The organism is Pseudomonas sp. Choline-02u-1, from assembly GCF_002836515.1.
Lineage (GTDB): Bacteria > Pseudomonadota > Gammaproteobacteria > Pseudomonadales > Pseudomonadaceae > Aquipseudomonas.
In genome coordinates this window covers 112,603-169,294 of record NZ_PJBC01000066.1, presented here as the reverse complement: position 1 = coordinate 169,294, position 56,692 = coordinate 112,603, and the positions used below count along the sequence as shown (strand labels likewise).

The following is a 56,692-nucleotide window of genomic DNA, read 5'->3' as shown; positions in this document are numbered from 1 at the left end:
GCTGGCGGACGGTTGCCTTCGCGGAATTCGAACGACTCGGAAGTGGCTTTCGAAGCGCCCGGCTCAGCGGCCAGACGGAACTCAAGGTTGGCCGTCTTGCCGAGAATACGCTTGGCTTCGGCAGTATCCTGCACGCCCGGCAGCTCAACCACGATGCGGTTGGCGCCCTGACGCTGCACGATCGGTTCGGCAACACCCAGCTCGTTGACGCGGTTACGTACCGTGGTCAGGTTCTGCTTGATGGAGTATTCACGGATTTCCGCCAGCTTGGCCGGGGTCATCGCCAGACGCAGCACCGGTTGACCGTTGAGGTCGGCCGGAACAATGTCGAAATCGTTGAAGTTCTTGCGGATCAGCGCACGGGCCTGTTCGCGGGCATCTTCATCGCTGAAGCCCAACTGAATGGCACCGTCCAGTTGCGGCAGGCTGCGATAGCGCAGCTTCTCTTTGCGCAGCAGGCTCTTGACGTCGCCTTCGTAGACTTTCAGGCGTGCATCGAGGGCTTTGTCCATGTCCACTTCGAGCAGGAAGTGCACACCACCGGACAAATCCAGACCCAGCTTCATCGGGTGCGCACCGAGGTTGCGCAGCCATTGCGGAGTGGTTTGTGCCAGGTTCAGCGCGACGACGTAGTCATCACCCAATGCCTTGCGCACAACGTCCTTGGCTGGCAGCTGATCTTCAGCCTTGCTCAGACGGATCAGACCGCCCTTGCCGCCCGCCGTCAGCGTGGCCGCCTTGACGTTGATGCCGGACTCTTTCAGCGCCGTGCTGACACGATCCAGATCGGCGTCATTGACCTGCAGAGCCGTGCTGGCGCCGCTGATCTGAATGGCCGGGTCATCGGGGTAAAGATTGGGAGCGGAATAAATCAGACCGATCGCCAGCACCGCCAGGATCAGAATGTATTTCCACAGAGGGTATTTGTTCAGCATCACGCCGCCCGTTATGAACGCGGGGCGCCTTGCGCGCCCCGTCGATTGAGTAGAAGTTGTTGCTCTTAGATCGCTTTCAGCGTGCCTTTTGGCAGCGTGGCGGCGATGGCGCCTTTCTGGAACTTCATTTCCACGGTGTCGGAAACCTCCAGGACCACGAAGTCATCGGCAACCTTGGTGATCTTGCCGGCGATGCCGCCAGTGGTCACGACTTCGTCACCCTTCTGCAGGCTGCTCAGCAGGTTCTTCTGCTCTTTGGCGCGCTTGGCCTGTGGACGCCAGATCATCAGGTAGAAGATGACCAGGAAGCCGACCAGGAAAATCCACTCGAAGCCGCCGCCCATTGGGCTTGCAGCAGCCGGTGCAGCGGCGTCAGCCATGGCATTAGAGATAAAAAAGCTCATTTAGCACTCCAGTTGCAAATGTTGAATCTTGGGGTCAGAAAACTCAGTCCAAAGGCGGAACGGGAAGTCCGCGTTTGGCGTAGAAGGCATCGACAAAGGCGGCCAATGTACCCTGTTGAATAGCCTCGCGCAAACCAGCCATCAGCACCTGATAATGGCGCAAGTTATGGATGGTATTGAGCATGCTGCCGAGCATTTCGCCGCACTTGTCCAGGTGATGCAGATAAGCGCGCGAGAAGTTCTGGCAGGTATAGCAATCGCAGGTCGGATCCAGCGGCGATTCATCATGGCGATGGAACGCGTTACGGATCTTCAGCACACCGGTATCGATGAACAGATGCCCATTGCGGGCATTACGGGTTGGCATCACGCAATCGAACATGTCCACCCCGCGGCGCACACCCTCAACCAGATCTTCCGGTTTGCCAACGCCCATAAGGTAACGAGGTTTGTCAGCGGGCATCTGGCCCGGCAGATAATCCAGCACCTTGATCATTTCGTGCTTTGGTTCGCCTACCGACAGACCGCCGATGGCGAGGCCGTCAAAGCCGATCTTGTCGAGGCCTTCGAGCGAACGCATGCGCAGGTTTTCATGCATGCCGCCCTGGACGATGCCGAACAGCGCCGCGGTGTTGTCGCCGTGGGCATTTTTCGAACGCTGCGCCCAACGCAACGAAAGCTCCATCGATACCCGTGCAACGTCTTCGTCAGCCGGGTACGGCGTGCATTCATCGAAGATCATCACGATGTCGGAGCCGAGATCGCGCTGCACCTGCATCGATTCTTCCGGGCCCATGAACACTTTCGCGCCGTCGACTGGGGAGGCGAAGGTCACGCCCTCCTCCTTGATCTTGCGCATCGCGCCGAGGCTGAACACCTGGAAACCGCCGGAGTCGGTGAGGATCGGGCCTTTCCATTGCATGAAATCGTGCAGGTCGCCGTGCTCCTTGATCACCTGAGTGCCAGGACGCAGCCACAGGTGAAAGGTGTTGCCCAGAATGATTTCCGCGCCCGTGGCGACGATGTCGCGCGGCAGCATGCCCTTGACCGTGCCGTACGTGCCGACCGGCATGAATGCCGGAGTCTCGACGGTGCCACGGGGGAAGGTCAGGCGACCACGACGAGCCTTGCCATCGGTGGCCAGCAGCTCAAAGGACATTCGACATTCGCGACTCATTCTGTTTCCTCTGGGCCCGACTGTTCAGGGGCAGTTGGAGCGGGATTGCGGGTGATGAACATCGCATCCCCGTAGCTGAAAAAGCGGTAACCGTTTTCCACGGCGGCCTTGTAGGCGGCCATGGTTTCGGGATAACCGGCAAACGCGGAAACCAGCATCAACAGCGTGGATTCCGGCAAATGGAAATTGGTCACCAGGGCATCGACCACATGAAACGGCCGGCCCGGATAGATAAAGATGTCGGTGTCGCCACTGAACGGCTTGAGTACACCATCGCGCGCCGCACTTTCCAGCGAACGCACGCTGGTGGTGCCGACCGCAATCACCCGACCGCCACGCGCACGGCACGCAGCGACCGCATCGACCACATCCTGGCCGACTTCCAGCCACTCGCTGTGCATGTGGTGATCTTCGATCTTCTCGACACGCACCGGCTGAAACGTCCCCGCGCCGACGTGCAACGTCACGAACGCAGTCTCGACACCCTTGGCGGCAATCGCCTGCATCAGCGGCTCATCGAAATGCAGCCCCGCCGTCGGCGCCGCGACCGCGCCCAGACGCTGGGCATACACGGTCTGATAACGCTCGCGATCCGAGCCTTCATCCGGGCGGTCTATATAAGGAGGCAACGGCATGTGCCCGACGCGATCGAGCAGCGGCAAGACTTCCTCGGCAAAACCCAACTCGAACAACGCATCATGACGCGCGAGCATCTCGGCTTCGCCACCGCCGTCGATAAGGATCTTCGAACCCGGCTTCGGCGACTTGCTGGAGCGCACATGCGCCAGCACGCGGTGCGCATCGAGCACGCGCTCGATGAGAATTTCCAGCTTGCCGCCGGACGCTTTCTGCCCGAACAGCCGCGCCGGAATCACCCGGGTATTGTTGAACACCATCAAATCGCCCAGGCGCAAATGCTCAAGCAAATCAGTGAATTGACGGTGTGCCAGGGCGCCGCTCGGCCCATCGAGGGTCAGCAGGCGACTACCGCGACGCTCGGCCAAGGGATGGCGGGCGATCAGCGAATCAGGAAGCTCGAAAGTAAAGTCAGCAACGCGCATGATGGGGTTCGTCTAGCAGGGCCGGAAAGTCTAGCGGAAATATCGAAAATTGACCATGAAACGTGATTGACCAACGGTAATCACCTCTCTATACTTCGCCGCCATTGAGCCCTGATGGCGGAATTGGTAGACGCGGCGGATTCAAAATCCGTTTTCGAAAGGAGTGGGAGTTCGAGTCTCCCTCGGGGCACCAACACAGAGAAAAAGGTCTTGCGAAAGCAGGGCCTTTTTTTTCGTCTGGAGGAAAATGGTTGGTGCAATGCCGAGCACTAAAGCCCCGCCCGACGATTGAGCTTGAAGGAACCTGAATCACCGCATCGGTGAAACAAAAGGTGGCTTTCACCATCGCGGAATACCAAACCGCGTGAAAACGTCCTCATAGCCTCGAGGCTATCTCTTTCCACATGTAGTCATAGTTGTATTCCAGCCAACGTACCAACAGTTTGTCGTACTGCCTGCGAAACCAATTGCGCCGTCGCGCCGCGAGCCTCTCCTCTATCTCGGATCTGAGCCAATCAGGGTCGAACGCAGTCCATACAGTGGGCAGAACTGCAGCAACGTTTGTGAAACACACGGGTGCTACTTCTGAATAAAAAATCCTGTAGAGCACCGCTGGATCAACGCCCCTTAGCTGAAGAACGACGTAGTCGTAATCAGTGGGGAAATGATTGAAAGGCTCTGATAAGGCATCTCTGACCCTAGTCAGTTGTGGTTCGTCCAGAAGATGTCCCAATGCAAAAATCCTCCGATTCCTTATCCAGTAACTCGCTACCGTTTCGCCTGCAGATCTGCGTGCAACCGCACCAACAACAATCGTATGCATATCCCCATGGCGAGCCATGATCAAACCTGACGTTATCTTGCCGAGCAACAGCTCAACTACAGAATCGGGCGTTTGCCCAACCTATTCCTTAGCTCCAAATATCCGCTCAGCAGTCTCCCGCCCCCGCTCCAACCCTTCCTTCGTCAACCATATCGACTTGTTCCTGTTAACCGGATTACTGATCAAACCCTGTTCGTGCAAACGGTTCATGATTTCAAAGTCATAGCCCTTCCACGCATTGCCGTCGTCGGAGCTATAGGCAGCCAGGAGAGCAAGGACCGCGTCGTCGACCAGTTTCATGTCGTATTCCATGATGGTCACTCCGCTGATGTTCAGTGTTTGTAAACAAAGCGTCGTATCAAAGTGGATGTCAATGCTGCGCGAGCTTGTAGGTTTTAGATGCCCGATTGCTGGTTGCCTCGCATGCGATCCCCGCCCGTATAATCACGCCCGCACGTCAAACCTCCTCTGGCGTTTCGCGCATTGGTTTCAAGCCCTCCACTTCACTGACAGACATCCCCATGGAAACCTCACTGGAAACCGTCGCCCTTTTCTCCCTCAAACTCGCCTACGAAGAAGAAGGCCTGAGCCCGATCCTGCGCGATGACATGGTCATGGGCGATTATCAGAAAGACCTGTTCGAGTTACTGGTGAAACGCGGCGATGTCGAGGCCATTCAGTTCAAGATGAACGAATGCCTGAACCTGGCGCTGGATGCTTTGGGTGGGGTCGACAAGCCGTTGGGGCGGGAGTTGCGCAAGTTGTCGGCGGAGTTGGCCCAGGCGCGGTCGATGGAGCAGCTGGGTCAGCCGCTGCTCGCGCTGAAGGGGTATTTGAAAGACATCCTCTAGCAGACAGGCTCTTACCTCAAAGTAATCATCAGCCAACAGTGCCGCTGACCAGAATCCAGTCACTTGTTGGTAACCGGAGACGCATTGATACCGCCGCAACGAACACGAATCCGAAAAACGCCAACCACAAGTGCCACAGCCTGACCTTATGCATTGTTCGCCAGAACCAGTGTTGTGCAAGGATTGCCGCCGTTTCGAGCGCTTTCACATCGAATGGGCCTGGCGTGTTGTATCCGATACGCAGCGCCATAGTTTCAGACATAGCCTTGTAAAACCTGATCAGCCCATGGCACTTGACCATACACACCGAACCCAGTAATCCGACTACCATCAGGGCATAGACAAGCCAGCTATCTTGCTCATCCAGCTTTTGATCAATAGCCATCACAGCGATCAATGCTCCAATGACCACCGTGAGTGTGTTCGCAATAGCGCGGCGCTCGTCCTGGTGGTGTCTGACCTGCTCACAATAGTGCTCGTAGACGCTGATCTCAGCTTCCATGCTTTGCTCTCTTGATGTTCTGGAATGGTCGACTCGATCCGACCGTGGCGCAGTCTAATACGTCGCCTTCGGACATCGCTTTTTTCTTGCCTTATCGGGGCCAAGTCGATGGCATAAGCCGTTGCTTTTGTTATCTTCCTTCTTTTTACCAGTGTACCTGCGGCAAGCGCGCGGACTTCGCACTAAAAGACATCAAGGAAAAAGATCAAATGGAGTTTCTGCGTTTTCTGGCGTTCGTCGCTGTCTGGGGTTTCATGTGGCGCTGGGTGGTGAAGAATCGCGGCAGCTGGAATATTTTCTACGGCAACATCGTTGGCGCGGCGGGCGGCTTCATTGTCGGACTGGTGATGTTGTCGATCACCTTTTCTCTGTTTCCTTCGTCGTTCGATCACGAAGCAGCGCAGGCGCAGAACACGCCAGTCGTCGAGGCGTCCTCTCTGCTGCCTGAAGACGAGGCGGTCACGCCCGCCACCGAGCTGAAAGATGCGCCGGTTTTTGCTGCCATTGAGGCGGACGACATGCCTTCTCCCGCCGACTCCGCACTGTTGCCGAATTACATCAGTCGGGCACCGCAATCAATGGCGGTACAGACGGTGCTGGATCAAAGCGACTATGAGGGCCGCATGGCCCTGGCCGCGCTGAACAAGAAACTGCGCGGCGACGCACAGGCCGACAAGTCGATGATCGCGTATGTCATGTGCAGCCCGTTTGTCACCAGCACCCTGCGTTATCCCGCTTCGGCGCGTTTTGCTGACAGCAAAGCGCTGGTCAGCCATCGCTTCAAGGATCAGGTCTACACCTTCAGCAACAACGTCACCGCGCGCAACATGAATGGCGACGATGTCACCTACCGATTCGATTGCTCTGTACAACAACTGCCACGGGTTGATGCGACCGCTGGGGAATGGCGTTTGCTGGCGCTGAAACTGCAAAAAGCCGACTCTTAAGGCTGATTTAAGGGATCAGGGCGCCGGCTGCGCTATCATCGGCGGCCTGTGCGCCTTGAACTTTGCCCTCAATGTTTTCAACACCCGATGACCTGATCTCGCTGCCTCCTGTTCTGGCCGGCCCGTTGCTGCGGCGGCTGGAACCGACACGCGTGGTGCTGTGGCTGGTGGCCACGCGTGAACTGTCGCTGACCTTGCGCCTGCAGGGTGTAGGAGATATTCCGCTCGATGCGCAGAAATGCACGGTCATTGCCGTAGGCCGTCATGCCTTCGTGCATCTGATCGACGTTCAACTCGAAAGCGCCCTGCCCTGCGACACCCGTATCGACTACGACCTGCTGATCGATGACACCATCGGTATGGCTGAATGGTCGCCGCATCTGCTTTACCCCGGCGGCGCCTGCGCGAACCTCGTGGTGCGTTCGCGGATCGACCAATTGCTCCACGGCTCGTGCCGCAAGCCGCATCATCCGGCAACCGATGGTTTGCTCTGCGTCGACCAACTGCTGGCCGACGAAACCGATGCGCAGCAACGTCCGGCGTTGCTGATGATGAGCGGTGATCAGGTCTATGCCGATGACGTTGCCGGGCCGATGCTGCGGGCGATCCATGCCTTGATCGAGCGCCTGGGTCTGTTCGATGAGCACCTTGACGGCGCCGTGGTCAGCGACAGCGCCAAGCTCTATGAGCACCCGGCCAGCTACTACCACCGTGCGGATTTGTTACCGGCGCTGGAGAGCAACGAGACCTTGCGCGAGCGATTTTTCGGTGGCGCGCGTAAGCCGATTTTCACCAGCAGCAGTGCCGACAATCACCTGGTGACGTTCGCCGAAGTCATGGCCATGTACATGCTGGTGTGGTCGCCGACGCCGTGGTCGCTGATCAACCCGAGCGCGCCGACACTGACGCCGGAACGCTCCAAGCGCTACCACCTTGAGCAGACGCGCATCGATGCCTTCAAGGCGGGCCTGGGCAATGTCGCGCGGGCGCTGGCGCATCTGCCGAGCCTGATGATTTTCGATGATCACGACATCACCGATGACTGGAATCTTTCCGCGCAATGGGAGGAAACGGCCTACGGCCATCCGTTCTCCAAGCGCATCATCGGCAATGCGCTGATTGCTTATCTGTTGTGTCAGGGCTGGGGCAACAATCCGGACGCTTTCAAAGGAATGCTGGAGCAGACCGCACAACTGAGCGCGAGTGGCGACGACGGCTATCTGGACATGCCGGTGCAGGACGATCTGATTGATCAGTTGCTGCGTTTTCAGCAGTGGCATTTCGTGCTGCCGAGCAGTCCGGCGCTGGTGGTGATCGACACGCGCACCCGGCGTTGGCGCAGCGAGATGGCCCTCAAGCAGCCGTCGGGCCTGCTCGACTGGGAAGCCTTGAGCGAGCTGCAACAGGAACTGCTCGATCACCCTTCGGCAATCATCGTTTCGCCAGCGCCGATCTTCGGCGTGAAGCTGATTGAAACCGTGCAAAAGGTGTTCAGCTGGTGCGGCTATCCGCTGCTGGTCGACGCGGAAAACTGGATGGCCCATCGCGGCGCGGCACAGGTGATCCTGAACATTTTCCGACACTCGCGCACACCAGGAAGCTACGTGGTGCTGTCAGGCGATGTGCATTATTCCTTCGTCTACGAAGTCCTTATCCGCCATCGCAAGGCCGGCCCACGGATCTGGCAGATCACCAGCAGCGGCATCAAGAACGAATTCCCGCCAACGCTGCTGGAATGGTTCGACCGCCTCAACCGCTGGCTCTACTCACCGCGCTCGCCGTTGAACTGGTTCACCAAACGCCGCCTGATGCGCATCGTCCCGTATACGCCGGAACATGCCGAGGCCGGGGAACGGCTGTGGAATTCAGCAGGGATCGGACAGGTGTTTTTCAATGACCAGGGGCAGCCGAGCGAGATTATTCAGCACAACTCGAATGGGGCGCAGAAGACGAGGATGCTGGCGCCGGAGTCTAAAGATGTGCCGGACTAAAGCCATGCGCTCCCACAGGGTTTTGCGCAGACCAATCAATGTGCGTCCAGAGCCCGCCCAACCCCTCTGACAATCATCCCCACCTCGCGCTCATCAATCGTCAGCGGCGGGAGCAACCTGATGGTCTTGCCACGAGTCACGTTGATCAACAAGCCATGATCCCGCGCGGCGATCAGCGTCAGGTCGCGCACCGGTTGTTTCAGCTCGACACCGATCATCAGGCCCTGTCCACGAATCGCCAGCACATTCGGGTTGTCTGCCAGTTCGGCGCGCAGGCGTTCCAGTAACCGTGCGCCCTGCACCCGCGCATTCTCCAGCAAGCCTTGTTCTTCGATGATGTCCAGCACGGTGCAGCCGACCCGACAGGCCAGAGGATTGCCGCCGAAGGTGCTGCCGTGGCTGCCCGGGGTGAACAGGTCGGCCGCGCGGCCCCGTGCCAGGCAGGCGCCGATCGGCACGCCATTACCCAGGCCTTTGGCCAGGGTCATGACATCGGGCACGATGCCTTCGTGCTGAAAGGCGAACCACTGCCCCGTGCGGCCGATGCCGGTCTGGATTTCATCGAGCATCAGCAGCCACGCGTGGCGATTGCACAGGTCGCGCAGAGCCTTGAGATAACCTGGCGCTGCGATTTGTACGCCGCTTTCGCCCTGGATCGGTTCGACCAGAATCGCCACGATGCGCGCGCCGTGTTTGCGTTGTATTTGCTCCAGAGCCGCGAGATCGCCAAACGGCACTTTGACGAAATCCCCCGGCAATTCGTTGAAGCCCAGGCGCACTGCCGGGCCATCGCTGGCAGACAGCGTGCCGAGCGTGCGGCCATGAAACGCGTTGACCATGACCACCACCAGCGGCTGCTCGATGCCTTTGCGCCAACCGAACAGGCGCGCCAGTTTGAGTGCCGTCTCGTTCGCTTCGGCGCCGGAGTTGTTGAAGAACGCGCGCTCCATCCCCGACAACGCCGTCAGCCGCTTGGCCAGTTGTTGCTGCCAGTCGATGCTGTACAGGTTGGAGGTGTGCAGCAGCAATCCCGCTTGCTCGCTGATCGCCGAGACAATGCGCGGATGCGAGTGGCCAACGTTGGTCACTGCCACACCGGCAACGGCATCCAGATACTCGCGCCCTGCCTGATCCCACAGGCGCGTGCCCAGGCCCTTGGTGAAGCTCAGGGCCAGTGGTTGGTAGGTGTTCATCAGGGCAGCGGTCATGACGTGAAACTCCATTGCAGGTCGGTGTTTTTTTAGTATGGTTAGCCACCTGAACTGGATAAACCCGGAAAAACTTCAATCATTTAAAAGCAGAGCTTGATAATGGATTTGTTTCAGTCGATGGGTGTTTACGTCAAAGTGGTCGAAGGCGGGAGCATGACCGCAGCCGCTCTGCAGTGCGACATGTCGACGACCATGGTCGGCAATCATCTGCGCGCGCTGGAGCAACGCCTCGGCGTGCAATTGCTGCAGCGCACCACCCGTCGCCAGCGGCTCACCGAGTTCGGCAGCGTCTATTACCAGCGCTGCCTGGACGTGCTCGGTCTGGTCGCCGACTCCGAACGCCTTGCCGAACAGGCCCTCGACGAGCCACGCGGCTTGCTGCGTATTGCCGCGCCGCTGACCTTCGGCGTCGAACGCCTGACCCCGGCGCTCAGCGAATACGCCTTGTTGTATCCGCAAGTGAAACTCGACGTGGTACTGACCAACGGCCGCCCGGATCTGCTGGAGAATGGCCTCGACGTCGCATTCCGGCTGGGCAGTTTCGATGAGTCTTCCAACCTGATCGCTCGCCCCTTGATCGACTACACCCTGACGGTCTGCGCCTCCCCCGAATACATCGCGCGACGTGGCATGCCGCACACGCCCCAGGATTTGCAGCAGCACGATTGCCTGTCCTTCGCCTACCCGGCCGGGGATGACTGGCAATCGGTGGAAAAACGCTGGCGTTTGAGCGGCCCCGATGGCGAAGTGCTCGTCGACGTGAGTGGCCCGCTGCTGATCAATAGCTCTGCCGGTCTGCACCAGGCCGCGCGCAACGGTATGGGAATCATGATGCTGCCCGATGCACTGGTCGAACAGGATCTGCGCGAAGGCAAACTGGTCAGGGTGGTCGCCGATTACCCGCCACCGAGTCGGCCCATGCATTTGTTGTATGCCCCGGATCGCTACCGTTTGCCGAAGCTGCGGAAATTTGTCGAGTTTGCGATGCGTACGTGGGGTAAACCTGACGCCCGCCGTTCAACAATCGAAAGCTGAAAAGGACTTCAATCCATGCAGTACACGCTCGACGTTCGCAACTTGCGCCCCGATGAAACAGAGTCGGCGCGGCTGTTTCTCGGCGAGCATGGCTGGCGCCATCGCACCGGCGATGCCGAGTCGTTCGCTCGCTTGATTGGCAATTCGCAACGCGCCGCCGTCGCTCTGCTCGACGACAACATTGTCGGCTTCGCCCGCGGCATCACTGATGAAATATCCAATGGCTATCTGTCGATGGTGGTGGTCGCTGATCATCATCAACGCAAGGGCATTGGCCGTGCGCTGGTTGAGCATGTGATGGGCGACAACCCTGACATCACGTGGGTGCTACGTGCGGGACGCGAGGGCGCAGAAGCCTTTTTCGCCAGCCTGGGTTTCGAAACTTCGCTGATTGCCATGGAACGCCCGCGCCTGAAATAACAACGACAGGGAAAATTCCCGACCACCAGACCGTTGCTCCGTGACAACGCCGCCCCGCTCCCCTAAATTAGTCGGCCTGAAAAAGACCTCGTGCTTTCTCGTCTCAACTCAAGTTAAAAAAGTAGTGAAATTTCAATGTCCGATTTCAACACCGCTGAATCCGTAGCCACCCAGTCGTCCAAAGCGGAATACGAAAACTCCATCAATCTTTCACAACACCTGCCCCAAGCCAAAGTCATCAGCGAGATGGTTCTGGACGCGTTCCAGTCGACCCGCGAAAGCGACCAGATCCGTGAATTGCGGGCGGCGATCCGTCAGGCGCATGACAGCTTTGATGACGACAAGGCGTACGAGCTGATGGGCGAACTCAAGCGCCTGAAAGACGCCGAGGCGGCGGACATCGCCGCGCTGGAAGACCTGAGCAGCAAGTTCTCGATCGGGCGCATTCTGTCCAGCTTCAAAGACGATCCGGCGTTTCAGGAAATCGTTTATGGCTTGGCCCTGAAAGTACTGAATCAGACCCATCAGGCGATCAGCAACCCGAGCGGTGGCAAGAGCAAGGCCGCAAAAAAGAAAGAAGTGGAAATCTTCACCATCAGCAAGGACGGCGCCAGCGTGAGCTTGCCAATGCGCACACCGCGTTCGCGTCTGAACGTTGATCGTGAAGCGCTGGAATTCCTCGGTTTCACCTTTGTGGGTGAAGGCGATGAAGCCGAGCTGGAGAGCGAAACCTTCGTCGACAACGCCGGTACGGAACAGGCGGTGAACCGCAAGAACATCATCACCGCCCTGCAGCAGCAGACCGCGTTTGACGGGTATAGCATCGCGGCGCAGTAAGCTGCCAAGCGCCTGTAAAAAAGCCCCGCGCTGAGTGATCAGGCGGGGCTTTTTGTTTGAGGCGGGGATAACCTCAAGCCGAAGGATGCAACGCTGCAATCATGTCCACTTCAATCGCCGCATTCTTCGGCAACTGATACACGCCGATGGTCGTGCGCGTATGCCGTCCGGCATCGCCCAGCACATGGCTGAATACGTCCGAAGCGCCGTTGGCCACTTCGCTCAGGTCGACAAAGTCAGCGGTCGACTTCACATACACCGTGACCCGCAACAACGCGCGAATCTTGTCCAGCGAACCCACCGCATCGACAATCAGCGCCAGGCAACGCATGGCGCTGATGCTTGCGGCGGCTTGCGCATCCTTGAGGTTCAATTCCAGTCCCACGCGGCCGGGATACAGAATTTTGCCATTGACCCTCGGCACCATGCCGCTGATGTACAGCTCATCGTGATGGCGAATCAGCGGCGCGTAATTGCCACCGGCGGTGTTCTCGCCATAGATGTCGTAGTTGAGTTCTTCAGCCAGGGCGATAAAGCGCTCATCGCAGGTCATCCGTTCGGTCATTACGCCCAGCCTTTTGATCAATCCACGGGTTAGGACAGTCGAGCAGCGGAGGATGGCTTGGAGCTACTACTGTCGGGGCTGGATCCGAATCTAGGTCTTTTACCAAGTGGCCGCAACCGCTAACTGTGGGAGCGAGCCTGCTCGCGAATGGCAGCACCCCGAACGAGCATATTTCAGCCAACAAAAAACCCCGCACATCTCTCAACGTGCGGGGTTTTTCCTGAAGCTTGCAAACCTTACGGCGCGTACGTCAGCAACAGCTCTGTCGGCACCTTGAAGTCCAGGGACATCATGACGCTCAACGCAGTGATGGTGAAGATCGAGAACACGAACAGCTTGCGTGCCCAGACGGTGTCATCGACTGCCTTGTAGCCGGTCCAGGCCATGTACAGCCAGTACATGCCCATGGCGGCGGCGACGGCGAGGTAGCTCATGCCGGCGTAGCCGCTGAAGGTCAGCATCAAGGTCGCCACGAGGAACGCCAGGATGTAGAGCAGGATGTGCTTCTTCGCCACTTGAATGCCGCGTTTCACTGGCAGCACCGGAATCGATGCGGCCAGGTAATCATTGAAACGGAAAATCGCGATGGCGTAGGAATGCGGCATCTGCCACAGGCTGAACATCACCAGCAGGGTCAGTGCGGCCATGTCGAAGCTGTTGGTCACGGCAACGTAACCGATCACTGGCGGCATGGCGCCCGACAGACTGCCCACCAGCGTGCCGTGAACCGACTTGCGCTTGAGGTACAGGCTGTAGAAGCCGACGTAGATGATGAAGCCGATTACTGCGAACAAGGCAGCCAACGGGTTGGCCACCTTGTACAACAAGGCAACGCCGAGAACACCCAGAATGGTCGCGTAAACCAGGGCCAGTTTCAGGGAGATGAGGCCCTGGACCAGCACACGGTTCTTGGTGCGTTCCATCTTCAGGTCGATGTCGCGGTCGATGCAGTTGTTGAACACGCAACCGGAGGCCACGACCAGGGACGTACCGATCATGGCGGCCAGAAACACCGCCAGATCGACATGCCCTTTCGAGGCCAGGAAGAACCCGCCTGCCACAGAAAGCACGTTACCGAAAATGATCCCCGGTTTGGTGATTTGGATAAAGTGCTTGAGCGACATCGGGTCTACCTCACTTCGCCATCATGTACGTGTGGATGCTGAACATGATCCACAGCGACAGGCCAACCAGCAGCACAATCACGATCGCCGTGAAGACGAATGCGATCACGTTGTTACGCTGAGCAATGGAACGGTCCAGGTGCAGGAAGTAATACAGGTGAACGATCACCTGGATCACTGCGAACAGCAGAACGATTGCCAGCGTCGTCGACTTCGGCAGGGTCGGGTACATCACCAGACCGAACGGAATGACGGTCAGGATTACCGACAGGATGAAGCCGATGGCGTACGACTTGACGCTGCCGTGGCCAGCATCGTGGCTGTCATGGGAGTGTGCATTAGCCATTACAGAGTCCCCATCAGGTAAACAACGGTGAAGACGCAAATCCAGACTACGTCCAGGAAGTGCCAGAACAGGCTCAGGCAGCTCAGACGAGTCTTGTTGGTCGACGTCAGGCCATGCTTGTTGACCTGATACATCATGACGCCCATCCAGATCAGACCGGCCGAAACGTGCAGACCGTGGGTACCGACCAGGGTGAAGAACGCCGACAGGAAGCCCGAACGGCTAGGACCGAAGCCCTCGGAGATCAGCAGGTGGAACTCGTTGATCTCCATGGCGATGAAGCCCGCGCCGAGCAGGAAGGTCATGAACAACCACCCCAGGACCGCCTGCTTCTTGCCCTTGTACAACGCCAGCATGGCGAAGCCGTAGGTGATCGAACTGAACAACAGCAGAGCGGTTTCGCCCAGCACGTAAGGCAGTTCGAAGATGTCGTGGCCCGACGGGCCACCGGCAACGTTGTTTACCAGTACTGCGTACACCGCGAAGATCGACGCAAACAGAATGCAGTCGGTCATCAGGTAGAGCCAGAAACCGTATACGGTCATCTCGCCCGAGTCGTGGTGATGGTCATCGTGCCCATGGTCACCATGGGCGTGTCCAACATTGGTCACTAAGTTCGACATGGTTTAAGCCTGTTCCAACGAGGTTTCAACACGGGTGGCATTGGCCGGGATTTTCCCTGCCGCGACCAGACGCTTGTGCTGCTCGGCTTCGATACGCTCGATCGTTTCAACCGGAACCATATAGCCCTGGTCGTCACGTGCAGCGTGGATCACGAAGTAAACGACGGTGCCCACCAGGCTCGCGATCGCCAGCCACCAGATGTGCCAGATCATCGCGAAACCGAAGACGGTCAACAGCGCGCCCATCACCACGCCAGTGGCGGTGTTGTTCGGCATGTGGATCGGCTCGTACTTGGCCGGACGCTGGTACGCAGTACCGTTTTCCTTGGCTTCGGTGAACGGGTCGATGCAGTCAGCCTTAGGCAGCACAGCAAAGTTGTAGAACGGTGGTGGCGACGAGGTCGACCATTCCAGCGTGTGCGCATTCCACGGGTCACCGTGATCGCAAACGTTCTCTGGCTTGTTGCGGTCACGCACACTGACGTACAGCTGGATCAGTTGGCAGGCGATACCGACAGCGATCATCACCGCACCGAACATGGCAACGTACAGGTACGGTACCCACTCAGGGTTGGTGGTGGCGTTCAGACGACGGGTCATGCCCATGAAGCCCAGTGCGTAGAGCGGCATGAACGCGACGAAGAAGCCCGAGATCCAGAACCAGAACGCTGCTTTACCCCAGCCTTCGTGCAGCTTGAAGCCGAACGCTTTCGGGAAGTAGAACGCGAAGCCAGCGATGTAACCGAATACCGCACCGCCGATGATCACGTTGTGGAAGTGCGCGATCACGAACAGGCTGTTGTGCAGCACGAAGTCAGCACCCGGGATGGCCAGCAGTACGCCGGTCATGCCGCCGATGGCGAAGGTCACCATGAAGCCCAGCGTCCACATCACCTGGCTGGTGAAGCGCAGACGGCCCTGGTAGATGGTGAACAGCCAGTTGAACAGCTTCACACCCGTCGGGATGGAAATCAGCATCGTCGCCAGACCGAAGAAGGCGTTGACGCTGGCACCCGAACCCATGGTGAAGAAGTGGTGCAGCCAGACCATGAAGCCCAGTACCGAGATCGCGCCCGAGGCGTAGATCATCGAGTGGTGGCCGAACAGTTTCTTGCCGGTGAACGCCGAGATCACTTCCGAGAAGATGCCGAAGGCCGGCAGGATCAGGATGTAAACCTCAGGGTGGCCCCACGCCCAGAACAGGTTGACGTACATCATCGGATTGCCACCAAGTTCATTGGTGAAAATGTGGAAATCCATGTAACGGTCAAGGGTCAGCAGTGCCAGGGTAGCGGTCAGGATCGGGAACGAAGCCACGATCAGAACGTTTGCCCAGGTGCAGGTCCAGGTGAAGATCGGCATGTCCATCAGTTTCATGCCAGGGGTACGCATTTTCAGTACGGTCGCGAGGAAGTTGACCCCCGTTAGCGTCGTACCCAATCCGGACAGCTGTAGCGCCCAGATGTAGTAGTCCATTCCCACGCCAGGGCTGTATTGCAGACCCGACAGCGGCGGATAGGCAACCCAACCGGTCTTGGCGAATTCGCCGACGCCCAGCGACAGGTTGATCAGCACAACGCCGGACACCAGCAGCCAGAAGCTCAGGGAGTTCAGGAACGGGAACGCCACGTCACGCGCGCCGATCTGCAGCGGCACTGCAAGGTTCATCAGGCCGGTGAAGAATGGCATCGCCATGAAGATGATCATGATCACACCGTGAGCGGTGAAGATCTGGTCATAGTGTTCAGGTGGCAGGTAACCAGGCGAACCCTCGGTGGCCATGGCCAACTGGGTACGCATCATGATCGCGTCGGCAAAACCGCGCAGCAGCATGACCATGGCGACGATGATGTACATCACGCCGATTTTCTTGTGGTCGACCGAAGTCAGCCACTCGGTCCACAGGTACGTCCACTTCTTGAAGTAAGTGATCGCAGCGAACAGTGCCAGACCACCGAGGGCGATCATGGCGATGGTCACCATCACGATCGGCTCGTGGAATGGGACTGCTTCCCAACTTAATTTACCAAACATCGTTTACTCCTCTGCCCCGGCAGCTGAATGCGAACCCGCGTCAATATCCGTGGCCGCCACTTCTTTCTCTTTCTTCTCGTGCTTCAGCGGCTTGCCCGGTTTCATACCTTCGTACTTGTCGACGATGATCTGGAACTGGTTAGGCGTGACCGACGAGTAGAGCTCGACTGGGTTGTTCTGGCTCGGTTTGGCCAGGGCCGCGTATTCAGCCTGATCAAGCTGTTTAGGCGACTTCTTGACTTCACTTACCCAGGCGTCGAAATCTTCCTGAGTGGTGGAGATAGCCTTGAATTTCATACCGGTGAAACCGGCACCGCTGTAGTTGGCGGAGATACCGTCCATTTCAGCGTTGCGGTCAGCGATCAGGTGCAGCTTGGTCTGCATGCCCGCCATCGCGTAGATCTGGCCGCCCAGGCCCGGGATGAAGAACGAGTTCATCACGGCATCGGAGGTGATCTTGAAGTTGATTGGCGTGTGCGCCGGGAACACGATCTTGTTGACCGTGGCAATGCCTTGTTCCGGGTAGATGAACAGCCACTTCCAGTCCAGCGCGACGACTTCGATGGTCACAGGCTTGACGTCAGACTCGATCGGACGATACGGGTCCAGCTCGTGAGTCGAGATGTAAGTGATGTAGCCCAGGGCGATGATGATCAGCACCGGGATGGTCCATACGGCCACTTCGATCTTGGTCGAGTGCGACCACTTCGGCGTGTAGACGGCGTTCTTGTTCGAAGCGCGGTACTTCCAGGCAAACAGGAAGGTCATGACGATGACCGGCACGACGACCAACAGCATCAGCAGCGTGGCGGTGATGATCAGGTTGCGCTGTTCCAGGCCGACCTGGCCCGTTGGATTGAGCAAGGTCATGTTGCAGCCTCCCAGCAACAACGTGCCGAGCAGCGGCACTAGGCCTAGTAATCTGGGGTACCTGTTTTTACTCATCTCACGACCTCTAAAGCAGCTTGCGCAATGCAGTTGGGTTTTGATCGCCAACACTTCACCCTGCCAAGGGTTGGCATTTTCTTTGGATTGAATAAGGGCCGCCCGTCGCGCGTTACACGCTCGACAAAACCTTGGGACAGCGTTCAGTTCTTATTCGAATTCGTGGTCAAAGGCCTTGTTACAGACCAATTCCATTTGGTGCGGAAAATTGGAAAGGCACCGACACCAGGGTGTCTTGAAAGCCTCGCGGCTCGCTCGACACCCGACCTCCTGATCAGTTCCTTGATAAAGGCTGAACAGCGCCGGGAATTCAGTGCGGGCGATTGTAGATAGGTAGCGCCCTATACACCATGTCTTATCCCGAAATAATTTTTATCACTCAGAGCAACAATCCATCGCCATTTTTGCAAAAGTTGCGCAAGTTATCGAAAGCGTTTCTCAATAAAAGCGACAAAATCCGCCAGCGTAAGCGCCTCAAATCAGACAGCTCTGCACCCGATCTACAACCGCTGGATCAGCGCAAAGCCCGATGTTCCAAGGGCTTCGCCCATCTGCCGGCGCCTGTTAAAACTGCCTGCTCTGGTACGTCCGTGCTGAAGCCCGAAAACGCTGAAACTGGCCAATGTTTTTATGTAACAGGCGGCCAATCCGCCGCATCCCGAGTCCCTGCGACAGCCCGCGTGTGACAACATGTCGCACATTTGCCGCACGCTTCATTGCCGTTCGTCACGGTGTTTTCACAAACGCTCTGAAATGCAAAACGCCCCGATTTTCAGCAGCGAAAATCGGGGCGTTTTGTTTATCGGCAGCTGTGCCGAGAAGTTGACTCAGCGCAGCGCTTTTCGATTACGCGAAGTCAGCAGAGGCACCAGAATCACCACCAGCACGAACGCCACCAGCGCCCATTGCGCCAGCGACAGACCGAGGATCGGCGGATACGGCGTCGAGCAGAAACCGTCGACCTGGAAGCCCAGCGGGAAAATTTTCGCCAACGGCAGATCATCGACAATCGGTTGCAGCACATCGACGCCACAACTCACCGCCGGATAGAACTGCGTATAGACGTGATGCCCGGCCACACCGGCCCCGGCAATCGCACAGATCACTACCAGTGTCTCGAACACGGTGATGCTGCGACGGCTACGCATGCCCGCACCAATGAAGGCGAACAGTGCAATCAGCAACAGTGCATAGCGCTGCAGAATGCACAGTGGGCACGGTGCCTCGCCTAACACGACCTGCATGTACAACGCACCGCCGATCAACGCCAGACAGATGATCCCCAGCAGCATCAGATAGCGCCGCTCACGTCCCAACCGCATCGTTTCCTCGCTCATTGCCTTTCCTTTGTAAGTCCATGGTTCAGCCGGCTGGCAGCTGAAATTGTCGCAAGTCTACACCGGGGCAATAAACGATAGAGCGGTTAAGGAATGATTAACCTCGTGTCGGAATTGGCGTCGAGCCCTTCGCGAGCAAGCCTGCTCCCACATTAGACCGTGCCTTGCACACAATTTGTGCTGGACGCAGCTTCGGTGTGGGAGCGGGCTTGCTCGCCAATGCAGGCGCCTCGCTTTCAGATTCACTCCAGAGCAGAAGCCGGCCCGAAGAACTCGTAGCGGCTCTGCTTCTCCGGCACGCCCAACGCTTTCAAATGCCGCTTGATCGCGCCCATGAACCCTTTCGGCCCGAGGAAGTACGCATCGACATCACGCTGCGCCGGCAGCCATTCGCCGAGCTGTTCCTGACTCAACAAGCCGACCTTGTCCGCCGCCGGGCTGACACCATCCTCCTCGGCGTAGCAATAGAAACGCTTGAGCTGCGGATGACGCGCCGCCAGTCCATCGACCCAGTCACGGAATGCGTGAACGCTGCCGTTGCGCGCGCAGTGGATAAAGTGCACCGGACGTTCGGTCGCCAGCGCGGCTTCCAACATCGCCAACGTCGGGGTGATGCCGACGCCGCCACTGATCAGCACCAGCGGCTTGTCGCTGGCCGCCAGGGTGAATTCGCCCGACGGCGGGAACAGTTGGATGCTCGAGCCGACGTTCAGCTGATCATGCAAGTAGTTGGACGCGCGACCATTCGGTTCACGCTTGACGCTGATGCGGTACTGACCGTTATTGGCCAGTGCCGACAGCGAATAGTTGCGGCGGATTTCTTCGCCATCGAGGATCAGCTTCATGCCGATGTACTGACCCGGCTCGACCGCAAGAATCGGCCCTTTGTCCGCCGGTTCGAAGTAGAACGAGGTGATCTCCGCGCTCTCCTGTACTTTCGCCGCGACGATGAATTCACGCGCACCGCGCCAGCCACCGACGGCGTGTTCCTTCTGGTCATAGATCGCGGTTTCCGCGCCGATCAGGATGTCGGCCAGTTGCCCGTACGCAGCGCCCCAGGCACTCATCACCTCAGGCGTGGCGATCTCTTCGCCGAGCACTTCGCAAATGGCGCGCAGCAGGCAGGTGCCAACAATGGGGTAATGCTCCGGCAGAATCTGCAGGGCGACGTGTTTGTTGATGATCTTCGCCACCAGATCGCCCAACTGGTCGAGTTGATCGATGTGCCGGGCGTACATCAGCACGCCGTTGGCCAAGGCACGCGGCTGATCGCCACTGGCCTGATGCGCCTGGTTGAACAGCGGGCGCACCTCCGGGTATTCGGAGAGCATCATGCGATAGAAATGCGTGATCAACGCCTCGCCGCCGCTTTCCAGCAGAGGCACGGTGGACTTGACGATGGCACGATCCTGGACGCTAAGCATAAGGTGACTCCTGCGCTTTCTTGAAAGATTGCCTTAGGGATATCAGCTTTCGTGCCAACTAATTAATGCTTTAGAATCAATAGCTTGAAATCGACATAGTCATTTCGACACAAATGGACGTATAGTCATCGCGACTACACCTTGTCTCTTTGACTACATACCCATGACCGCCAAATCCTTGCTTACCGCCCTGCTGCCTCTGGTCGCCGACCTGTCCCGCGAACTGCCCGAAGGTGAGCGCTACCGGCGCCTGCTTGAGGCCATGCGCGCCTTGCTTCCTTGCGATGCCGCCGCGTTGTTGCGTCTGGATGGCGAATCACTGGTGCCGCTGGCGGTGGATGGTTTGAGTACCGACACCCTGGGCCGGCGCTTCAAAGTCAGCGAGCACCCGCGCTTCGAAATTCTCCTGGCCGGTGCCGGGCCGACGCGCTTCGCTGCCGACAGCGAGCTGCCCGATCCTTATGATGGGCTGGTCGACGGCCTCGACGATCACCTCGAAGTTCACGACTGCCTCGGCTGTCCTTTATTTGTCGATGAAAAACTCTGGGGCCTGATCACCCTCGACGCGCTGGATCCCGAGCGTTTCGAGCCGATCGAGCTCGATGCCCTGCAAGCCTTCGCCAGCCTCGCCTCGGCCACGGTCAACGCTGCCGAACGCATCGAACGTCTGGCCACTCGTGCCGAGGACGAACATCAGCGCGCCGAGGTTTACCGTCAGGCCAGCGGCCAGCAGAACCGCGAAATGATCGGCCAGAGCAAAGCGCACAAACGTCTGGTGGAAGAAATCAATCTGGTCGGCGGCAGCGACCTGACCGTTCTGATCACCGGCGAAACCGGCGTCGGCAAAGAGCTGGTCGCCCAAGCCATTCACGCTGCTTCCGCGCGCGCCGACAAACCGATCATCAGCCTCAACTGCGCCGCCCTCCCCGACACACTGGTAGAAAGCGAATTGTTCGGCCACGTGCGCGGCGCTTTCACCGGCGCCACCAGCGACCGTCGCGGCAAGTTCGAACTGGCCAATGGCGGCACGTTGTTTCTTGACGAAGTTGGCGAGCTGTCGCTGACGGTTCAGGCCAAGTTGCTGCGCGTACTGCAGAGCGGTCAGTTGCAGCGCCTGGGTTCGGACCAGGAGCATCAGGTTGATGTGCGTTTGATTGCGGCGACCAATCGCGATCTGGCCGAGGAGGTGCGCAGCGGTCGCTATCGTGCCGATTTCTATCACCGCCTGAGCGTCTATCCGCTGCGGGTGCCGGCGCTGCGCGATCGCGGGCGCGATGTGTTGTTGCTCAGCGGCTTCTTTCTGGAGCAGAACCGCTCGCGCATGGGCCTCAATAGCCTGCGCTTGAACAGTGATGCTCAGGAAGCGCTGCTGGCCTATACCTGGCCGGGCAATGTCCGTGAGCTGGAGCATTTGATCGGGCGCAGTGCGCTCAAAGCGCTGGGTAACTGCAAGGTGCGGCCAAAGATTCTGAGCCTGAGTGCGGCGGATCTGGATTTGCCGCATGAGGTTGTCGATCACGTGCTTGCGCCTGTCGACGCAGGCTTGGCCAAAGCAATGCCGATGGTCGGCGCCGATTTGCGTACTGCGACGGATGAGTTTCAGCGGCGCTTGATCAACGCCGCACTTGAGCGTCATCAGCATAATTGGGCGAGTGCGGCGCGGGAGCTGGGGGTGGATCGGGCGAACCTTGGGCGGATGGCCAAGCGTTTGGGGATGAAAGGCTGACGAGCCAATAGCCTAAAGCCCACCCCGATCACGCCGATAACCCGGCATCAAAGGTTTCTGGCGATTTCCACTCTCGCCCATCCACAGAAGGTTCTTATGTCCTCCACCAAAGCCCGCGCAGATTCACTTTCGCTTCTGCTGTTTACCTTGCGCAGCGGCAAGCTGATGGCGATCAACCTGCTGAAAGTCAGTGAAATCATCCCCTGCCCGCCGCTGACCAAGCTGCCGGAGTCGCACCCGCACGTCAAAGGCATCGCCTCGCTGCGCGGTGCCTCGCTGTCGGTGATCGACCTCAGCCGCGCCATCGGCGAGCGGCCGCTGGAAGATCCCAACGGTGGCTGCCTGATCGTCACCGATGTCAGCCGCTCCAAGCAGGGTCTGCACGTGCAAGCGGTGAGCAAGATCGTTCACTGCCTGACCACCGACATCAAGCCGCCACCGTTCGGCTCTGGCGGCTCGCGCGCCTACATCACCGGCGTGACCTCGGTAGACGGTACGCTGGTGCAGGTGCTGGACATCGAAAAAGTCATTCACAGCATCGCCCCGGCGCAGATCGAAATGGCGCCGACCGACCTGACCATGGAAGACGCCGAAGTGCTCGGCAACGCGCGCATTCTGGTGGTCGACGACAGCCAGGTGGCATTGCAACAATCGGTGCACACCCTGCGCAACCTCGGCCTGCAATGCCATACCGCGCGCAGTGCCAAGGAAGCGATCGATTGCCTGCTCGACCTGCAGGGCACCGCGCAGCAGATCAACCTGATCGTCTCGGACATCGAAATGTCGGAAATGGACGGCTACGCGTTCACCCGCACCCTGCGCGAGACCCCGGATTTCGCTCATTTGTATGTGCTGCTGCACACCTCGCTCGACAGCGCGATGAACAGTGAAAAGGCCAGACTGGCCGGTGCCAACGCGGTGTTGACCAAGTTTTCCTCGCCGGAACTGACCCAACGTCTGATCGAAGCCGCCAAGCACGTCGCGGCCAACGGGCACTGAGTGTTGGCCGAGACGTTTTGCTTTCTGCTGCGCCGCGATTTGAGCGGGGTTCTGCCGGATGCGCAGTGGCCGGAGGGGATTGAGCTGTCCGTCTACCGCGAGGAAACGGCGCCGGCAGTGCATCAGTTGATGCAGCTCGGACAGCTGGAAGGTGGCGGTCGGGTACCGTCACTCGAGCAATGGCAGCAGCGGTTTGTCAGCGATCCTGAATATGATCCGGCGTTATGTTTCGTTGCCTGTGATACCGAGGGCGTGGTGGGCGTGGCGCAATGCTGGACCAGTGCCTATATCAAGAATCTGGTGGTGCACCCGCGAATGCAGGGCCGGGGGCTGGGGCGAGCGTTGTTGCTGTACGCCTTCAGTGTCTTTCAACAGCGGCGCGAGGGTTTTGTCGATTTGAGGGTTCTGGAGGACAACCTGCGGGCGCGGTGGTTGTATGAGAGTGTCGGGATGTGTGTGGTCCGCCGGGAATTGGTACCGGAATGATTAAAGTCAAAAGATCGCAGCCTTCGGCAGCTCCTACAGGAAACCGCATTTCCATGTAGGAGCTGCCGAAGGCTGCGATCTTTTAGCGGTGCCCCAGGCAACAAAACTCTTCAGGCAGACTCAAACCTTGGCCATAACCAAGGATGCCCCAACCATGAAAGCCATCACCCTGGCCCTGCTCAGCCTCACCGCTCTCGCCTCCCAGGCCCACGCCTCCAGCCCCGACGCCTGGGCCGCCCACGACAAGACCGTACTCGCCAGTTGCACCAAGGCCAGCGGTTTGAAAAACGTCAAACCGGTCGGCACGCCCGCGCAATTCGACGACCGCGTCGGTTACACCGCCGTTCTGCTGCAAGGCCAATACCCGCAAAAACACATGAAAGGCCAGCAAGGCAGCGAGCTGTGCCTGTACAACAAACAGTCGAAAACCGCGTTCGTCACCGAGTGGGATTCGATTCGCCCGGTCACAAAATCCCACTGAGTGGCGCAGTCCTTGCTTCGATCCGGTTCTGTGCGATGGTTTTCTGCCGTCGTTTCACACCCTGATTGAAGAAAGATCGCTCAATGAATACGACGTTTTCCTGCGTAGGCTGCGGCAAATGCTGCACTGACCACCATGTCCCGCTGACGCTGGCCGAAGCTCGCATGTGGGCGGCCGATGGCGGTCAGGTGATCGTGCTGGTCGAGGCGTTTCTCGGCAATGGCCTGGGCCTGCCGGCGCAGCAGCGCGAACATGCCGAGCGCCGTTCGGCGGTGGTTCGCAGCGGCGCCACTGATGCTCATGTGGCGATTACCTTTGCCGCTTATAACGTCGGCCCCTGCCGGAATCTTGACGAGGACAAGCGCTGCCGGATCTACGAGCGGCGTCCGCTGGTGTGCCGGATATACCCGGCGGAAATCAATCCGCATATCCCGCTCAACCCGGCTGCCAAGGATTGCCCGCCAGAGTCCTGGGAGCAAGGGCCGGAGCTGATTGTGGGAGGCGAGCTGGTTGATCGGGAACTGGTTGAGCTGATCCAGCGTTCGCGTCAGGCGGATCGGGATGACATCCAACTCAAGGATGCGATCTGCGCCACGCTGGGGATCCGCACTACCGCGCTCAAGGGTGACGGGTTTACCGCGTACTTGCCGAACATGGATGCGTTTGCAGCGGTGATTGACCAAGTGAGCGCGCAACCGCTGGCGGCGCGAACCAGTGAATGGCTGTTTCATTTGTCCGGCGATGATGTCGCCGGGCAAGTGCTGGCAGCCGGGGGGCAGGTGGTGACTGAACCGGCGCAGACTTATGCGTTCATTTCATTGCGCGCGGCTTGATCTGATATTTGTGCTGTAGCGGCTGTCGCATTCGCGAGCAGGCTCGCTCCCACATTGGATCTGCGCCAAACACAAACCTGTGGGAGCGAGCCTGCTCGCGAAGAGGCCAGCACCATCACTTTCCGATGTCAGCGCTTGCCCATCGACCGACGCGTGCCCGGCGGCGCCATGCCCGGGGTTTTGGTGTGGCCATTCTTCGCGCCATTTTTGTACCACGGCTGATTCGAGCCTTTCGCCGAAGCCAGCTCGCCCGGTTTGAACGGGAACTTGAACGCCGGGATCTCGGCCTTGGTTTCGCTGGCGTCAGCCACTTCAGCCGGGACGTCGCTCACAGCATCGTCAACCGGCGGTTGGGTTGGGGAAGTCATAGAAGCTCCGGGAACAAAAAGTCGGCCCGATCAGTGAGCCGCAAAGGCGCGCAGTATACCTGTGCGCTCTGGCTCGGCATCTGAAGATTTGCGGGATGCGCTGAATGGCTGCCTGGCATTGTCACTGCGTGATGATATTTCAGTTCATGCGACGCTGAACGTCACCCAACAACTGCGACGTGCTCTCCAGCAATTGCTCAAGAAGCGCGTCATCTTCATCCATGTAGCCTTCATATTCGGCGAGATTGCGCCGCTCATGGCACAGCGCAAACAATCGCACCTGAACCTTGCTGCTTTGAGTGGTATGGATCAGACACTGGAATACCAGATAGCGCTTGTCCGATCGATAGCCACTCAAGCGAAGAGCTGTCAGCGCCAGCGCGTGAGCGGCGTTGTAGGCCAAATCGAACCGGCTGGAAAACGACAGTGTGCAAGTGTGCGCATCCTTGAGCCTGTCCAAAGCCGAGCGCAACAGACCCTCACACTCCTTGCGGTCAGGTGGCTCCACTTTCAGTACACCGCTACGTAGAAGATTCTCCAGACTCTCGTTGCTGCCCATCCTTGGACTCCAAAGGGTTTGCCTCTGACAGATCGATTTTTTCCTGCTGCATCACTCGCATGACAAAACTGTTCTGTGCCGCCAGCTTCCTGGCCCAGTCTTGCGGGGTGTATAGCGTCGGGTTGATGGGACGCCCCAATTGCTCCTCCAACGGCATGAGTCGCTCCATCAACTCACTGTAGTGCAGGCCTTCGCCAATCAGCATGAGATCTATGTCACTGAGTGTGTTCGCCGAGTTTTTGGCGATGGAGCCATACACGAACGCCCACGTGATCTGTTCGGCAAACGGTTCTAATGCCTGACGAAGAGGCTCGGCAAAACCGAATGTCTTGCGCGTGATGCCCAGAAGCTCCGCGTAGATAGGACATGCGGGATTGGCCTGGTAATGGGTCTGGTTACCCACTCGTGTCATGCTGAGGATCCCGGCTCGTTGCAATCGATCGAGTTCACGCATCAGGCCGCCTTTGCCAACCTGTGCCCAGCGCACGATTTCGTTGGCGTAGAAGGTCTGGTCGGGTTTGCCAAACAACAATCCCAACACTTTTTGCTGGGTGGCGGTGAACAGGGCTTCGCTTAAAGAAAGGTTTTCCACTGGCGCAAACCGATGAGTCCCAAAACAGGAACGATAGGTCCCTTTTAGGGACTTATCAACACAACGGTAATCGCAGCTACTGCAATTAACGGAGGAAACTGACAATCCTGACAGCCAGCCGTCACCCTGCCGACCGCCTGACCGGTTTATAACTGGCCAATCTGCCCAAACTCCAGACTTCGGCGCCGCGCATGTCACTCCAGAAAAAACCAATCCTGCTCGCCACTTTCCTGATTTTGTTGGCCGCCGCCGGCCTGTGGTTTGCACTCAAACCGGCGCCGACCAAACTGGCCAGCCCGACTGCCATTCCCGTGCGCGTGGTAACGGTGAGTGCCAAAGACGTGCCGCGCTACACCAGCGGCATCGGCTCGGTGCTCTCGTTGCATAGCGTGGTGGTGCGTCCGCAGATCGACGGCATTCTGACGAAGATCCTGGTCAAGGAAGGCCAACCGGTCAAAGCAGGCGAGCTGCTCGCGACCATCGACGACCGTTCGATCCGCGCCAGCCTCGATCAGGCGCGGGCGCAGTTGGGTGAGAGTCAGGCGCAGTTGCAGGTCGCGCTGGTCAATCTCAAACGCTACAAATTGCTCAGCGTCGACGACGGCGTGTCGAAACAGACCTTCGACCAGCAACAAGCGCTGGTCAACCAGCTCAAAGCCACCGCCCAGGGCAATCAGGCCTCGATCGATGCGGCGCAGGTGCAACTCTCCTACACGCAGATTCGCTCGCCGGTCACCGGACGCGTCGGTATTCGTACGGTCGATGAAGGCAATTTCCTGCGGATGAGCGATACCCAAGGCCTGTTCACCGTGACTCAGATCGATCCGATCGCCGTCGAGTTCGCCCTGCCGCAGCAAATGCTGCCGACCCTGCAGAATCTGATCAGCGACCCGCAACGCGCGCCGGTCAAGGCTTACATTGGCGCCGACACCGATGGCGAAACCGCCAACCTGCTCGGCGAAGGTCACCTGACCCTGATCGACAACCAGATCAACGCCAACACCGGCACCATCCGTGCCAAGGCCGAATTTGCCAATGCCAGCCAAAAGCTCTGGCCGGGCTTGCTGGTGACGATAAAAATTCAGACGGCGGTAGATAAAGATGCGCTGCTGGTTCCACCGACCGTCGTACAACGCGGCCTCGATCAACATTTCGTTTATCGTGTAAAGGACGACAAGGTTGAGGCCGTGCCGGTGCAGATGGTCTATCAGGGCAGCGGTCAGGACATCATCAAAGGCGTCGATGCTGGTGACGTGCTGGTCACCGATGGCCAGTCGCGGCTCAAGCCCGGCTCGACCGTGCAAGTCATGAGCGAGCCGCCGCAGGTGGTGCAGGCGGAGCCCAAGCCATGAAATCGCACAGAGGCATCTCGACCTGGTGCATTGATCACCCGGTGGCGACCATTCTGCTGACCATCGCGCTGGTGCTGGTCGGGATCATTGCCTTCCCGCGCTTGCCGATCGCCCCACTGCCGGAAGCGGAATTTCCTACTATCCAGGTCTCGGCGCAGTTGCCCGGCGCCAGCCCCGACACCATGGCTTCTTCCGTGGCCACGCCGCTGGAGGTGCAATTCAGCGCCATCCCCGGCATGACCCAGATGACCTCGAGCAGTGCGCTGGGCTCAACCCTGCTGACCTTGCAATTCACGCTCGACAAAAGCATCGACACTGCCGCGCAGGAAGTACAGGCGGCGATCAATACTGCCGCCGGCAAGTTGCCAAAAGACATGCCGACGCTGCCGACATGGAAGAAGGTCAACCCGGCCGACAGCCCGGTGCTCATCCTTAGCGTGAGCTCGACGCAAATGCCCGGCACCGAACTCAGCGACCTGGTGGAAACCCTGCTCGCCCGACAGATCAGTCAGATCGACGGCGTCGGCCAGATCAACATCACCGGCCAGCAACGCCCGGCCATTCGCGTACAGGCCTCGGCCGACAAACTCGCCGCCATCGGCCTGACCCTCGCCGACATCAGACTGGCGATCCAGCAGACCAGCCTGAATCTTGCCAAAGGCGCGCTGTACGGCGATTCGAGCATTTCCACACTGTCGACCAACGACCAGTTGTTCCACCCAGAGGACTACAGCCAACTGATCGTTTCCTACAAGGATGGCGCCCCGGTTCACCTGCGCGATGTCGCCAAAGTCGTCAACGGTGCGGAAGATGCCTACGTGCAGGCCTGGGCCGGTGATCGCCCGGGGGTGAATCTGGTGATCTCGCGCCAGCCCGGCGCCAACATTGTCGAGACTGTCGACCGCATTCAAGCCGCCCTACCCGGTCTCGAAGCCATGCTACCGGCCTCGGTACAGGTGAAAACCCTGATCGACCGTACCCAGACCATTCGCGCTTCGCTGCATGAAGTCGAGATCACCCTGTTGATCGCGATCCTGCTGGTGATCGCGGTAATGGCGCTGTTCCTGCGGCAGTTATCGGCGACGCTGATTGTCTCGGCGGTGCTTGGCGTCTCACTGATTGCCAGTTTCGCCCTGATGTATGTGCTCGGTTTCAGCTTGAACAACCTGACGTTGGTGGCGATCGTCGTCGCGGTCGGTTTTGTGGTCGACGATGCGATCGTGGTGGTGGAAAACATCCACCGGCATCTGGAGGCCGGCGACGATATGCGCGAAGCCGCGATCAAAGGCGCGGGCGAGATCGGCTTCACCGTGGTATCGATCAGTTTCTCGCTGGTAGCGGCGTTTATTCCGCTGCTGTTCATGGGCGGAGTGGTCGGGCGACTGTTCAAGGAATTCGCCCTGACCGCGACCTCGACCATCATGATTTCCGTGGTGGTCTCGCTGACGCTGGCGCCCACCCTTGCCGCGTTGTTCATGTGCAAACCGCTGCATCACGCCAACGCCAGACCGGGGTTCAGCGAACGCCTGCTCAGTTGGTATGAAAAGGGCCTGCGCCGCGCCCTCGATCATCAGAAATTGATGATTGGTGTGTTCGGTTTATCGTTGGCGCTGGCTGTTGCCGGTTACATCTTTATCCCCAAGGGTTTCTTCCCGGTGCAGGACACCGGTTTCGTCCTCGGCACCACTGAAGCCGCTGCGGACATTTCCTACGGTGACATGGTGAAAAAACACTTGGCGATGGCCGAAATCGTCGCGGCCGATCCGGCGGTGCAAGCGTTTTCCCACTCGGTCGGTGTGTCCGGCAGCAACCAGACCATCGCCAACGGGCGCTTCTGGATCGCCCTGAAAAAACGCGGCGATCGCGATGTCAGCGCCAGCCAGTTCATCGACCGCATCCGCCCGCAACTGATGAAAGTGCCCGGCATCGTCCTGTATTTGCGCGCCGGGCAGGACATCAACCTCAGCTCCGGCCCGAGCCGTGCGCAGTACCAATACGTACTCAAGAGTAACGACGGCGCGACTCTCGCTACCTGGACTCAGCGCCTGACCGAAAAACTGCGCAGCAATCCGGCATTCCGCGACATTTCCAATGATCTGCAACTGGGCGGCAGCATCACCCACATCAGCATCGACCGCAGCGCGGCCGCGCGTTTCGGCCTGACTGCCAGCGATGTCGACGAGGCACTGTACGATGCGTTCGGCCAACGGCAGATCAATGAGTTCCAGACTCAGGTCAACCAGTACAACGTGATCCTGGAACTGGACACCCGACAACGCGGCAAGGCCGAAAGCCTCAACTATTTCTACCTGCGCTCACCGCTCAGCGGGGAAATGGTGCCGCTGTCGGCACTGGCCCGATTCGACGCGCCAACCATCGGCCCGCTGTCGATTGCCCATGACGGCATGTTCCCCGCCGCCAACCTGTCGTTCAACCTCGCGCCCGGCGTGGCGCTGGGCGATGCGGTGATTCTGCTCGATCAGGCCAAGGCCGAGATCGGCATGCCCACCGCGATCAGCGGCAATTTCCAGGGTGCGGCGCAAGCGTTCCAGAGCTCGCTGGCCAGCCAGCCGTGGCTGATTCTGGCGGCGCTGGTGGCGGTGTACATCATTCTCGGCGTGCTTTATGAAAGCTTCGTGCATCCGCTGACGATCATTTCGACATTGCCGGCGGCCGGTCTGGGCGCGGTGATCATGCTGTGGATCTGCGGCCAGGACTTTTCGATCATGGCGCTGATCGGCCTGGTGCTGCTGATCGGCATCGTCAAGAAGAACGGCATCCTGATGATCGACTTCGCCCTCGAGGCGCAGCGCCAGCGCGGCCTGGCGCCACAGGAAGCGATTTTCGAGGCGTGCATCACACGGTTCCGTCCGATCATCATGACCACCCTCGCCGCCCTGCTCGGCGCGTTGCCACTGATGCTCGGTTACGGCACCGGCGCCGAACTGCGCCAGCCACTGGGCATTGCCGTGGTCGGCGGTTTGCTGGTCAGCCAGATGCTGACGCTGTTCACCACGCCGGTCATATACTTATGGCTCGAGCGGCTGTTTCACCGGCCAGAACCAATGCCTGCAACGGCATTGGCGACCACAGACTGAGGCGGTCATGCGCGTTCTGATTATCGAAGACGAAGAAAAAACCGCGGACTATCTGCACCGTGGCCTGACCGAACAGGGCTACACCGTCGACCTCGCCCGCGACGGCGTCGAAGGCCTGCATCTGGCGCTGGAATGCGACTACGCAGTGATCGTCCTCGACGTCATGCTGCCGGGGCTCGATGGCTTCGGCGTACTGCGCGCATTGCGTGCGCGCAAGCAGACCCCGGTGATCATGCTCACTGCTCGCGAGCGCGTTGAAGATCGCATCAAGGGTCTGCGCGACGGCGCCGACGATTACCTCGGCAAACCGTTTTCCTTTCTCGAACTGGTCGCCCGCCTGCAAGCCCTGACCCGCCGCAGCGGCGGCCACGAGCCGGTGCAAGTGACCATCGCCGACCTGTGGGTAGATCTGATCAGCCGCAAAGCCACCCGCGCCGGCATTCGCCTGGATCTGACTGCGAAAGAGTTTTCCCTGCTCAGCGTGCTCGCCCGCCGCCAGGGTGAAATCCTCTCTAAAACCGCCATTGCCGAGATGGTCTGGGACATCAATTTCGACAGCGACGCCAACGTGGTCGAAGTCGCGATCAAACGCCTGCGCGCCAAGCTCGACGGGCCGTTCAACGAAAAACTGCTACACACCATTCGCGGCATGGGTTATGTGCTGGAGAGCCGTGGTGTCCAGTAACTCGATTGCGCTGCGCCTCAGCGGCATGTTCACGCTGGTGGCGCTCGTGGTGTTTCTGTTGATTGGTGGCGCGCTTTATCAACAGGTCGACAAGGGTCTGGGTTTGCTGCCGGAAGCTGAGCTCGATGCGCGTTACAGCGTGCTCGAATCCACCGTCGGCCGTTACGGCACGCCTGAGCATTGGGTGAAGATCAACAACAAGCTCAACCTGCTCGGCGAGGAAGACAAGCGCATCAGCTTCTGGATCAGCAGCGGCGACCCGCGTTACGAATACGGCAATCTCACGCCGCAGATTCGCGCGGCCATCAACGGCCCGTTGGGCATGCACGACTTGCGACTGCCCGGTCAACCCTATCCGTTGAAAGTGCTGATCAGTCAGTTCCCGGCCAAGGACCAGCGCCCGCCGCTGCGTTTCATGATCGGCATCGACACCGAGACGCTGCATCAGACCCAGCATCACTTGCTCGTTGCCTTGATCAGCCTGGCGGTGATCGGCGTGCTGCTGGCCTCGGCGTTGGGCTATTGGGTCGCAAGAATCGGTCTGAAGCCGTTGATCAAACTGTCGCAGGAAGCCCAGCGCCTGGCGCCACCGCTGCGCGCCGGACGCTTGCGTCTGTCGCCGTTGCCGCCGGAACTGGAGCAGTTTGTCGAGTCCTTCAATTCGACGCTGGAACGGGTCGAACTGGCCTATTCGCGGCTGGAATCGTTCAACGCAGACGTTGCCCATGAACTGCGTTCACCGCTGACCAACCTGATCGGCCAGACCCAGGTCGCGCTGACTCGCGGACGTTCGGCCGAACACTATTTCGAAGTGCTGCAATCGAACCTCGAAGAGCTGGAACGGCTGCGTTCGATCATCAACGACATGCTGTTTCTGGCCAGCGCCGACCAGGGCAACAAGGCAACCAAGCTGACCTCGACGTCACTGGCTGATGAGGTGGCGACGACACTGGACTATCTGGATTTCATTCTTGAAGACGCGCAGGTTGAAGTGAAGGTCAGCGGCGATGCGCAGGTACAAATCGAGGTCGCGCATTTGCGTCGGGCGCTGATCAATTTGCTCAGCAATGCGGTACAGCACACCGACCCAGGTCAGGTGATCGAGGTGCGCATTGAGGTTGAAAAGCATCAGGTGAGCATTGGGGTAGCGAATCCCGGAGCGCCGATTGCCGGCGAGCATCTGCCGAGATTGTTCGAACGGTTTTATCGGGTCGATGCTTCGCGTAGCAACAGTGGCAACAATCATGGGCTGGGGCTCGCGATCGTCAAGGCAATCGCGCTGATGCATGGCGGGGACGTGTTTGTGCACAGTGACCGGGGCATGAACACCTTCGGCATTCACCTTCCGGTCTGAAAAGATCAAAAGATCGCAGCCTTCGGCAGCTCCTACGGGTATACACCATGCCCTTGTAGGCGTTGCCGAAGACTGCGATCTTTGCATTTGCTGTAACAGTCTTTTATGAAACTTTGGTTGTTTCCAAACCCTCGACAACCTTATCTTTGCCCGCACCAAACAGCACTTGCCAAGCAAGAGGGTTTTCGAAATGTCCAAGAGTATGGGTATTGCCAGCGCTTTCGTTTTGTCTTCATTGATCCTGTCGCCGACGGCGATGGCTGAAGAGTCGCAAGCATTCGTCGCGCACAACGTCGCCCGCGCGCAGGCGTTCGATCAGCGTCAGGCCGAAGTGATTGCCAAGGCTCAGGACGCGGAACAATCCCCGCAGGCCGCTACTTCCCAGACTCAAGTGATCGAGAAAGACAGCTGAGTCGTACCGTGAAAAGTTTCCATTGACGCGGTTGTTTGGCTCCTCCCGTTCTTCCGTCGTCACTTCAGGCCGCTGCCGTTCAGCGGCCTTTTTTCGTTGTGGTCTGAAAGCTGCAGGGTGCGTCTGTAATAACAAGAAACATGAGTCGCTCAAGCACCAGAGCGATCCGCTGACCCAAGGAGCTCCACCGCACGTGTTTTATCCCGTCCGTCTCAGTCCATTGTTCATTGCAATTTCCGTAACGATCACTCCCGCCGCCCATGCCGACGAGCCCGCTGAACAAGGCTTCGTCGAAGGCTCGAGCCTCAACCTCAACGCCCGCAATTACTATATGAATCGCAACCGCTTGCAGAAATCGGACGACAACATCGAATGGGGTCAGGGCTTTCTCGGTGTGTTCCAGTCCGGTTATACCGAGGGCACCGTCGGCTTCGGCTTCGATGCCCACGCCATGCTCGGCCTGAAACTCGACGGTGGGGGCGGAACCGACGGTTCGAGTATCCTGCCGATCAGCGATGGCAACGGCAAAGCGCCGGGCTCGTTCTCGACCGCAGGCGGCACGCTGAAGCTGCGTGCGTTCGATACCGAGTTGAAGGCCGGTGATCTGTTCCTCACCAACCCGGTGATTGCCGGCGGCGACACGCGCATGCTGCCGCAGACGTTTCGTGGCATCAGCTTGAGCAACCGAAGCTTTGACGGCTGGCTGATAGAAGGCGGCCAGGCCAGCTTCACCAAGCCGTATAACCAGAGTGGACACACGCGAATCGGTACGTCCTACGGCACGCTCGCCGACGCAGACGAAAGCCGGCACCTGAACTGGGCCGGTGTGGCGTGGAATGGTGTCGAAGGTGTGACCAGCAGCCTTTACGCGTCCGAGCTCAAGGACATCTGGAACCAGTACTACTACGACCTTGACTACACCTGGCAACTGAACGATCTGGTCAGCCTCAACCCGGGCGTGCACTTCTATCACACCCAAGACACCGGTGACGCGCTGCTCGGCGACATCGACAACAACACCTGGAGCGCGCATTTCGCCGTCGGCATCGGCAGCCACAGCGTCACCGCTGCGTACCAGCGGGTCAACGGCAACACACCGTTCGACTACATCAGCCAGGGCGACAGCGTTTACCTGGACAACTCCCAGCAATACTCGGATTTCAACGGGCCGAACGAACGCTCGTGGAAGCTCAAGTACGCCTATGACTTCACCGGTGTCGGCATGCCCGGGTTGACCTCGGCGCTGTCCTACTCGCGCGGCACGGTGGACTTGACCAAAGCCGACCCGAATAGCCCGGGCTATTCCAGCTGGTACAGCGCCGATGGCCGCAACGCCAAACACTGGGAGCGCGATATTGATTTGCAATACGTCGTACAAAGCGGCCAGGCCAAGGATCTGGCCGTGCGCCTGCAATGGGCGACCAACCGTGGCGGCAATGGTTATGGCGCCATTGATACGGATACAGATGAATACCGCGTAATCATCGACTACCCGGTCAACGTCTTCTAAGATCGGCGCTGCGATTTTCAGATTCCGGGATTTACCCTGTGGGAGCGGGCTTGCTCGCGAAGACGGTGTGTCATTCAACATCGATGTTGTCTGACCGACCGCTTTCGCGAGCAAGCCCGCTCCCACAAGGTTTTCCGGCGTTAGCCCTACTAAGCTTATGAAACCCCCCCAACCGAACCCCCATCATGATCGCCAGCCGCACTCCATCCAGCACAGGCCAGACCGGCCGCCCCGAGCGCCTGTTGATTGTCGGCAGCCTGTTGACCGTGATTGCGATGGTGTGCATCGTCACCTTTCTGCTGATCCGCGAGTACGCCAGCGCGCAGGAAGCCGCCACCCGCCGCGCCACCACCATCGCGCAATTGATCGACGCCGATGTACTGCGCACCGTCGAGCTGTACGACCTGACACTGCAAGGCCTGATCGCCGCCGCCCAGCGGGACGACCTGCAGAACGTCTCGCCGCAGATCCGTCATCTGGCGCTCTTCGACCGCTCGACCACGGCGCGCTTCAAGGGCGACATTCTGCTGCTCGACAAGCATGGCGAAGTGATCGCCGACTCCTCGCGCATCGAACCGAAACCGGGCAATTTCGCCGACCGTGATTACTTCCTTGCGCACGCGTTCAACCGCGATACAGGGATGTTCATCAGCCGACCTTTCAAGACCCGTTGCGATTGCGCAGAGGCCGATCAGTGGCGCATCAGCTTCAGTCGCCGCATCTCCTCTCAGACCGGTGAATTCCTTGGCGTGGCGGTGGCATCGTTAAAACTCGACTACTTCGACGAGCTGTTCAAAAGCCTCGACATCGGCACGGACAGCACACTGAACATCATCAACAGCGATGGCGTGTTGCTCGCGCAAAAGCCCTATCTGCAGAGCGACTCGGTGGGCAAGAGCTTCGGCAACCGGCCCAATGTCGTGCGCATTCTCAATGACCGCGATGGCACCGGCAGTTTCACCAGCACCTCCAGCATGGATGAACAGCGCCGGCTCTATACCTACTCGCGGGTGGGCAATTAGCCGTTGACCGTGATGGTGGCCTTGTCCAGCGATGAAGTGTTCGGCACTTGGCGGCGAACGGCGATATTGATCAGTGGTGCTACCGGCGTGTTATGCCTGGGTCTGTTGTGGCTGACTTGGCTGCTCGCCCGGGAACTGCGCTTGCGTCATCGCGCCGAACGCGAACTGGCACAACTGGCCGCCACCGACGATCTGACCGGCGTGGCCAACCGGCGCATGCTCGACCAGACCTTGCGCCACGAATGGTTCCGCGCCCAGCGCTCGGGCCAGCCGCTGTCGGTGATGATGATCGATGCCGACCACTTCAAAGCATTCAATGACCGACATGGCCATCAGGCCGGGGATCAGGTCCTGCGCGAGCTGGCCAAGGTAATCACTGCGAACGTGCGACGCCCGGCGGATCTGGTCGCGCGTTATGGCGGAGAAGAATTTTCGGTGATTCTCGCCGAGACGGACTGCGCGGGGGCGCAACAGATCGCCGAGCAGATTCGTCAGGCGGTGCAAAACCTGCCAAGAGCCGAGGGCGCTGAGCGGGAGATGACGGTGAGTATTGGCATCGCCACGTGGACTTCGGCGAGCGAGATGACGCTGGAGCATCTGCTGTTTGCGGCGGACAAGGCGTTGTATCAGGCCAAGGAAGGCGGGCGTAATCGCGTGGTAGTGTCACTTTAAAGTCAAAAGATCGCAGCCTTCGGCAGCTCCTACATCTGGAATGCGGTATCCCTGTAGGAGCTGCCGAAGGCTGCGATCTTTTGCTTTTGAAAGGGCATAAAAAAAGGCCATCCAAGGATGGCCTTCAAAAAACTAGAGAGGTTTTTTACTTACACCGCCGCAACCGGGCGCATGTAAGAGATTGGTGCGGTGCTGGCGTCTTCGAACGTCACGACTTCCCAGGCATCTGTCTGCTCAATCAATTTGCGCAGCAGCTGGTTGTTCAGTGCATGACCGGACTTGAAGCCTTTGAACTCACCAATCAGGCTATTGCCCAGCAGGTACAGGTCGCCAATCGCATCGAGGATCTTGTGTTTGACGAATTCGTCTTCGTAACGAAGACCGTCTTCGTTCAACACGCCATCAGCGTCGACCACGATCGCGTTTTCCACGCTGCCGCCGAGTGCGAGGTTGTGCTTGCGCAGGTACTCGATGTCACTCATGAAGCCAAAGGTACGCGCGCGGCTGACTTCTTTTACGAACGAAGTGCTGGAAAAATCCACGCTTGCACTCTGGGTGCGGTCCCGGAATACCGGGTGATCGAAATCGATCTCGAAGCTCACCTTGAACCCTTCGAAAGGCACGAAAGTGGCGCGCTTGTCGCCGTCTTCCACTGTCACTTCACGCAGGATGCGGATGAATTTCTTGGCGGCGTCCTGTTCTTCCAGGCCTGCCGATTGAATCAGGAATACGAAGGGTCCAGCGCTGCCATCCATGATCGGGACTTCGGACGCGGAGAGCTCGACGTAGGCGTTATCGATGCCCAGGCCAGCCATGGCCGAGAGCAAGTGCTCTACCGTGTCCACTTTGACGTCGCCATTGATCAGCGTCGTCGACATAGTGGTTTCACCGACGTTTTCCGCGCGGGCAGGAATCTGCACCACAGGGTCGAGGTCAGCGCGACAAAACACAATGCCAGTGTCGACAGGCGCAGGCTTGAGGGTCAGGTAGACCTTCTCACCGGAGTGCAGGCCTACACCTGTGGCACGGATAATATTTTTCAGTGTGCGTTGTTTAATCATGGCTTGGGCCGCTTCAGCGCAAATTGCGAACTGGTATCAACAAAGGCTGGCGATGATAGCAGACCATGCCTTTGCTGAACACCAATCACCTTCATAGCCCTGATACATTCCATCAATCGGCCTGACGACGCAGGAATGCCGGAATGTCCAGGTAGTCCAGGTCATCCTGCGGATTCATCTTCGCGGCAGCCGCAGCCCCGGCCTGAGCCTGGTTGCGCATGACGGTCGGACGATCCAGATCACGGTAGTTCACCGCAGGCTGCTCCTGACGGGCCGGAGCCGGTTGCTGCACCTGCGCCGAAGCCATGGAGGTGTGAACGGTGTTGTCGATGACCTTCACAGGCTTCTCGATTTTCGCGCCCAGACCGGTAGCAACCACGGTCACGTGCAGCTCGTCGCGCATGTCCGGATCGATAACGGTACCGACCTTGACCATCGCGTGCTCGGAAGCGAAGGCTTCGATGATCGAACCGACGTCGGAGTACTCACCCAGCGACAGGTCGGGACCTGCGGTGATGTTCACCAGAATGCCGCGCGCGCCTTGCAGGTTGACGTCTTCGAGCAGCGGGTTGCGGATCGCCGCTTCGGTGGCTTCACGTGCACGGTTCGGACCGCTGGCGCAGCCAGTGCCCATCATTGCCATGCCCATTTCGCTCATCACGGTGCGCACGTCGGCGAAGTCGACGTTGATCATGCCCGGACGCTTGATGATGTCGGAGATACCGCGAACGGCACCGGCCAGTACATCGTCTGCCTTGGCGAAAGCCGACAGCAGGCTGGCATCTTTGCCGAGGATGGTCAGCAGTTTTTCGTTCGGAATGGTGATCAGCGAGTCAACGCTTTCGGAAAGCATGCGGATGCCTTCGTCGGCGATCTGCATACGCTTGCGGCCTTCGAACGGGAACGGACGGGTCACGACCGCAACGGTCAGGATGCCCATTTCCTTGGCCACTTCGGCAATGATCGGCGCTGCACCGGTACCGGTACCGCCGCCCATGCCAGTGGTGATGAACACCATGTTGGTGCCCTGCAGCACTTCGGCAATGCGCTCGCGGTCTTCCAGAGCGGCTTGACGGCCGACTTCCGGATTCGCGCCGGCACCCAGGCCTTTGGTCACGCCGGTGCCCAGTTGCAGGATGGTCCGCGCGCCGATGTTTTTCAGCGCTTGAGCATCGGTGTTGGCGCAGATGAACTCAACGCCTTCGATGTTGCTCTTGACCATGTGATTGACAGCGTTGCCGCCGCCACCGCCGACACCGATAACTTTGATTACCGGGCTTGCGGGGATGTTGTCTACGAGTTCGAACATTTTCCCTCTCCTTACATTCTCTAGTTTTTTCGCCTACTGCTGTTTGTAGCGGTGTTGCGGTAAAGCTTTAAAAATTGCCTTGAACCCACTTCTTCAAGCGGTCCAGCAACGGCGCCTGTGGCTCTTCGCTGCTGTAGCTGTCGCGGCTGCCGATGCCGGAGAACGAAACTCCGTCGGACTGCTTCTGCAGGCCGTACATCAACAAACCAACGCCAGTGGAATAAATCGGGTTGCGCACCACGTCATCCAGACCTTTCACGCCATGCGGCACACCGAGGCGCACCGGCATGTGGAAGATCTCTTCGGCCAGTTCAGTGGCGCCTTCCATTTTCGACGTACCACCGGTGAGCACGATGCCCGCCGGGATCAGGTCTTCGTAGCCGCTGCGACGCAGCTCGGCCTGGATCAGGGTGAACAGTTCGTCGTAACGCGGCTCGACCACTTCGGCCAGGGCCTGACGCGACAGTTCGCGCGGTGGACGGTCGCCAACGCTCGGCACCTTGATGGTTTCGCCGGCACCGGCCAGTTTGGCCAGGGCGCAGGCGTAACGGATCTTGATCTCTTCGGCGTACTGGGTCGGGGTGCGCAACGCCATGGCGATGTCGTTGGTCACCTGATCACCGGCAATCGGGATCACCGCGGTGTGACGGATCGCGCCTTCGGTGAAGATCGCGATGTCGGTGGTGCCGCCGCCGATGTCGACCAGACACACGCCCAGTTCTTTTTCGTCGTCGGTCAGCACCGAGTAGGCCGAGGCCAGTTGCTCAAGAATGATGTCGTCGATTTCCAGACCGCAGCGACGCACGCATTTTTCAATGTTCTGTGCAGCGTTGACGGCGCAGGTGACCACGTGAACCTTGGCTTCCAGACGCACGCCGGACATGCCCAGCGGCTCGCGCACGCCTTCCTGGTTATCGATCACGTAATCCTGCGGCAGGGTGTGCAGCACGCGCTGGTCAGCCGGGATCGCCACGGCCTGGGCGGCGTCGAGTACACGCTCAAGGTCAGCCGAGCTGACTTCACGATCACGGATCGCAACGATGCCGTGGGAATTCAGGCTGCGGATGTGATTGCCGGCCACGCCGACGAACGCCGAGTGAATGCGGCAGCCGGCCATCAGTTGGGCTTCTTCGATCGCGCGCTGGATCGACTGCACGGTGGATTCGATGTTGACCACCACGCCCTTCTTCAGGCCGCGGGACGGATGCGTGCCGATCCCGACGATTTCCAGCTGGCCGTCGTCCGCGACCTCGCCTACCAGCGCCACCACTTTGGAGGTGCCGATATCCAGACCGACGATCATTTTGCCGCTTTGCACGTTTGCCATGGGTCCTGCCTCTTCTTAATTCTTTGCGACAGCGGGTTGGGCTGTCGTCGGCGCTACGGGTTCCCGCCAGCCAACAGCGAGGCCGTTGGCGTAGCGCAGATCGATGCGCGCAATGTTCGTAATCTGCTCTTTCAGCGTCTTGTCATAGATGGCGATGAAGCGGCGCATCTTTTCCACCAGGTTGCCGCGTCCCAGCAGCAACTCGATGCCGGGGCCGGAACTGCCGGCACCGGTGGTCAGGAACCAGCTGCCGCGTTCACGCAATTCCAGGCGTGCAATCGAAAAACCCAGCGGCCGCAGCAGTTGGCTCAGCACCTGATACTGCTGCATCACCTGCTGCTGAGCCCGTTGTGGGCCGAACAGCTGCGGCAGGTGTTCGTAGTTCGCCAGCTCTCTGGGGGTAAATGCCTGACCCTGATTGTTCAGCAGCGACTCGTCGCCCCATCGGGCCACCGGCAATTGCTCTTCGAGGCGGATCACCACCTGGTCCGGCCACACCCGGCGCACTTCGGCATGAGCGATCCATGGCATCTGTTCCAGCTCTTTGCGCATGCCGGCGAGGTCGATGGTGAAGAAGCTCGACGCCACGAACGGCGCGATTCGCTGCTGCACCGCCTGCTGGCTGATGTAACTCAGGTCGCCCTGCACCGCGACCTTGCTGATCGGCCGGTCGGCGTACGGCAGCAGACGCTGCGCGCCTTCGTAGGTGCCAAAGCCCAGCGCCACCAGCAGCACCGGCCAGAACAGACTTTTCAAAAAGCCGAAATTGGCTTTCGGCAGGCGCGCGGACATCGGCTCTTTCGCCACCATTCGGCTGGCGCCACGCGGCACCGGCTTGCGGCCGGGTGCGGGGGGCTGATGTCGCAGATGAGCGCCTTGCATGGTCTTAACCTCGCGCCTCTTTATTGCCAGCGTCTTCAACGCTGGCGGCCAGAATGGCCAGTACCAGTTGCTGGAAATCCAGACCGGCAGCACGCGCCGCCATCGGCACCAGACTGTGATCGGTCATGCCCGGTGCGGTATTCACTTCGAGGAACCAGAACTGCCCGTCGGCGTCCTGCATCACGTCCGCCCGGCCCCAACCGGCAATACCCAGCGCCTCACAGGCCTTGGCCGTGAGATCCATGAGTTCCTGTTCTTTGGCGGCATCCAGCCCGCACGGAATGCGGTACTGGGTATCATTGGCGATGTACTTGGCGTCGTAGTCGTAGAACGTGTGCGGTGTACCCAGGGCGATAGGAGGCAACACCTGGTCACGCAGAGTGGCGATGGTGAACTCCGGACCTTGAATCCATTGCTCGACCAACACTTGTGAATCGTAGGTACTGGCCGCTTTCCATGCGTCGATCAACTCGGACGCAGAACTCACTTTGGCCATCCCGATACTTGAACCTTCATGCGCCGGTTTGACGATCAAAGGCAGGCCCAGTTCCGTCGCCGCCGAAATACAATCGGCTTCGCTGCACAGCACGGCGTGACGCGGCGTCGGAATGCCGAGGCTGTGCCAGACCTGCTTGGTGCGCAGTTTGTCCATCGCCAGTGCCGAGGCCAGAATGCCACTGCCGGTGTACGGAATGCCCGCGCACTCGAGCAGGCCCTGCATGCTGCCGTCTTCGCCGCCACGACCGTGGAGAATGATGAACGCACGGTCGATCTTTTCGCTGAGCAGGCGCTGCAGGAAGTCTTGACCCACATCGATGCCGAACGCGTCGACGCCAGCGCTTTGCAGCGCCTCGAGCACGGCATTACCGGATTTCAGCGAAACCTCACGCTCGGCACTCAGGCCGCCAAAAAGCACGGCGACGCGGCCGAAGTCTTTCGGCGCGATCGTGGAGAACAGCTTGGCGTAGGCAGCAGTCATTTCAACTTCCCCTCGACCGGCGCCGCCACGGCGCCGGCGAACAATTCACTTTTCAACAGCTTCGGCGCGAGACCGCCGATATCACCAGCGCCCTGGCACAACAGGATGTCGCCGGCACGCAGCAGCGGCTTGACCAGCGGCGCGAGGTCGACGCCACGCTCGATGTAGATCGGGTCGAGCTGGCCGCGCTGGCGGATGCTGTTGCACAGCTTGCGGCTGTCGGCGCCCGGGATCGGCTCTTCGCCGGCCGGATACACTTCCATCAGCAGCAGCACGTTGGCGTCGGCCAGTACATTGACGAAGTCGTCGTACAGATCGCGCGTGCGGCTGTAGCGATGTGGCTGGTAGACCATCACCAGACGGCGCTCCGGCCAGCCACCGCGCACGGCTTTGATCACCGCCGCGACTTCGGTCGGGTGATGGCCGTAGTCGTCGACCAGCATCACGTTGCCGCCCTCCACCGGCAGTTCGCCGTAGACCTGGAAGCGCCGACCAACGCCCTGGAAACCCGAAAGGCCCTGCACGATGGCTTCATCGCTGACGCCTTCGTCGGTGGCGATGCAGATGGTCGCCAGCGAGTTGAGCACGTTGTGATTGCCGGGCATGTTCACCGACACGTCCAGCGGCTCGCGATCCGGGCGCAGCACGGTGAAGAAGGTCTGCATGCCCTGCTGGCGCACATTGATTGCGCGCACGTCAGCGTCTTCGCTGAAGCCGTAGGTCACGGTCGGACGTTTGACCAGCGGGAGGATTTCGCGCACCACCGGATCGTCCAGGCACATCACCGCCAGCCCGTAGAACGGCAGGTTGTGCAGGAATTCAACGAAGGTTTTCTTCAGTTTGTTGAAGTCGCCATCGTAGGTCGCCATGTGGTCGGCGTCGATATTGGTGACCACGGCCACCAACGGTTGCAGGTGCAGGAAGCTCGCATCGCTCTCGTCGGCTTCGGCGATCAGGTAACGGCTGGTGCCGAGCTGGGCATTGGTACCCGCCGCATTCAACCGGCCACCGATCACGAAGGTCGGATCGAGGCCACCGGCAGCGAACACCGAAGCGATCAGGCTGGTCGTCGTGGTTTTGCCGTGCGTACCGGCGACGGCGATGCCGTGGCGATAGCGCATCAGTTCGGCGAGCATTTCCGCACGCGGTACCACCGGAATGCGGCGCTCAAGCGCAGTCGCGACTTCCGGGTTGGAGGTATTCACAGCGCTCGACACCACCAGTACGTCGGCGGTAGCGGCGTTCTCGGCACGGTGACCGATGAAGATCTGCGCGCCAAACGATTCCAGGCGCTCGGTGACCGGCGACGCTTTCAGGTCGGAACCGGAGACTTGATAGCCCAGGTTCAACAACACTTCAGCGATACCGCACATGCCCACGCCGCCGATACCGACGAAGTGGATGCGACGGATACGGCGCATTTCCGGTTGTGGCATGGCTTTCTGATTCTCAACCATGGGCCACCTCCAGACAGGTATCGACCACGCTACGGGTGGCATCGGGTTTGGCCAGTCGGCGGGCCGCTTGGGCCATTGCTTCGAGTCGTTGCGGTTGCATCAAGACCTCTGTCAGGCGCGCGGCAAGGTCCGCGGCACCAGTCGTTCTTTGCGGCATCAGGAAGGCAGCGCCTTCGCGGGCCAAATAATCGGCGTTGCGGGTCTGGTGATCGTCGATCGCGTGGGGCAAAGGCACCAGCATCGAGGGCAGACCGGCGGCCGCCAGCTCACTGATGGTCAGCGCGCCGGCGCGGCACACCACCAGGTCAGCCCAGCCATAGGCTTGGGCCATGTCTTTGATGAACGGCTGCACCTGCGCTTCCACGCCTGCGGCGCGGTAACGCTCGGCAGTCACTTCATCGTGATTCTTGCCGGCCTGATGAAACACATCCGGGCGCAAATCGGCAGCGACTTGGGCCAGGGCTTCAGGCAGTAATTTATTCAACGGTTCTGCGCCCAGGCTACCGCCAAGGATCAGCAAACGCGCTTTGCGGCCGGCCAGCGCCGGTCGCGATGTTTCGAGGAACAGCTCGCTGCGCACCGGATTACCGGTGGTACGGCGGCTGTCCGACAGAGTAAAGGTGTCGGGGAACGCTTCACACACTCGGGCGGCGAACGGCACCAGCAACCGATTGGCGGTCCCGGCGACAGCGTTCTGCTCGTGAACGATCACCGGCACGCCGGCCAGTTTCGCGGCAAGGCCGCCCGGGCCAGTCACATAACCGCCAAAGCCGACTACACACACCGGCTTCAGGCGGCGCATGATCGCCCGCGCCTGCCAAACCGATTTCAGCAACATCAGCGGCGCCTTGAGCAGCGACAGCTTGCCCTTGCCACGCAGGCCGCTGGCGTTGATCCGGTGCAATTCAAGACCTGCCGCCGGGACCAGTTCGTTTTCGATGCCGCGCGGCGTGCCAAGCCAGTGCACGGTGTAGCCGCGTGCCTGGAATTCGCGGGCACAGGCCAGCGCCGGGAACACATGACCACCGGTACCGCCGGCCATGATCAATACGTTAGCGCCCATGAGTCGGCTCCTCAGCGAAGTCGCTCTCCTGGAATTCCATCTCTTCGCTGCCCAGGTGGGTTCGACTCTCCCACTCGATGCGCAGCAACAGACCCAGACAGGCGCAGCAGATCACCAGCGAGCTGCCGCCGTAACTGAGGAACGGCAGGGTCAGACCCTTGGTTGGCAGCAGGCCGACGTTCACACCGATGTTGATCAGGAACTGTCCAATCCACAGGAACGACAAGCCATAAGCCACGTAAGCGGCGAAGAACTGCTTGGCCTTCTCCGCCCACAGGCCGATGTACATGCCGCGAATACACACGAACACGAACAGCGCGACGGTGCACAGCGAACCGACCGCGCCAAGTTCTTCAGCAAGTACCGAGAACACGAAGTCGGTATGCGCTTCCGGCAGGTAGAACTGTTTCTGCACGCTGTTGCCCAGGCCGACGCCAAGCCACTCGCCGCGACCGAAAGCGATCAAGGCTTGCGACAGTTGATAGCCGGCGCCGAACTGGTCAGCCCACGGGTCGGCAAAGTTGGTCAGACGCGCCATTCGATAAGGCTGCATCTGGATCAGCAACACCACCGCGCCAACCGCCAGCACCACCATCAGCGAGAAGCGGAACAACCCGACCCCGCCAAGGAACAGCATCGCCGCCGCCGCGCCCATCATGACTACGGTGGCGCCGAAGTCCGGTTCCATCAGCAACAGACCGGCCATCGGCAGCAGGACAATGAACGGCTTGAAGAAGCCCATCCAGCTCTCACGCACTTCTTTCTGGCGGCGCACCAGATAACCGGCGAGGTAGATCACCACAAACACCTTGGCGATTTCCGAAGGCTGCACGTTGAAGAAACTGAAACCGATCCAGCGCATCGAACCGTTCACTTCGCGGCCGATGCCGGGGATGATCACCATCACCAGCAAACCGAACGCGCCGATCAGCATCATCCAGCCGAGGCGTTGCCAAGTGGCGATCGGAATCATCATGGTGACGATGCAAGCACCCAAACCCAGCACCACATAAATAAGGTGGCGAATCATGTAATACAGCGGGCTGCCCGACTGCGCGGCTGCCACTTCAGTCGACGCCGAGGCAATCATGATCAGACCCAGACCGAGCAGCGCCAGACAACCGGCGAGCATCGGGAAGTCGAGATCAATGCCACGCCCGGTGATCAGCGGCGACGGGTACGGCTTGATGATGTTTCTCAGGTTCATGCCAGTTCCTCCACGGCGCGGACGAACTGGTGACCACGGTCTTCATAATTCTTGAACATGTCGAAACTGGCGCAGGCCGGTGACAGCAGCACCACGTCACCCGATTGGGCAGCGGCGCGGCATTGCGCGACGGCGTCGACCAGCGAGGTCGCGCGGATCAAGGGCACGGCATCGCCGAGCGCTTCGCCGATCTTGTCCGAGTCGCGGCCCATCAGCACTACGGCGCGGCAGTTGGCCGCCACCGGATCGCGCAGATCGTTGAATTCGGCGCCTTTGCCGTCACCGCCGGCGATCAGAATGACCTTGCCGTCGATGTCCGCACCGAGGCCTTCGATGGCGGCCAGCGCAGCGCCAACGTTGGTGGCTTTGGAATCGTTGTAATAGGCCACGCCGTCGAGATCGCGTACCCACTGGCAGCGGTGCTCGAGGCCGGCAAACGTGCGCAGTGCCGAGAGCATGGCGTCGAACGGCAAACCCACAGCGTGACCCAGCGCCAATGCTGCAAGAGCGTTGGACTGGTTGTGTGCGCCGCGAACCTTCAGTTCACGCACCGGCATCAGGTTCTGGAATTCGAAGGCCAGATACTTCTCGCCATCTTCTTCGCGAATGCCGAAGGCCTTGAAGTCCGGTTTGCTCAAACCAAAAGTCCAGCATGGCTGGCCTTCGCCGATCAGTGGACGGCTCAGGGCATCCTGACGGTTGACCACGAACTGCCTGGCGCCGCGGAAGATCCGGTGCTTGGCCAGGTGATACGCCGGCAGACCGCTGTAGCGATCCATGTGGTCTTCGCTGATGTTCAGCACGGTGGCAACTTCGGCGTTGAGCTGGTCGGTGGTTTCCAGCTGGAAACTCGACAGCTCCATGACGTACAGCTCGACGTCATCGCTGAGCAGATCCAGCGCCGGGGTGCCGAGGTTGCCGCCAACGGCGACGCGCTTGCCGGCTGCAGCCGCCATCTCGCCGACCAGCGTGGTGACGGTGCTTTTCGCGTTGGAACCGGTGATCGCGACGATCGGCGCCCGCGCGTTACGCGCGAACAACTCGATGTCGCCGGACATTTTCACACCACGCGCGGCGGCGGCTTGCAGGGCCGGAGTCGCCAGCGCCAGGCCGGGGCTCACGTAGAGCTCGTCGGCACGGCAGAGGAATTCGACGTCCAGCTCGCCACAACGCACTTCCACGTGCGGATAGTCACGCTTGAGCGTGGCCAGTTCCGGTGGATTTTCCCGCGTGTCGGCGACGGCAAACGACGTGCCCCGGTTCGCCAGGAAGCGAACCAGGGACATGCCGCTCTTGCCGAGGCCGACAACGATGCGGAAGTGGTCAGAAGCGATCAGAGACACTCGTTCTACCTCAGCTTCAGGGTGGCAAGGCCGACCAGGACGAGAATCACGGTGATGATCCAGAAACGGACGATCACGCGCGGCTCGGGCCAGCCCTTGAGTTCAAAGTGGTGGTGGATCGGCGCCATGCGGAACACGCGGCGACCGGTCAGCTTAAAGGAGGCAACCTGAATGACCACTGACAGGGTTTCCATCACGAACACGCCGCCCATGATGAACAGGACGATTTCCTGACGGACGATAACCGCAATGGTGCCCAGTGCCGCGCCGAGTGCCAGGGCACCGACGTCGCCCATGAACACTTGCGCCGGATAGGTGTTGAACCAGAGGAAACCGAGGCCGGCACCGATCAGCGCGCCGCAGAACACAATCAGCTCGCCCGCGCCAGGCACATATGGAATCAGCAGGTATTCGGCGAATTTCACGTTACCCGACAGGTAGCAGAAAATCCCCAGACCGCCGCCGACCATCACGGTTGGCATGATCGCCAGACCGTCGAGGCCGTCAGTCAGGTTGACCGCGTTGCTCGAACCGACAATCACGAAGTAGGTCAGCACGATGAACCCGGCGCCCAGCGGAATGCTGTAGTCCTTGAGCATCGGCAGGATCAGCGTGGTTTCCACCGGCGTCGCAGCAGTCATATAAAGAAAGATCGCTGCGCCGAGGCCGAACACCGACTGCCAGAAATACTTCCAGCGGCTCGGCAGGCCACGGGAGTTTTTCTCGATGACTTTGCGGTAATCGTCGACCCAGCCGATGGCGCCGAACAGCAGTGTCACCAGCAGCACCACCCAGACGTAGCGGTTGCTCAGGTCAGCCCAGAGCAAGGTGCTGACGCCGATCGAAGACAGAATCAGCGCGCCACCCATGGTCGGCGTGCCGGATTTGGACAGGTGCGATTGCGGGCCGTCGTTACGTACCGATTGGCCGATCTGACGGTTCTGCAGAGTACGGATCATCCACGGGCCATAGCACAGCGACAAGACCAGCGCGGTCAGCACACCGAGAATCCCGCGCAGGGTCAGGTACTGGAAGACCGCGAAGCCTTTGTAGAACTGTTGCAGATACTCCGCTAGCAGCAGCAGCATTAATGTTTCTCCAGACTGGACCCGCACAGAGCCGCAACGATGTTTTCCATCGCTGCGCTACGCGAACCCTTGATCAAAATGGTGGTGTTTGTGTCCTGCTCGGCGGCGAGGGCCTGGATCAGCTCGGCCTGGGTGCCGAAGTGCTGCGCCTGCTCACCGAAAGCGTTTACCGCGTGGACCATGTTCGGCCCGACCGCGTAAAGCGCGGAAACCTTGCCTCGGGCGTACTCGCCCACGTCGCGGTGCCCCTGCTCCGCCCAGTCGCCCAACTCGCCGATATCTCCGAGCACAAGGACGGTGCGGCCGGAAAAGCCGGCGAGTATATCAACGGCCGCACACATCGAGGTGGGGTTTGCGTTGTACGTATCATCGATGACGCGCATGCCGTTTTTCGCCAGTTGCGCGACGGTGCGCCCCTTGACCGGTTGCACCGCGCCGAGGCCGGTGGCGATGCCGAACAACGACACGCCCAAGGCGTGGGCAGCAGCGGCGGCAGCCAGGGCATTGGCGACGTTATGGGTACCGAGCAGATTCAGTTGCACGCGCTCACTGCCTTCAGGGGTGTGCAGGTTGAACGCCGGGCAACCACGGGCATCAGTGGCCAGATCGCTGGCATGGAAATTCGCCTCGCTGTTGCTCAGGGCGAAGGTCAGCACCTGACGACCGGCAGCGCGGGTCTTCCAGATACCGAAAGCCTTGTCATCGAGGTTGAGCACGGCGATGCCATCGGCGGCCAGACCCTCGATGATTTCGCCTTTGGCTTCGACGATTTTTTCCGGACCGCCGAACTCACCGACGTGAGCGGTGCCGGCGTTGTTCAGGATCGCTACGTGCGGCTTGGTCAGCCCGACGGTGTAGGCGATTTCACCGAGACGCGAGGCGCCCAGTTCGATCACGGCCGAGGTGTGCTCCGGCGCCAGTTCGATCAGGGTCAGCGGGACGCCGAGGTCGTTGTTCAGGTTGCCACGGGTCGCCAGCACCGGACCGCGGGTACGCAGGATGCTCGCGAGCATTTCCTTGACCGTGGTCTTGCCACTGGAACCGGTCACCGCCGCCACTGGCTGGGTGAACGCAGCACGGTTCAACGCGCCGAGTTGGCCCAGCGCCTGACGGGTGTCCTTGACCAGCAACTGCGGCAGCGTGCTGTCGGCGACTTCGCGCTCGACCAGTGCTGCAACGGCGCCTTTGCCGGCGACGTCGTTCAGATAATCATGACCGTCGAAACGCGGCCCAGTCAGCGCGACGAAAAGCTGTCCCGGCTGAATGGCGCGGCTATCGATGCTGACGCCATTGAAGCTGGCATCGCTGCCGATCAGGCGGGCTTGGAGGGCGTTGGTCAGTTCGCTGAGTGTCAGGGCCTTAAGCATGGGCCACCTCCCACGCGGTCAGGGCATGATCGGCCTCGACCAGATCGGAAAACGGCTGGCGCACGCCGTTGATTTCCTGATAGTCCTCGTGACCTTTGCCGGCGAGCACAATCACGTCGTCAGCGGTCGCGCCAGCAATCAACTGCGCAATCGCCCGGCCGCGACCGGCGACGAAACTGACTTTATCCACAGCGGTGAAACCGGCGCGGATGTCGTCGAAAATCACAGCAGGATCTTCAGTGCGCGGGTTGTCGTCGGTGACCAGCACCTGATCGGCCAGACGCTCGACCACTTCAGCCATCAAAGGACGCTTGCCGCGATCGCGATCGCCGCCACAGCCGAACAGGCACAGCAGTTGGCCTTTGACATGGGGGCGCAGTGCGCTCAGGACTTTTTCCAGCGCGTCCGGAGTGTGGGCGTAATCGACCACCACCAGCGGCTGCGTGCCGCCGCCCAGACGCTGCATGCGCCCGGCCGGGCCTTCGAGTTTCGGTAGCACCTTGAGAATTTCGTCGAGGGCGTAATCCAGACCGAGCAAGGCGCCGACTGCCGCCAGAACGTTGCTCAGGTTGAAACGCCCGAGCAACGTGCTGCGCAGATGATGCTCGCCCTGCGGCGTGACCAGCGTGGCGCGCACGCCGTGGTCATCGAACTGCGCTTCGCGGCAGAACAGGTAAGCGCTGCTGTCGAGCAGGCTGTAGGTGATCAAACGCGACTCGCGTTTTTCCGCCGCCAGTTGCCGGCCGAAATCGTCGTCGAGGTTGACCACGCGGCACTTCAGGTCGTTCCAGGCGAACAGCCTGGCCTTGGCCTCGGCATACGCCTGCATAGTGCCGTGGTAATCCAGATGATCGCGGGACAGGTTGGTCATCACGGCCACGTCGAACGCCAGCGCGGTAACCCGGCCCTGATCCAGTCCGTGGGACGACACTTCCATGGCCACGGCTTTGGCGCCGGCCTTTTTCAGGTCGCCCAGCGTCGCCTGCACGGCGATCGGATTCGGCGTGGTATGCAAACCGCTTTCCAGCGCGCCATAGAAGCCGGAACCCAAGGTGCCGACGATGCCGCAATGCTGGCCGAGCAGATCCAGTGCCTGCGCAACCAGTTGGGTCACGCTGGTCTTGCCGTTGGTACCAGTCACACCGATCAGATTCAGGTGATGACTCGGTTCACCATAAAAGCGCCCGGCGATGTCCGACAGCTGCGCCGCCAGACCTTTGACCGGAATCAGCGGCACATCGGTGATCGGCAGCACAGTCGCGCCTTCCACTTCATACGCCACGGCTGCGGCGCCGCGTTGCAGGGCATCGGCGATGTGCGCACGACCGTCGAATTTGCCGCCGGGCACGGCGAGAAACAGATCGCCGGCGCGCACGTTGCGGCTGTCCAGCGCCAGTTCACGGATCAACAGATCGTGGCCGGCGTGGGGGAATATCTTGTTCAGACTCAATGACATCAGCCGCGCCCTCCATTGGCTTTCAGCGGAACGACCGGGGTGGCGTTGGCCTGTTGGGTGGTCGGCAGGTTGTCCGGGGTCACGTTCATCAGGCGCAGGGTGCCCGACATCACGCGGCTGAACACCGGCGCCGAAACCAGACCACCGAAGTAACCGGCCTTGGTCGGCTCATCGATCACCACAACGATGGCGTAACGCGGATCGCTCATCGGGCCGAAGCCGGCGAACAGCGAACGGTAAGAATTTTCCGCATAGCCCTTGGTGCCGACCGAGGTCTTGCGCGCGGTACCCGACTTGCCGCCGACGTGATAAGCCGGCACTTGTGCACGGAACACGCCGCGCGGCGCTTCGATCACTTGCTGCAACATGCCCTGCATGGTTTTTGCCACGGCTTCGGGCAGCACTTGCGTGGTCTGCGGCATCTTGTCGGTTTTGATCAGGGTCAGTGGCGCGAGGCGCCCGTTGTTGGCCAACGCCGAGAACGCGTGCACCAGCTGGATGGCGGTCACGGAAATACCGTAGCCGTAAGACAAGGTTGCAGTTTCGGCCTTGCGCCATTCGCGGTAGTTCGGCAGATTGCCGACACGTTCGCCGGGGAAGCCCAGACCGGTGTCCTGGCCAAGGCCGACTTTCTGCGCGAGGCGGAAAATCGTCTCACCGCCGATATCGAAGGCGACTTTACTCATGCCGACGTTACTGGAATTGATCAGAATGCCGGTCAGGTCGAGCACCGGGCCTTCGGATTTCGATACGTCTTTAATGGTGTATTTGCCGATCTGCAACGAGCCCGGATACACCTCGACGGTGTCACTCGGTTTCCAGCGGCCGGTTTCGATCGCCGCGCTCATCGAGATGGCTTTCATCGTCGAACCCGGTTCGAACACGTCGATCATCGCGCGGTTGCGCATCATCGCCGGCTGCAGGTTGCGGCGGTTATTCGGGTTGTAGGTCGGCTGATTGACCATGGCGAGAATCTCGCCGGTCTTCACATCCATGATCACCAGACTGCCGGCCTTGGCGCCGTTCTCGATGATCGCGTTGCGCAGCTCGCGGTTGGCCAGGTATTGCAGACGCAGGTCAATCGACAACGCCAAGGGCTTGCCGGCCTTGGCGTTCTTGGTGACCTGGACATCCTTGATCAGCCGTCCGCGGCGATCCTTGATCACTTGTCGTTTGCCCGGCACCCCGGCCAGCCATTCGTCATAGGCCAGCTCGACGCCTTCACGACCGTGATCGTCGATGTCGGTAAACCCGACCATGTGCGCGGTGACTTCACCGGCCGGGTAGAAGCGGCGGAATTCTTCGATGCCGTAAACGCCCGGCACTTTCAGATCGAGCACGGCCTGGCCCTGCTCGGGGGTCAATCCGCGCACCAGATAGATGAATTCTTTGTTGGCCTGCGCTTCGAGGCGCTCGCTCAGGGCTTTCGGATCCTGGCCCAGCGCGGCAGCGAGTGCCGGCCACTTCTCTTTGGCCGACTGCATTTCCTTGGCGTTCGCCCACAGCGTGGTCACCGGGGTACTCACGGCCAGAGGCTCGCCGTTACGGTCGGTGATCAGACCACGGTGCGCCGGAATCGGGATGTGTCGCAGACTGCGGGCGTCGCCCTGGCCTTTGAGGAAGTCACGGTCGACCACTTGCAGGTCGATGATTCGCCAGCAGATCGCCGCGACCATCAGACCGAGCAGCGCCACCATCAGGCGGAAGCGCCACGGAAACAGCGCGCCTTCGAGTTTCATCATGGCGCCACCATCTTCACGTCAGCCGCGCCGGGAATGTGCATTTTCAATTGTTCGGTGGCCAGCACTTCAATGCGACTGTGCGCGGTCCAGGTGCTCTGCTCGAGAATCAAGCGGCCCCACTCGGCCTGCGCCTTGTCGCGCACACTGAGTTCGTTATAAAGGGTGTTGAGCAACTGACGATTCCAGTGCGCGCTGTACGACACGGCGATTGCCGAAAAAAGCACACCGATAAACAGCAGCAGCATCAGAAAGCTGCCGCCAGGCAATGGCTTGGCGAAAAGCTTGCTCACCGCAACTTCTCCGCAACACGCATGACAGCGCTACGGGAACGTGGGTTGGCTTTGAGTTCGGCGTCAGAGGCCGTCTGCGCTTTGCCGTGGATTTTGATTTTCGGTTCGAAGGCGACGTGGCGAACCGGCAGGTTGCGCGGCAGGTTGTCTGCCTCGCCTTTCACCAGTTTGCGCATGAACAGTTTGACGATGCGGTCTTCCAGCGAATGGAAGCTGATCACCACCAGACGACCGCCGACTTCCAGCGCGTCCAGTGCGGCCTCGAGGCCCGCTTCCAGATCACCCAATTCGTTATTGACGTGAATGCGCAAGCCCTGGAACGCGCGGGTGGCCGGGTTCTTGCCCTTTTCCCATGCCGGGTTGGCGACTTTCAGCACTTCAGCCAGATCGGCGGTGCGCTCGAACGGCTTGATGTCACGACGCTCGGCGACGGCACGGGCCATACGCCCGGAGAAACGTTCTTCGCCGTATTCCTTGAACACGCGGGCGATTTCTTCAGCCGGCGCGGTGTTGACGAACTCGGCCGCGCTGATGCCACGGGACGGGTCCATGCGCATGTCCAGCGGCCCGTCATTGAGGAAACTGAAGCCGCGCTCGGCGTCGTCCAGCTGCGGCGACGACACGCCGAGGTCGAGCAGAATGCCGCTGACCTTGCCGGCCAGACCCTGCTCGGCAACCACCGAACCGAGCTCGGCAAAGCTGCGCTGCACAACGACAAAGCGGCCGTCTTCGGCCGCTAGCGTTTGCCCGGTGGCAATCGCTTGAGGATCCTTGTCGAATCCGATAAGTCGACCGTCCGGCCCGAGCTGGCTGAGGATCAATCGGCTGTGCCCACCGCGCCCGAACGTGCCGTCCAGATAGCAGCCATCAGGACGTACGGCGAGAGCCTCGACGGCTTCGTCAAGCAGTACGGTGATGTGGTTAAAGCCGCTATCAATAGTCACAGGATCAAATCACGCAGTTCATCAGGCATCGCGCCCGGTTGTTGAATAGCAGCAAGGTCAGCGGCAGACACCGCGTTCCATGCATCCTCGTCCCACAATTGGAACTTGTTCAGTTGGCCCACCAGCATTACGCGCTTATCCAGCTTGGCGTATTCGCGCAGACGCGGCGGAACCAGGAAACGACCACTGCCATCGAGTTCAAGGTCGACGGCATTACCAATCAGCAAACGTTGCAGACGACGGTTCTCTTCGCGAAGCGAAGGGAGTGCGCGCAACTTGGTTTCAATGATTTCCCACTCGTCGAGCGGGTAGACACACAAACATGGATCTACGGCATCAATGGTCACGATCAATTGGCCGGCACTGCGCGAATCGAGCTCGTCACGGTACCGGCTCGGCATAGCGAGACGGCCCTTTGCATCGAGACTGATAGCGTTAGCTCCGCGAAACACGTCAGCGTTTCTCCAATTTTTATCGTTTTGAGCTCAAAAAACCCACTTCATGCCACTTTCCGCCACTTGCGCACACTATAGGAATGCGCCCACCACACCGTCAAGGCGCGGATTAAAGGAAAACCCTTACAGAACGGAGATTTAGCGAGGTAAAAGGAGGCTTAACGAGAATCTGACGTGAAGTTTTGACCAATAACCTGATGCAGCACTGAAAGCTGCGCTCGAAAGTTAAAGTAGTTTGTTAAGAGTAAGATTTTTTCGGTATTACAAAGGCGCTTCGGCTGATGAATGAAGCAGGGTGGGAAAAGGCTATTACCGCGTTTGCCGCTGCCGGAATTTCAGAGCGGGCCGACTGATATTACACAGCCGCGCCTTCCATGTTCCAGGCAGGGAAAGAAAAAGGTGGAGAGTCGATCTGTAAGCCGGGTTCTGTCTTGAACAGTCATTCGTCTACGATGGCCATCACTGGACATCTTTAGCAACCTACCCGGTCCCAGCGCGGGCCACGCCTTGGGACCCTATTTGGTCTTGCTCCAAGTGGGGTTTACCTAGCCACGAACTGTTGCCAGACGTGCGGTGCGCTCTTACCGCACCTTTTCACCCTTACCGGCGCTTGCGCGCTTAGGCGGTTATTTTCTGTGGCACTTTCCGTAGGCTCACGCCTCCCAGGCATTACCTGGCACTTCGCCCTATGGAGCCCGGACTTTCCTCCCCCCCCTAATTTTCATAGAGGGCAGCGACTGTCCGATCGACTCTCCGCCGCGAAGGTTAACGGCAGAGCGCCGGAAGAACAAGCGCTAAAACCCTCAAGAACGCCATGGGCGACGGCTTACACGCCTTTCTGCTTATCCAGCGCCACTTGATAAAGCACGTTTTTGCGTTCGCCGGTAATTTGCGCTGCCAGTGCAGCGGCGCGCTTGAGCGGCATTTCCTCCAGGAGCAGATCGAGGATGCGCATGGCTTCGCTGCTGACTGCGTCTTCTGATTGCGGCGCCGTCCAGCCGGCCACCAGCACCACACACTCGCCACGCTGCTGATTGCTGTCGGACTCGACGAACGCGCGCAACTCACTGAGCGGCAGGCCTTTGAGGGTTTCGAAGGTTTTGGTGATTTCCCGCGCCAATAAAGCCTGACGCTCACCACCAAACACCGCTTCCATATCCTGCAAACATTCGAGAATGCGATGCGGCGCTTCATAGAAGATCAACGTGCGTGGTTCTTCTTTAACCGCTTCCAGACGTGCCTTGCGCCCGACCGACTTGGCCGGCAGGAAACCTTCGAAAATAAAACGGTCGGACGGCAACCCCGCCGCCGAAAGCGCCGCGATCAACGCGCAGGCACCGGGCACCGGTACCACATTGATGCCGGCCGCCCGGGCCTGACGCACCAGGTGATAACCCGGATCAGAGATCAGCGGCGTACCGGCATCGGAAATCAGCGCCACGTTGTCGCCCGCCAGCAACCGGGTAATAAAGCGACTACCCTCATCCCGTTCGTTGTGCTCGTGGCACGCGGCCAGCGGCGTGCCGATACCGAAGTGCTGCATCAGGCGCGCCGAGTGCCGCGTGTCTTCGGCGGCAATCAGCGCCACTTCACGCAGGATCTTCAGGGCCCGGGCGCTGATGTCGTCCAGGTTGCCGATGGGCGTCGCCACCACATAAAGCGAGCCAGCAGCGGAATTCAAAGGACCTGGAGCAGTCAAAGCGCACACCTCGTGATCGGTAAAAGCGGCCATTGTAGCGCGTCACGAGGCTTGCGATGCGCTCCGGCCGAGTGCGGTTTTTCGCACGGTTGTGCGCTGCCGCAACATTTACTCCAGCTAAATTGACCGATTCACGCCACTAACATCGCGCCCCGGCCAGTGCTTGGGTACAATTCCACGCTAATTTGATCGAGTATCAGGAACACTTACATGATCGCTTGCCTGCGGCTGTTCACTGCCCTCTGCCTCGCTGCCCTGTTGGCCGCGTGTGCCAGCTCCCCT

At 59.8% G+C, this 56,692-nt stretch carries 55 protein-coding genes, 1 tRNA gene, 1 other RNA gene and 1 pseudogene (2 of these 58 running past the window's edge); 21 read left to right on the top strand and 37 right to left on the bottom strand.

The features are described 5' to 3' along the window. The 4 genes from secD to queA form a co-directional block, all read right to left on the bottom strand. Positions 1 to 935: the 5' portion of a protein translocase subunit SecD gene (gene secD, locus CXF97_RS25500; RefSeq protein ID WP_101162012.1), read on the bottom strand. 934 nt of this gene lie to the left of the window's left edge; the window shows 935 of its 1,869 coding nt (coding positions 1-935); its start codon is at positions 933 to 935; its stop codon lies beyond the left edge, outside the window. 65 nt (positions 936 to 1,000) lie between these two features. Beyond that, positions 1,001 to 1,339, bottom strand: coding sequence for a preprotein translocase subunit YajC (yajC, locus tag CXF97_RS25495; RefSeq protein ID WP_016773317.1), 339 nt, complete (start codon positions 1,337 to 1,339; stop codon positions 1,001 to 1,003). Between the two features lie 43 nt (positions 1,340 to 1,382). Beyond that, positions 1,383 to 2,498, bottom strand: a complete 1,116-nt coding sequence (gene tgt / locus CXF97_RS25490) for a tRNA guanosine(34) transglycosylase Tgt (protein ID WP_160768392.1) — start codon at positions 2,496 to 2,498, stop codon at positions 1,383 to 1,385. Between the two features lie 14 nt (positions 2,499 to 2,512). Then, the gene (gene queA / locus CXF97_RS25485; RefSeq protein ID WP_101162010.1) at positions 2,513 to 3,577 is read right to left on the bottom strand and encodes a tRNA preQ1(34) S-adenosylmethionine ribosyltransferase-isomerase QueA; all 1,065 of its coding nucleotides are present in this window, start codon (positions 3,575 to 3,577) and stop codon (positions 2,513 to 2,515) included. Positions 3,578 to 3,685: 108 nt separating this feature from the next. Here queA and CXF97_RS25480 point away from each other — a divergent pair. Further along, positions 3,686 to 3,770: transfer RNA gene (locus tag CXF97_RS25480), tRNA-Leu, on the top strand. A gap of 183 nt (positions 3,771 to 3,953) precedes the next feature. Here the strand turns inward: CXF97_RS25480 and CXF97_RS28595 are convergent. Next, positions 3,954 to 4,310, bottom strand: a complete 357-nt coding sequence (locus tag CXF97_RS28595) for a hypothetical protein (protein ID WP_101162008.1) — start codon at positions 4,308 to 4,310, stop codon at positions 3,954 to 3,956. 171 nt (positions 4,311 to 4,481) lie between these two features. After that, positions 4,482 to 4,700 carry a DUF6429 family protein gene (locus CXF97_RS25470; protein WP_256589933.1) on the bottom strand — a complete coding sequence of 73 codons (219 nt, stop codon included), beginning with the start codon at positions 4,698 to 4,700 and terminating at the stop codon, positions 4,482 to 4,484. 221 nt (positions 4,701 to 4,921) lie between these two features. Here CXF97_RS25470 and CXF97_RS25465 point away from each other — a divergent pair, with 221 nt between their 5' ends. Continuing rightward, a complete protein-coding gene (locus CXF97_RS25465) occupies positions 4,922 to 5,251 on the top strand; it encodes a hypothetical protein (RefSeq protein ID WP_101162004.1) in 330 nt (109 codons plus the stop codon). A gap of 28 nt (positions 5,252 to 5,279) precedes the next feature. Here the strand turns inward: CXF97_RS25465 and CXF97_RS25460 are convergent, their stop codons facing one another. Continuing rightward, positions 5,280 to 5,753: a hypothetical protein gene (locus tag CXF97_RS25460; RefSeq protein ID WP_101162002.1), complete on the bottom strand. Its 474-nt coding sequence runs from the start codon at positions 5,751 to 5,753 to the stop codon at positions 5,280 to 5,282. A gap of 209 nt (positions 5,754 to 5,962) precedes the next feature. Here CXF97_RS25460 and CXF97_RS25455 point away from each other — a divergent pair, with 209 nt between their 5' ends. Together CXF97_RS25455 and CXF97_RS25450 are read left to right on the top strand one after the other, a co-directional pair. Continuing rightward, the gene (locus CXF97_RS25455) at positions 5,963 to 6,700 is read left to right on the top strand and encodes a hypothetical protein (protein ID WP_101162000.1); all 738 of its coding nucleotides are present in this window, start codon (positions 5,963 to 5,965) and stop codon (positions 6,698 to 6,700) included. Between the two features lie 71 nt (positions 6,701 to 6,771). After that, positions 6,772 to 8,691 carry an alkaline phosphatase D family protein gene (locus CXF97_RS25450; RefSeq protein WP_101161999.1) on the top strand — a complete coding sequence of 640 codons (1,920 nt, stop codon included), beginning with the start codon at positions 6,772 to 6,774 and terminating at the stop codon, positions 8,689 to 8,691. 35 nt (positions 8,692 to 8,726) lie between these two features. Here CXF97_RS25450 and CXF97_RS25445 read toward each other — a convergent pair whose 3' ends face one another. Then, positions 8,727 to 9,899, bottom strand: coding sequence for an aspartate aminotransferase family protein (locus CXF97_RS25445; RefSeq protein ID WP_101161997.1), 1,173 nt, complete (start codon positions 9,897 to 9,899; stop codon positions 8,727 to 8,729). 102 nt (positions 9,900 to 10,001) lie between these two features. Between CXF97_RS25445 and CXF97_RS25440 the strand changes: the two genes are divergently transcribed. The 3 genes from CXF97_RS25440 (at position 10,002) to CXF97_RS25430 (ending at position 12,194) form a co-directional block, all read left to right on the top strand. Then, entirely contained in the window at positions 10,002 to 10,937 is a 936-nt protein-coding gene (locus tag CXF97_RS25440; RefSeq protein WP_101161995.1) for a LysR family transcriptional regulator, read from the top strand. A gap of 15 nt (positions 10,938 to 10,952) precedes the next feature. Continuing rightward, the gene (locus CXF97_RS25435) at positions 10,953 to 11,357 is read left to right on the top strand and encodes a GNAT family N-acetyltransferase (RefSeq protein WP_101161993.1); all 405 of its coding nucleotides are present in this window, start codon (positions 10,953 to 10,955) and stop codon (positions 11,355 to 11,357) included. Positions 11,358 to 11,492: 135 nt separating this feature from the next. Then, entirely contained in the window at positions 11,493 to 12,194 is a 702-nt protein-coding gene (locus CXF97_RS25430) for a hypothetical protein (RefSeq protein WP_101161991.1), read from the top strand. A 73-nt stretch (positions 12,195 to 12,267) separates the two neighbouring features. Here the strand turns inward: CXF97_RS25430 and CXF97_RS25425 are convergent, their stop codons facing one another. The 6 genes from CXF97_RS25425 to cyoA all read right to left on the bottom strand — a co-directional run bounded on the left by CXF97_RS25425 (position 12,268) and on the right by cyoA (position 17,831). Continuing rightward, entirely contained in the window at positions 12,268 to 12,759 is a 492-nt protein-coding gene (locus CXF97_RS25425) for a RidA family protein (RefSeq protein WP_016773306.1), read from the bottom strand. 236 nt (positions 12,760 to 12,995) lie between these two features. Then, positions 12,996 to 13,883 (bottom strand): heme o synthase, encoded by an 888-nt coding sequence (gene cyoE / locus CXF97_RS25420; protein ID WP_016773305.1) that lies wholly within the window; start codon positions 13,881 to 13,883, stop codon positions 12,996 to 12,998. A 10-nt stretch (positions 13,884 to 13,893) separates the two neighbouring features. Beyond that, complete coding sequence (cyoD, locus tag CXF97_RS25415) at positions 13,894 to 14,229, bottom strand: cytochrome o ubiquinol oxidase subunit IV (protein ID WP_011335842.1); 336 nt, start codon at positions 14,227 to 14,229, stop codon at positions 13,894 to 13,896. Next, positions 14,229 to 14,852 (bottom strand): cytochrome o ubiquinol oxidase subunit III, encoded by a 624-nt coding sequence (gene cyoC, locus CXF97_RS25410; protein ID WP_101161990.1) that lies wholly within the window; start codon positions 14,850 to 14,852, stop codon positions 14,229 to 14,231. The genes cyoD and cyoC overlap by 1 nt, the downstream gene beginning before the upstream one ends. A gap of 3 nt (positions 14,853 to 14,855) precedes the next feature. Further along, entirely contained in the window at positions 14,856 to 16,886 is a 2,031-nt protein-coding gene (gene cyoB / locus CXF97_RS25405; RefSeq protein WP_041479948.1) for a cytochrome o ubiquinol oxidase subunit I, read from the bottom strand. 3 nt (positions 16,887 to 16,889) lie between these two features. Then, on the bottom strand, positions 16,890 to 17,831 hold the full coding sequence (gene cyoA / locus CXF97_RS25400) for a ubiquinol oxidase subunit II (protein WP_024014231.1): 942 nt from the start codon (positions 17,829 to 17,831) through the stop codon (positions 16,890 to 16,892). Between the two features lie 350 nt (positions 17,832 to 18,181). Between cyoA and CXF97_RS28100 the strand changes: the two genes are divergently transcribed. Beyond that, complete coding sequence (locus CXF97_RS28100; RefSeq protein WP_157830929.1) at positions 18,182 to 18,517, top strand: hypothetical protein; 336 nt, start codon at positions 18,182 to 18,184, stop codon at positions 18,515 to 18,517. Positions 18,518 to 18,658: 141 nt separating this feature from the next. Here CXF97_RS28100 and CXF97_RS25390 read toward each other — a convergent pair whose 3' ends face one another. Further along, the gene (locus CXF97_RS25390) at positions 18,659 to 19,168 is read right to left on the bottom strand and encodes a disulfide bond formation protein B (protein WP_101161988.1); all 510 of its coding nucleotides are present in this window, start codon (positions 19,166 to 19,168) and stop codon (positions 18,659 to 18,661) included. Positions 19,169 to 19,410: 242 nt separating this feature from the next. Next, entirely contained in the window at positions 19,411 to 20,592 is a 1,182-nt protein-coding gene (hmpA, locus tag CXF97_RS25385) for an NO-inducible flavohemoprotein (protein WP_101161986.1), read from the bottom strand. Between the two features lie 163 nt (positions 20,593 to 20,755). Between hmpA and norR the strand changes: the two genes are divergently transcribed. The 5 genes from norR (at position 20,756) to CXF97_RS25360 (ending at position 25,117) form a co-directional block, all read left to right on the top strand. Next, entirely contained in the window at positions 20,756 to 22,318 is a 1,563-nt protein-coding gene (gene norR, locus CXF97_RS25380; protein ID WP_101161984.1) for a nitric oxide reductase transcriptional regulator NorR, read from the top strand. A 96-nt stretch (positions 22,319 to 22,414) separates the two neighbouring features. Beyond that, a complete protein-coding gene (locus CXF97_RS25375) occupies positions 22,415 to 23,317 on the top strand; it encodes a chemotaxis protein CheV (protein ID WP_016773296.1) in 903 nt (300 codons plus the stop codon). Between the two features lie 3 nt (positions 23,318 to 23,320). Continuing rightward, positions 23,321 to 23,803 (top strand): N-acetyltransferase, encoded by a 483-nt coding sequence (locus CXF97_RS25370; protein WP_101162259.1) that lies wholly within the window; start codon positions 23,321 to 23,323, stop codon positions 23,801 to 23,803. A gap of 154 nt (positions 23,804 to 23,957) precedes the next feature. Continuing rightward, positions 23,958 to 24,284 carry a hypothetical protein gene (locus CXF97_RS25365; RefSeq protein WP_101161982.1) on the top strand — a complete coding sequence of 109 codons (327 nt, stop codon included), beginning with the start codon at positions 23,958 to 23,960 and terminating at the stop codon, positions 24,282 to 24,284. An 83-nt stretch (positions 24,285 to 24,367) separates the two neighbouring features. Continuing rightward, positions 24,368 to 25,117 carry a YkgJ family cysteine cluster protein gene (locus tag CXF97_RS25360; protein WP_101161980.1) on the top strand — a complete coding sequence of 250 codons (750 nt, stop codon included), beginning with the start codon at positions 24,368 to 24,370 and terminating at the stop codon, positions 25,115 to 25,117. A 128-nt stretch (positions 25,118 to 25,245) separates the two neighbouring features. Here CXF97_RS25360 and CXF97_RS25350 read toward each other — a convergent pair whose 3' ends face one another. From CXF97_RS25350 to CXF97_RS25340, 3 genes are all read right to left on the bottom strand, one after another. Continuing rightward, positions 25,246 to 25,485, bottom strand: coding sequence for a hypothetical protein (locus CXF97_RS25350; RefSeq protein WP_016773292.1), 240 nt, complete (start codon positions 25,483 to 25,485; stop codon positions 25,246 to 25,248). A 139-nt stretch (positions 25,486 to 25,624) separates the two neighbouring features. After that, positions 25,625 to 26,044 (bottom strand): hypothetical protein, encoded by a 420-nt coding sequence (locus CXF97_RS25345; protein ID WP_101161976.1) that lies wholly within the window; start codon positions 26,042 to 26,044, stop codon positions 25,625 to 25,627. Beyond that, positions 26,007 to 26,636: a nucleotidyltransferase domain-containing protein gene (locus tag CXF97_RS25340; RefSeq protein ID WP_101161975.1), complete on the bottom strand. Its 630-nt coding sequence runs from the start codon at positions 26,634 to 26,636 to the stop codon at positions 26,007 to 26,009. The genes CXF97_RS25345 and CXF97_RS25340 overlap by 38 nt, the downstream gene beginning before the upstream one ends. 191 nt (positions 26,637 to 26,827) lie before the next feature. On the opposite strand from CXF97_RS25340, the gene CXF97_RS25335 reads away from it, so the two are divergent. The 7 genes and pseudogenes from CXF97_RS25335 to CXF97_RS25305 all read left to right on the top strand — a co-directional run bounded on the left by CXF97_RS25335 (position 26,828) and on the right by CXF97_RS25305 (position 36,741). Next, positions 26,828 to 27,988, top strand: a complete 1,161-nt coding sequence (locus CXF97_RS25335; protein WP_101161974.1) for an efflux RND transporter periplasmic adaptor subunit — start codon at positions 26,828 to 26,830, stop codon at positions 27,986 to 27,988. Continuing rightward, complete coding sequence (locus CXF97_RS25330) at positions 27,985 to 31,086, top strand: multidrug efflux RND transporter permease subunit (RefSeq protein WP_101161972.1); 3,102 nt, start codon at positions 27,985 to 27,987, stop codon at positions 31,084 to 31,086. The genes CXF97_RS25335 and CXF97_RS25330 overlap by 4 nt, the downstream gene beginning before the upstream one ends. A gap of 7 nt (positions 31,087 to 31,093) precedes the next feature. Continuing rightward, entirely contained in the window at positions 31,094 to 31,771 is a 678-nt protein-coding gene (locus CXF97_RS25325) for a heavy metal response regulator transcription factor (protein WP_101161971.1), read from the top strand. Further along, positions 31,761 to 33,125: a heavy metal sensor histidine kinase gene (locus tag CXF97_RS25320; RefSeq protein ID WP_101161970.1), complete on the top strand. Its 1,365-nt coding sequence runs from the start codon at positions 31,761 to 31,763 to the stop codon at positions 33,123 to 33,125. The genes CXF97_RS25325 and CXF97_RS25320 overlap by 11 nt, the downstream gene beginning before the upstream one ends. 190 nt (positions 33,126 to 33,315) lie before the next feature. Beyond that, the gene (locus tag CXF97_RS25315; protein ID WP_101161969.1) at positions 33,316 to 33,537 is read left to right on the top strand and encodes a hypothetical protein; all 222 of its coding nucleotides are present in this window, start codon (positions 33,316 to 33,318) and stop codon (positions 33,535 to 33,537) included. Between the two features lie 193 nt (positions 33,538 to 33,730). Continuing rightward, positions 33,731 to 35,047 (top strand): OprD family porin, encoded by a 1,317-nt coding sequence (locus CXF97_RS25310; RefSeq protein WP_101161968.1) that lies wholly within the window; start codon positions 33,731 to 33,733, stop codon positions 35,045 to 35,047. Positions 35,048 to 35,232: 185 nt separating this feature from the next. Then, positions 35,233 to 36,741, top strand: a pseudogene (locus tag CXF97_RS25305) (sensor domain-containing diguanylate cyclase). Between the two features lie 149 nt (positions 36,742 to 36,890). Here CXF97_RS25305 and lpxC read toward each other — a convergent pair. From lpxC to rsmI, 18 genes are all read right to left on the bottom strand, one after another. Next, positions 36,891 to 37,802: a UDP-3-O-acyl-N-acetylglucosamine deacetylase gene (gene lpxC / locus CXF97_RS25300; RefSeq protein WP_007916984.1), complete on the bottom strand. Its 912-nt coding sequence runs from the start codon at positions 37,800 to 37,802 to the stop codon at positions 36,891 to 36,893. Positions 37,803 to 37,914: 112 nt separating this feature from the next. Then, positions 37,915 to 39,111, bottom strand: a complete 1,197-nt coding sequence (gene ftsZ / locus CXF97_RS25295; RefSeq protein ID WP_101161966.1) for a cell division protein FtsZ — start codon at positions 39,109 to 39,111, stop codon at positions 37,915 to 37,917. Between the two features lie 67 nt (positions 39,112 to 39,178). Further along, positions 39,179 to 40,438, bottom strand: coding sequence for a cell division protein FtsA (ftsA, locus tag CXF97_RS25290; RefSeq protein ID WP_016773282.1), 1,260 nt, complete (start codon positions 40,436 to 40,438; stop codon positions 39,179 to 39,181). Between the two features lie 15 nt (positions 40,439 to 40,453). Next, the gene (locus CXF97_RS25285; RefSeq protein WP_101161965.1) at positions 40,454 to 41,320 is read right to left on the bottom strand and encodes a cell division protein FtsQ/DivIB; all 867 of its coding nucleotides are present in this window, start codon (positions 41,318 to 41,320) and stop codon (positions 40,454 to 40,456) included. A gap of 4 nt (positions 41,321 to 41,324) precedes the next feature. After that, entirely contained in the window at positions 41,325 to 42,299 is a 975-nt protein-coding gene (locus CXF97_RS25280; RefSeq protein ID WP_101161964.1) for a D-alanine--D-alanine ligase, read from the bottom strand. Next, the gene (murC, locus tag CXF97_RS25275) at positions 42,296 to 43,756 is read right to left on the bottom strand and encodes a UDP-N-acetylmuramate--L-alanine ligase (protein ID WP_101161963.1); all 1,461 of its coding nucleotides are present in this window, start codon (positions 43,754 to 43,756) and stop codon (positions 42,296 to 42,298) included. Before murC ends, CXF97_RS25280 begins: the two co-directional genes overlap by 4 nt. Continuing rightward, a complete protein-coding gene (gene murG, locus CXF97_RS25270; protein WP_101161962.1) occupies positions 43,749 to 44,819 on the bottom strand; it encodes an undecaprenyldiphospho-muramoylpentapeptide beta-N-acetylglucosaminyltransferase in 1,071 nt (356 codons plus the stop codon). The genes murC and murG overlap by 8 nt, the downstream gene beginning before the upstream one ends. Next, complete coding sequence (ftsW, locus tag CXF97_RS25265; protein WP_016773276.1) at positions 44,809 to 46,026, bottom strand: putative lipid II flippase FtsW; 1,218 nt, start codon at positions 46,024 to 46,026, stop codon at positions 44,809 to 44,811. Before ftsW ends, murG begins: the two co-directional genes overlap by 11 nt. After that, positions 46,023 to 47,369, bottom strand: a complete 1,347-nt coding sequence (gene murD / locus CXF97_RS25260; protein WP_101161960.1) for a UDP-N-acetylmuramoyl-L-alanine--D-glutamate ligase — start codon at positions 47,367 to 47,369, stop codon at positions 46,023 to 46,025. Before murD ends, ftsW begins: the two co-directional genes overlap by 4 nt. A gap of 5 nt (positions 47,370 to 47,374) precedes the next feature. Continuing rightward, positions 47,375 to 48,457 (bottom strand): phospho-N-acetylmuramoyl-pentapeptide-transferase, encoded by a 1,083-nt coding sequence (gene mraY / locus CXF97_RS25255; protein WP_016773275.1) that lies wholly within the window; start codon positions 48,455 to 48,457, stop codon positions 47,375 to 47,377. After that, on the bottom strand, positions 48,457 to 49,824 hold the full coding sequence (murF, locus tag CXF97_RS25250; protein WP_101161959.1) for a UDP-N-acetylmuramoyl-tripeptide--D-alanyl-D-alanine ligase: 1,368 nt from the start codon (positions 49,822 to 49,824) through the stop codon (positions 48,457 to 48,459). Before murF ends, mraY begins: the two co-directional genes overlap by 1 nt. Then, a complete protein-coding gene (locus CXF97_RS25245; protein WP_101161958.1) occupies positions 49,817 to 51,280 on the bottom strand; it encodes a UDP-N-acetylmuramoyl-L-alanyl-D-glutamate--2,6-diaminopimelate ligase in 1,464 nt (487 codons plus the stop codon). Before CXF97_RS25245 ends, murF begins: the two co-directional genes overlap by 8 nt. After that, the gene (locus tag CXF97_RS25240) at positions 51,280 to 53,019 is read right to left on the bottom strand and encodes a penicillin-binding protein 2 (protein ID WP_178081236.1); all 1,740 of its coding nucleotides are present in this window, start codon (positions 53,017 to 53,019) and stop codon (positions 51,280 to 51,282) included. The genes CXF97_RS25245 and CXF97_RS25240 overlap by 1 nt, the downstream gene beginning before the upstream one ends. Further along, entirely contained in the window at positions 53,019 to 53,312 is a 294-nt protein-coding gene (gene ftsL / locus CXF97_RS25235) for a cell division protein FtsL (protein ID WP_016773269.1), read from the bottom strand. Before ftsL ends, CXF97_RS25240 begins: the two co-directional genes overlap by 1 nt. Then, positions 53,309 to 54,256 carry a 16S rRNA (cytosine(1402)-N(4))-methyltransferase RsmH gene (rsmH, locus tag CXF97_RS25230; protein WP_371918395.1) on the bottom strand — a complete coding sequence of 316 codons (948 nt, stop codon included), beginning with the start codon at positions 54,254 to 54,256 and terminating at the stop codon, positions 53,309 to 53,311. Before rsmH ends, ftsL begins: the two co-directional genes overlap by 4 nt. Then, positions 54,253 to 54,708 carry a division/cell wall cluster transcriptional repressor MraZ gene (mraZ, locus tag CXF97_RS25225; protein ID WP_101161956.1) on the bottom strand — a complete coding sequence of 152 codons (456 nt, stop codon included), beginning with the start codon at positions 54,706 to 54,708 and terminating at the stop codon, positions 54,253 to 54,255. The genes rsmH and mraZ overlap by 4 nt, the downstream gene beginning before the upstream one ends. Positions 54,709 to 55,110: 402 nt before the next feature. After that, positions 55,111 to 55,464: RNase P RNA component class A (rnpB, locus tag CXF97_RS25220), an RNA gene on the bottom strand. Between the two features lie 73 nt (positions 55,465 to 55,537). Beyond that, on the bottom strand, positions 55,538 to 56,443 hold the full coding sequence (gene rsmI, locus CXF97_RS25215) for a 16S rRNA (cytidine(1402)-2'-O)-methyltransferase (protein WP_178081234.1): 906 nt from the start codon (positions 56,441 to 56,443) through the stop codon (positions 55,538 to 55,540). A 177-nt stretch (positions 56,444 to 56,620) separates the two neighbouring features. On the opposite strand from rsmI, the gene CXF97_RS25210 reads away from it, so the two are divergent. Next, positions 56,621 to 56,692, top strand: the beginning of a protein-coding gene (locus tag CXF97_RS25210; RefSeq protein ID WP_101161954.1) for a penicillin-binding protein activator. The gene runs 1,740 nt beyond the window's last position; 72 of the gene's 1,812 nt are visible here — the first part of the coding sequence; it begins with the start codon at positions 56,621 to 56,623; its stop codon lies off the right edge, out of view.

Excerpts from the sequence above, each read along its gene's own strand:
- CXF97_RS25435 (WP_101161993.1), top strand. The coding sequence starts at position 10,953 with ATGCAGTACACGCTCGACGTTCGCAACTTGCGCCCCGATGAAACAGAG.
- cyoB (WP_041479948.1), bottom strand. The coding sequence starts at position 16,886 with ATGTTTGGTAAATTAAGTTGGGAAGCAGTCCCATTCCACGAGCCGATC.
- murG (WP_101161962.1), bottom strand. The coding sequence starts at position 44,819 with ATGGGCGCTAACGTATTGATCATGGCCGGCGGTACCGGTGGTCATGTG.
- CXF97_RS25280 (WP_101161964.1), bottom strand. The coding sequence starts at position 42,299 with ATGACTGCTGCCTACGCCAAGCTGTTCTCCACGATCGCGCCGAAAGAC.
- CXF97_RS25455 (WP_101162000.1), top strand. The coding sequence starts at position 5,963 with ATGGAGTTTCTGCGTTTTCTGGCGTTCGTCGCTGTCTGGGGTTTCATG.
- ftsW (WP_016773276.1), bottom strand. The coding sequence starts at position 46,026 with ATGAACCTGAGAAACATCATCAAGCCGTACCCGTCGCCGCTGATCACC.
- CXF97_RS25285 (WP_101161965.1), bottom strand. The coding sequence starts at position 41,320 with ATGCAAGGCGCTCATCTGCGACATCAGCCCCCCGCACCCGGCCGCAAG.
- CXF97_RS25470 (WP_256589933.1), bottom strand. The coding sequence starts at position 4,700 with ATGAAACTGGTCGACGACGCGGTCCTTGCTCTCCTGGCTGCCTATAGC.
- CXF97_RS25390 (WP_101161988.1), bottom strand. The coding sequence starts at position 19,168 with ATGAGCGAGGAAACGATGCGGTTGGGACGTGAGCGGCGCTATCTGATG.
- CXF97_RS25335 (WP_101161974.1), top strand. The coding sequence starts at position 26,828 with ATGTCACTCCAGAAAAAACCAATCCTGCTCGCCACTTTCCTGATTTTG.
- CXF97_RS25445 (WP_101161997.1), bottom strand. The coding sequence starts at position 9,899 with ATGACCGCTGCCCTGATGAACACCTACCAACCACTGGCCCTGAGCTTC.
- murC (WP_101161963.1), bottom strand. The coding sequence starts at position 43,756 with ATGGTTGAGAATCAGAAAGCCATGCCACAACCGGAAATGCGCCGTATC.
- CXF97_RS25240 (WP_178081236.1), bottom strand. The coding sequence starts at position 53,019 with ATGAAACTCGAAGGCGCGCTGTTTCCGTGGCGCTTCCGCCTGATGGTG.
- CXF97_RS25325 (WP_101161971.1), top strand. The coding sequence starts at position 31,094 with ATGCGCGTTCTGATTATCGAAGACGAAGAAAAAACCGCGGACTATCTG.
- tgt (WP_160768392.1), bottom strand. The coding sequence starts at position 2,498 with ATGTCCTTTGAGCTGCTGGCCACCGATGGCAAGGCTCGTCGTGGTCGC.
- cyoC (WP_101161990.1), bottom strand. The coding sequence starts at position 14,852 with ATGTCGAACTTAGTGACCAATGTTGGACACGCCCATGGTGACCATGGG.
- CXF97_RS25460 (WP_101162002.1), bottom strand. The coding sequence starts at position 5,753 with ATGGAAGCTGAGATCAGCGTCTACGAGCACTATTGTGAGCAGGTCAGA.
- lpxC (WP_007916984.1), bottom strand. The coding sequence starts at position 37,802 with ATGATTAAACAACGCACACTGAAAAATATTATCCGTGCCACAGGTGTA.
- CXF97_RS25245 (WP_101161958.1), bottom strand. The coding sequence starts at position 51,280 with ATGTCATTGAGTCTGAACAAGATATTCCCCCACGCCGGCCACGATCTG.
- queA (WP_101162010.1), bottom strand. The coding sequence starts at position 3,577 with ATGCGCGTTGCTGACTTTACTTTCGAGCTTCCTGATTCGCTGATCGCC.
- ftsA (WP_016773282.1), bottom strand. The coding sequence starts at position 40,438 with ATGGCAAACGTGCAAAGCGGCAAAATGATCGTCGGTCTGGATATCGGC.
- CXF97_RS25425 (WP_016773306.1), bottom strand. The coding sequence starts at position 12,759 with ATGACCGAACGGATGACCTGCGATGAGCGCTTTATCGCCCTGGCTGAA.
- CXF97_RS25440 (WP_101161995.1), top strand. The coding sequence starts at position 10,002 with ATGGATTTGTTTCAGTCGATGGGTGTTTACGTCAAAGTGGTCGAAGGC.
- CXF97_RS28100 (WP_157830929.1), top strand. The coding sequence starts at position 18,182 with ATGTCTTATCCCGAAATAATTTTTATCACTCAGAGCAACAATCCATCG.
- CXF97_RS25450 (WP_101161999.1), top strand. The coding sequence starts at position 6,772 with ATGTTTTCAACACCCGATGACCTGATCTCGCTGCCTCCTGTTCTGGCC.
- CXF97_RS25330 (WP_101161972.1), top strand. The coding sequence starts at position 27,985 with ATGAAATCGCACAGAGGCATCTCGACCTGGTGCATTGATCACCCGGTG.
- ftsZ (WP_101161966.1), bottom strand. The coding sequence starts at position 39,111 with ATGTTCGAACTCGTAGACAACATCCCCGCAAGCCCGGTAATCAAAGTT.
- CXF97_RS25375 (WP_016773296.1), top strand. The coding sequence starts at position 22,415 with ATGTCCTCCACCAAAGCCCGCGCAGATTCACTTTCGCTTCTGCTGTTT.
- cyoA (WP_024014231.1), bottom strand. The coding sequence starts at position 17,831 with ATGAGTAAAAACAGGTACCCCAGATTACTAGGCCTAGTGCCGCTGCTC.
- CXF97_RS25315 (WP_101161969.1), top strand. The coding sequence starts at position 33,316 with ATGTCCAAGAGTATGGGTATTGCCAGCGCTTTCGTTTTGTCTTCATTG.
- hmpA (WP_101161986.1), bottom strand. The coding sequence starts at position 20,592 with ATGCTTAGCGTCCAGGATCGTGCCATCGTCAAGTCCACCGTGCCTCTG.
- norR (WP_101161984.1), top strand. The coding sequence starts at position 20,756 with ATGACCGCCAAATCCTTGCTTACCGCCCTGCTGCCTCTGGTCGCCGAC.
- CXF97_RS25365 (WP_101161982.1), top strand. The coding sequence starts at position 23,958 with ATGAAAGCCATCACCCTGGCCCTGCTCAGCCTCACCGCTCTCGCCTCC.
- yajC (WP_016773317.1), bottom strand. The coding sequence starts at position 1,339 with ATGAGCTTTTTTATCTCTAATGCCATGGCTGACGCCGCTGCACCGGCT.
- mraY (WP_016773275.1), bottom strand. The coding sequence starts at position 48,457 with ATGCTGCTGCTGCTAGCGGAGTATCTGCAACAGTTCTACAAAGGCTTC.
- cyoD (WP_011335842.1), bottom strand. The coding sequence starts at position 14,229 with ATGGCTAATGCACACTCCCATGACAGCCACGATGCTGGCCACGGCAGC.
- cyoE (WP_016773305.1), bottom strand. The coding sequence starts at position 13,883 with ATGTCGCTCAAGCACTTTATCCAAATCACCAAACCGGGGATCATTTTC.
- rsmI (WP_178081234.1), bottom strand. The coding sequence starts at position 56,443 with ATGGCCGCTTTTACCGATCACGAGGTGTGCGCTTTGACTGCTCCAGGT.
- CXF97_RS25430 (WP_101161991.1), top strand. The coding sequence starts at position 11,493 with ATGTCCGATTTCAACACCGCTGAATCCGTAGCCACCCAGTCGTCCAAA.
- CXF97_RS25345 (WP_101161976.1), bottom strand. The coding sequence starts at position 26,044 with ATGGGCAGCAACGAGAGTCTGGAGAATCTTCTACGTAGCGGTGTACTG.
- CXF97_RS25360 (WP_101161980.1), top strand. The coding sequence starts at position 24,368 with ATGAATACGACGTTTTCCTGCGTAGGCTGCGGCAAATGCTGCACTGAC.
- CXF97_RS25350 (WP_016773292.1), bottom strand. The coding sequence starts at position 25,485 with ATGACTTCCCCAACCCAACCGCCGGTTGACGATGCTGTGAGCGACGTC.
- murF (WP_101161959.1), bottom strand. The coding sequence starts at position 49,824 with ATGCTTAAGGCCCTGACACTCAGCGAACTGACCAACGCCCTCCAAGCC.
- CXF97_RS25465 (WP_101162004.1), top strand. The coding sequence starts at position 4,922 with ATGGAAACCTCACTGGAAACCGTCGCCCTTTTCTCCCTCAAACTCGCC.